The 57671-nt window shown below is 70.9% G+C and carries 47 protein-coding genes (2 of these 47 cut by a window edge); 31 read left to right on the plus strand and 16 right to left on the minus strand.

Annotated features, from left to right (window positions below):
* Both LV75_RS17885 and LV75_RS17890 read left to right on the plus strand, forming a co-directional pair.
* Positions 1 to 5771 carry the 3' portion of a polymorphic toxin-type HINT domain-containing protein gene (locus LV75_RS17885; protein WP_253888059.1) on the plus strand. It extends 1126 nt beyond the left edge of the window, so 5771 of the gene's 6897 nt are visible here — the last part of the coding sequence; the start codon falls outside the window, past its left edge; the stop codon is at positions 5769 to 5771.
* Entirely contained in the window at positions 5749 to 6159 is a 411-nt protein-coding gene (locus tag LV75_RS17890) for a hypothetical protein (protein WP_253888060.1), read from the plus strand. Before LV75_RS17885 ends, LV75_RS17890 begins: the two co-directional genes overlap by 23 nt.
* A gap of 103 nt (positions 6160 to 6262) precedes the next feature.
* On the opposite strand, the gene LV75_RS17895 is transcribed toward LV75_RS17890, so the two are convergent.
* Positions 6263 to 8572: a caspase, EACC1-associated type gene (locus LV75_RS17895; protein WP_253888061.1), complete on the minus strand. Its 2310-nt coding sequence runs from the start codon at positions 8570 to 8572 to the stop codon at positions 6263 to 6265.
* A 122-nt stretch (positions 8573 to 8694) separates the two neighbouring features.
* Complete coding sequence (locus tag LV75_RS17900; RefSeq protein WP_253888062.1) at positions 8695 to 10770, minus strand: M28 family peptidase; 2076 nt, start codon at positions 10768 to 10770, stop codon at positions 8695 to 8697.
* Between the two features lie 368 nt (positions 10771 to 11138).
* Here LV75_RS17900 and LV75_RS17905 point away from each other — a divergent pair, with 368 nt between their 5' ends.
* From LV75_RS17905 to LV75_RS17935, 7 genes are all read left to right on the plus strand, one after another.
* Positions 11139 to 11615, plus strand: coding sequence for an Asp23/Gls24 family envelope stress response protein (locus tag LV75_RS17905; protein ID WP_253888063.1), 477 nt, complete (start codon positions 11139 to 11141; stop codon positions 11613 to 11615).
* Positions 11612 to 11950, plus strand: a complete 339-nt coding sequence (locus LV75_RS17910; RefSeq protein WP_253888064.1) for a hypothetical protein — start codon at positions 11612 to 11614, stop codon at positions 11948 to 11950. Before LV75_RS17905 ends, LV75_RS17910 begins: the two co-directional genes overlap by 4 nt.
* On the plus strand, positions 11947 to 12123 hold the full coding sequence (locus LV75_RS17915) for a hypothetical protein (protein ID WP_253888065.1): 177 nt from the start codon (positions 11947 to 11949) through the stop codon (positions 12121 to 12123). Before LV75_RS17910 ends, LV75_RS17915 begins: the two co-directional genes overlap by 4 nt.
* A gap of 5 nt (positions 12124 to 12128) precedes the next feature.
* Positions 12129 to 12524 (plus strand): Asp23/Gls24 family envelope stress response protein, encoded by a 396-nt coding sequence (locus LV75_RS17920; protein ID WP_253888066.1) that lies wholly within the window; start codon positions 12129 to 12131, stop codon positions 12522 to 12524.
* Positions 12521 to 13066, plus strand: coding sequence for a DUF6286 domain-containing protein (locus LV75_RS17925; RefSeq protein ID WP_253888067.1), 546 nt, complete (start codon positions 12521 to 12523; stop codon positions 13064 to 13066). The genes LV75_RS17920 and LV75_RS17925 overlap by 4 nt, the downstream gene beginning before the upstream one ends.
* A complete protein-coding gene (locus tag LV75_RS17930) occupies positions 13063 to 13668 on the plus strand; it encodes an alkaline shock response membrane anchor protein AmaP (RefSeq protein WP_253888068.1) in 606 nt (201 codons plus the stop codon). The genes LV75_RS17925 and LV75_RS17930 overlap by 4 nt, the downstream gene beginning before the upstream one ends.
* Before the next feature lie 135 nt (positions 13669 to 13803).
* Positions 13804 to 14433 carry a DUF5994 family protein gene (locus tag LV75_RS17935; protein WP_253888069.1) on the plus strand — a complete coding sequence of 210 codons (630 nt, stop codon included), beginning with the start codon at positions 13804 to 13806 and terminating at the stop codon, positions 14431 to 14433.
* A 331-nt stretch (positions 14434 to 14764) separates the two neighbouring features.
* Here LV75_RS17935 and LV75_RS17940 read toward each other — a convergent pair whose 3' ends face one another.
* Positions 14765 to 15325, minus strand: a complete 561-nt coding sequence (locus LV75_RS17940) for an STAS domain-containing protein (protein WP_253888070.1) — start codon at positions 15323 to 15325, stop codon at positions 14765 to 14767.
* Positions 15326 to 15567: 242 nt separating this feature from the next.
* Between LV75_RS17940 and LV75_RS17945 the strand changes: the two genes are divergently transcribed.
* The 5 genes from LV75_RS17945 (at position 15568) to LV75_RS17965 (ending at position 19714) form a co-directional block, all read left to right on the plus strand.
* Positions 15568 to 16293: a GAF and ANTAR domain-containing protein gene (locus LV75_RS17945; protein WP_253888071.1), complete on the plus strand. Its 726-nt coding sequence runs from the start codon at positions 15568 to 15570 to the stop codon at positions 16291 to 16293.
* A 25-nt stretch (positions 16294 to 16318) separates the two neighbouring features.
* A complete protein-coding gene (locus LV75_RS17950; protein ID WP_253888072.1) occupies positions 16319 to 17083 on the plus strand; it encodes a GAF and ANTAR domain-containing protein in 765 nt (254 codons plus the stop codon).
* Positions 17084 to 17093: 10 nt separating this feature from the next.
* A complete protein-coding gene (locus LV75_RS17955) occupies positions 17094 to 17870 on the plus strand; it encodes a GAF and ANTAR domain-containing protein (RefSeq protein WP_253888073.1) in 777 nt (258 codons plus the stop codon).
* 112 nt (positions 17871 to 17982) lie between these two features.
* Positions 17983 to 19026, plus strand: coding sequence for a fatty acid desaturase family protein (locus tag LV75_RS17960; RefSeq protein WP_253888074.1), 1044 nt, complete (start codon positions 17983 to 17985; stop codon positions 19024 to 19026).
* A gap of 115 nt (positions 19027 to 19141) precedes the next feature.
* Positions 19142 to 19714 (plus strand): hypothetical protein, encoded by a 573-nt coding sequence (locus tag LV75_RS17965; protein WP_253888075.1) that lies wholly within the window; start codon positions 19142 to 19144, stop codon positions 19712 to 19714.
* 56 nt (positions 19715 to 19770) lie between these two features.
* On the opposite strand, the gene LV75_RS17970 is transcribed toward LV75_RS17965, so the two are convergent.
* Together LV75_RS17970 and LV75_RS17975 are read right to left on the minus strand one after the other, a co-directional pair.
* Positions 19771 to 21144: a HAMP domain-containing sensor histidine kinase gene (locus tag LV75_RS17970; protein WP_253888076.1), complete on the minus strand. Its 1374-nt coding sequence runs from the start codon at positions 21142 to 21144 to the stop codon at positions 19771 to 19773.
* A gap of 14 nt (positions 21145 to 21158) precedes the next feature.
* Complete coding sequence (locus LV75_RS17975) at positions 21159 to 21833, minus strand: response regulator transcription factor (RefSeq protein ID WP_253888077.1); 675 nt, start codon at positions 21831 to 21833, stop codon at positions 21159 to 21161.
* Between the two features lie 188 nt (positions 21834 to 22021).
* Here LV75_RS17975 and LV75_RS17980 point away from each other — a divergent pair, with 188 nt between their 5' ends.
* Both LV75_RS17980 and LV75_RS34970 read left to right on the plus strand, forming a co-directional pair.
* Positions 22022 to 23281 carry a bifunctional glycosyltransferase family 2/GtrA family protein gene (locus tag LV75_RS17980; RefSeq protein WP_253888078.1) on the plus strand — a complete coding sequence of 420 codons (1260 nt, stop codon included), beginning with the start codon at positions 22022 to 22024 and terminating at the stop codon, positions 23279 to 23281.
* Positions 23278 to 25404 carry an ArnT family glycosyltransferase gene (locus tag LV75_RS34970; protein ID WP_301319331.1) on the plus strand — a complete coding sequence of 709 codons (2127 nt, stop codon included), beginning with the start codon at positions 23278 to 23280 and terminating at the stop codon, positions 25402 to 25404. The genes LV75_RS17980 and LV75_RS34970 overlap by 4 nt, the downstream gene beginning before the upstream one ends.
* Before the next feature lie 57 nt (positions 25405 to 25461).
* On the opposite strand, the gene LV75_RS17990 is transcribed toward LV75_RS34970, so the two are convergent.
* Positions 25462 to 26601 carry a hypothetical protein gene (locus tag LV75_RS17990; protein WP_253888079.1) on the minus strand — a complete coding sequence of 380 codons (1140 nt, stop codon included), beginning with the start codon at positions 26599 to 26601 and terminating at the stop codon, positions 25462 to 25464.
* Between the two features lie 121 nt (positions 26602 to 26722).
* Here LV75_RS17990 and LV75_RS17995 point away from each other — a divergent pair, with 121 nt between their 5' ends.
* Entirely contained in the window at positions 26723 to 27166 is a 444-nt protein-coding gene (locus LV75_RS17995; protein ID WP_253888080.1) for a nitroreductase family deazaflavin-dependent oxidoreductase, read from the plus strand.
* On the opposite strand, the gene LV75_RS18000 is transcribed toward LV75_RS17995, so the two are convergent.
* Positions 27153 to 27584 (minus strand): hypothetical protein, encoded by a 432-nt coding sequence (locus LV75_RS18000; protein WP_253888081.1) that lies wholly within the window; start codon positions 27582 to 27584, stop codon positions 27153 to 27155. The two genes, LV75_RS17995 and LV75_RS18000, sit on opposite strands and share 14 nt — an antisense overlap.
* A 367-nt stretch (positions 27585 to 27951) precedes the next feature.
* On the opposite strand from LV75_RS18000, the gene LV75_RS18005 reads away from it, so the two are divergent.
* The 7 genes from LV75_RS18005 (at position 27952) to LV75_RS18035 (ending at position 37368) form a co-directional block, all read left to right on the plus strand.
* Complete coding sequence (locus tag LV75_RS18005; protein WP_253888082.1) at positions 27952 to 28122, plus strand: hypothetical protein; 171 nt, start codon at positions 27952 to 27954, stop codon at positions 28120 to 28122.
* Positions 28119 to 28220 (plus strand): K(+)-transporting ATPase subunit F, encoded by a 102-nt coding sequence (kdpF, locus tag LV75_RS18010; protein WP_253888083.1) that lies wholly within the window; start codon positions 28119 to 28121, stop codon positions 28218 to 28220. The genes LV75_RS18005 and kdpF overlap by 4 nt, the downstream gene beginning before the upstream one ends.
* A complete protein-coding gene (gene kdpA / locus LV75_RS18015; protein ID WP_253888084.1) occupies positions 28220 to 29842 on the plus strand; it encodes a potassium-transporting ATPase subunit KdpA in 1623 nt (540 codons plus the stop codon). Before kdpF ends, kdpA begins: the two co-directional genes overlap by 1 nt.
* Complete coding sequence (kdpB, locus tag LV75_RS18020) at positions 29839 to 31878, plus strand: potassium-transporting ATPase subunit KdpB (protein ID WP_253888085.1); 2040 nt, start codon at positions 29839 to 29841, stop codon at positions 31876 to 31878. Before kdpA ends, kdpB begins: the two co-directional genes overlap by 4 nt.
* 1 nt (position 31879) lies before the next feature.
* The gene (locus LV75_RS18025) at positions 31880 to 32422 is read left to right on the plus strand and encodes a potassium-transporting ATPase subunit C (RefSeq protein WP_253888086.1); all 543 of its coding nucleotides are present in this window, start codon (positions 31880 to 31882) and stop codon (positions 32420 to 32422) included.
* Positions 32423 to 32547: 125 nt separating this feature from the next.
* A complete protein-coding gene (locus tag LV75_RS18030) occupies positions 32548 to 35013 on the plus strand; it encodes a DUF4118 domain-containing protein (protein WP_372504194.1) in 2466 nt (821 codons plus the stop codon).
* A gap of 435 nt (positions 35014 to 35448) precedes the next feature.
* On the plus strand, positions 35449 to 37368 hold the full coding sequence (locus LV75_RS18035) for a potassium transporter Kup (protein ID WP_253888088.1): 1920 nt from the start codon (positions 35449 to 35451) through the stop codon (positions 37366 to 37368).
* A gap of 38 nt (positions 37369 to 37406) precedes the next feature.
* Here the strand turns inward: LV75_RS18035 and LV75_RS18040 are convergent, their stop codons facing one another.
* Genes LV75_RS18040 through LV75_RS18055 form a run of 4 tightly spaced genes read right to left on the minus strand, consistent with a single transcriptional unit; the run spans position 37407 to position 40283 of the window.
* Complete coding sequence (locus LV75_RS18040) at positions 37407 to 38729, minus strand: amidase (protein WP_253888089.1); 1323 nt, start codon at positions 38727 to 38729, stop codon at positions 37407 to 37409.
* Positions 38716 to 38904, minus strand: a complete 189-nt coding sequence (locus tag LV75_RS18045; protein ID WP_253888090.1) for a hypothetical protein — start codon at positions 38902 to 38904, stop codon at positions 38716 to 38718. Before LV75_RS18045 ends, LV75_RS18040 begins: the two co-directional genes overlap by 14 nt.
* A gap of 27 nt (positions 38905 to 38931) precedes the next feature.
* On the minus strand, positions 38932 to 39345 hold the full coding sequence (locus tag LV75_RS18050; protein WP_253888091.1) for an SRPBCC family protein: 414 nt from the start codon (positions 39343 to 39345) through the stop codon (positions 38932 to 38934).
* 59 nt (positions 39346 to 39404) lie between these two features.
* On the minus strand, positions 39405 to 40283 hold the full coding sequence (locus tag LV75_RS18055; protein WP_253888146.1) for a helix-turn-helix domain-containing protein: 879 nt from the start codon (positions 40281 to 40283) through the stop codon (positions 39405 to 39407).
* A 214-nt stretch (positions 40284 to 40497) separates the two neighbouring features.
* Here LV75_RS18055 and LV75_RS18060 point away from each other — a divergent pair, with 214 nt between their 5' ends.
* The 3 genes from LV75_RS18060 to ligA all read left to right on the plus strand — a co-directional run bounded on the left by LV75_RS18060 (position 40498) and on the right by ligA (position 43517).
* Entirely contained in the window at positions 40498 to 40845 is a 348-nt protein-coding gene (locus LV75_RS18060) for a PRC-barrel domain-containing protein (RefSeq protein ID WP_253888092.1), read from the plus strand.
* 84 nt (positions 40846 to 40929) lie between these two features.
* Positions 40930 to 41484 carry a hypothetical protein gene (locus tag LV75_RS18065; RefSeq protein ID WP_253888093.1) on the plus strand — a complete coding sequence of 185 codons (555 nt, stop codon included), beginning with the start codon at positions 40930 to 40932 and terminating at the stop codon, positions 41482 to 41484.
* A gap of 38 nt (positions 41485 to 41522) precedes the next feature.
* On the plus strand, positions 41523 to 43517 hold the full coding sequence (ligA, locus tag LV75_RS18070; protein ID WP_253888094.1) for an NAD-dependent DNA ligase LigA: 1995 nt from the start codon (positions 41523 to 41525) through the stop codon (positions 43515 to 43517).
* A gap of 58 nt (positions 43518 to 43575) precedes the next feature.
* On the opposite strand, the gene LV75_RS18075 is transcribed toward ligA, so the two are convergent.
* The 5 genes from LV75_RS18075 to sbnB are packed head-to-tail and all read right to left on the minus strand — an operon-like array spanning position 43576 to position 48788.
* Positions 43576 to 44508, minus strand: coding sequence for a TauD/TfdA family dioxygenase (locus tag LV75_RS18075; protein WP_253888095.1), 933 nt, complete (start codon positions 44506 to 44508; stop codon positions 43576 to 43578).
* A gap of 57 nt (positions 44509 to 44565) precedes the next feature.
* Entirely contained in the window at positions 44566 to 44769 is a 204-nt protein-coding gene (locus LV75_RS18080; protein WP_253888096.1) for an MbtH family protein, read from the minus strand.
* Between the two features lie 34 nt (positions 44770 to 44803).
* Entirely contained in the window at positions 44804 to 46582 is a 1779-nt protein-coding gene (locus LV75_RS18085; protein ID WP_253888097.1) for a non-ribosomal peptide synthetase, read from the minus strand.
* A 41-nt stretch (positions 46583 to 46623) separates the two neighbouring features.
* Entirely contained in the window at positions 46624 to 47691 is a 1068-nt protein-coding gene (sbnA, locus tag LV75_RS18090) for a 2,3-diaminopropionate biosynthesis protein SbnA (RefSeq protein WP_253888098.1), read from the minus strand.
* A gap of 35 nt (positions 47692 to 47726) precedes the next feature.
* Positions 47727 to 48788: a 2,3-diaminopropionate biosynthesis protein SbnB gene (gene sbnB / locus LV75_RS18095; RefSeq protein WP_253888099.1), complete on the minus strand. Its 1062-nt coding sequence runs from the start codon at positions 48786 to 48788 to the stop codon at positions 47727 to 47729.
* Between the two features lie 176 nt (positions 48789 to 48964).
* On the opposite strand from sbnB, the gene LV75_RS18100 reads away from it, so the two are divergent.
* The 4 genes from LV75_RS18100 to LV75_RS18115 all read left to right on the plus strand — a co-directional run.
* Positions 48965 to 49378 (plus strand): cobalamin-dependent protein, encoded by a 414-nt coding sequence (locus tag LV75_RS18100; RefSeq protein ID WP_253888100.1) that lies wholly within the window; start codon positions 48965 to 48967, stop codon positions 49376 to 49378.
* Between the two features lie 2 nt (positions 49379 to 49380).
* Entirely contained in the window at positions 49381 to 50769 is a 1389-nt protein-coding gene (locus tag LV75_RS18105) for a methylaspartate mutase (protein WP_253888101.1), read from the plus strand.
* Positions 50766 to 51476: a cysteate racemase gene (cuyB, locus tag LV75_RS18110; RefSeq protein ID WP_253888102.1), complete on the plus strand. Its 711-nt coding sequence runs from the start codon at positions 50766 to 50768 to the stop codon at positions 51474 to 51476. The genes LV75_RS18105 and cuyB overlap by 4 nt, the downstream gene beginning before the upstream one ends.
* A 93-nt stretch (positions 51477 to 51569) precedes the next feature.
* Positions 51570 to 57671: the 5' portion of a non-ribosomal peptide synthetase gene (locus tag LV75_RS18115; protein WP_253888103.1), read on the plus strand. Its footprint extends 1143 nt past the window's final position; 6102 of the gene's 7245 nt are visible here — the first part of the coding sequence; the start codon lies at positions 51570 to 51572; the stop codon falls past the right edge of the window.

Below are 57671 nucleotides of genomic sequence, written 5' to 3' on the forward strand. Positions count from 1 at the left end.
GGCGCCCCGCCTCCGACGACGGCACTCGCGTTGAGTTGCTCACCGGCGTCAGCAACGGTGCCCGCAACGGCGAGCACTGGCGGATCACCACCACCGACGGCACCCAGTACTACTTCGGCCGCAACGACGGCCCCGGACGCACCACACAGGACACCACCAACTCCACCTGGACCACCCGCGTCTACGGACCGCGCAACGGTGACCCCTGCTACAACGCAGCAGGTTTCGCGCAATCCCAATGCAACCAGGCCTGGCGCTGGAACCTCGACTACGTCGAAGACACCCACGGCAACGCCGCCCTCTACTACTACACGCCGGAAACCAACTACTACAGCGCCAACAACGGCACCACCGGCATCCAGTACACCCGCGGCGGCACCCTCAAGCGCATCGACTACGGCCTACGCAAGACCAGCGGTTCCGTCTACACCGGAACCGTCCCCGGCCAGGTCACCTTCGACGTGACCGAGCGCTGCACCCCGTCAGGCGCGATCACCTGCGCACCGGCCCAGTTCACCGCCGCCAACGCCGCCTCCTGGCCAGACACACCCCAAGACCAGCAATGCCTCTCCGGCACCACCTGCAACAACCACTCACCCAGCTTCTGGTCCACCAAGCGCCTCACAACCATCACCACCCAGTACAACACCGGCACAGGCCCCATCAAGGTCGACTCCTACGCCCTCACCCAGACCTTCCCCACCCTCGGTGACCCGGAACTGCGCCTGGACCAGTTGGTGCGCACCGCTTACACCAGCGCGGGCGTCGGCACGGCGAGCACCCCGGTGACCTTCTCCAGCCAACTGCTGGACAACCGGGTCGCCGGCTACAACGGCCAGCCCGCGATGGCGCACTGGCGGTTGACCGATGTGGCCAGCGAGACCGGCGGCCACTACAACGTGTCCTACCTCCCCGCCGAGTGCACCGCGGCCACGGTCCCGACGGACCTGCCCAACAACGCCAAACGGTGCTACCCGGTCTACTGGACGTTGCCGCTCAACCAGAACCCCACCCTGGACTTCTTCCACATCTACCCCGTCAGCCGGGTCGAACTCCAGGACGGGAACGGGGTTTCTCCGACCCAGCGCACCGATTACAGCTACCTCGGCACCCCCGCATGGCACTACGACGACAACGAACTCGTCAAGCCCGCGAACCGCACCTACGGCCAATTCCGCGGCTACGGCCAGGTCGAAACCCGCACCGGCAACCCGGGCAACCTCATCAACGGCGTCCCCGACGCACAAACGCTCAGCAAGACCACCTACTTCCGCGGCATGAACGGCGACCGGCTGCCCGGCAACCAGCAACGCTCGGTGTCGATCACCAACTCGCTCGGCGAGACCTACCCCGACGACGACCAGTTCGCCGGGACCCCGCACGAGGTCCAGGGTTTCCTCGGCTCGGGCGGCGCACAGCTGAGCACGTCGCTGACCCAGGTGGCGAAGCTGGCCACCACCGCGACGCGCGCCCGCACCGGCTTGCCCGCCGCGACGGCCGACATCGTCGCGACTACCCGCACCCGCGAGATCACCACGCTCGCGGCCGGTGGCGTGCGCACCGTGTCCGCCACGAACCGCTACGACGCCGTGGGCCGCAAGGTCTCCACCTCGTCCACCGCGGACGGGCTCCCCGACCAGTGCACAACGGTGAGCTACGCCGACAACACGACCTCGTGGATCCGCGACCGGGTCGCGCAGACGTGGTCGTCCGCCGCCGCCTGCCCCACCACCGGACCGGTGGTGGCGCCCGCACCGATCGCCTCGTCGCAGCGGCAGTACTACGACCAGCAGACCACGCTGGGCGCGGTGACCGGTGCCGGTGACGCGACGGCGTCGGAGGCCGCGACCGCGAACGCGGGTGGCACGCTCACCTTCCAGACCACAGCCACGTCGACCTTCGACGCCTCCGGTCGCACTGTGTCGCAAAAGGACGCTCTCAACCGGGAAACGCAGACCACCTACACGCCTGCCGACGGCGGCATCGTCAGCCAGATCGAGACCAAGAACCCCAAGAACCAGACCGCGTCCGTAGTCCTGGAACCCTCGCGGGGCAACGCCGTGCACACCGTCGACGTCGGCAACCGGGCGACCGACGCCACCTACGACGTCTTCGGTCGCGCGACCGCGGTCTGGAACCCCGGGCGGTCGAAGACCGCGGGTGACAGCCCGAACATCGAGTACCTCTACCTACTGCGCACCAACGGTCCGCTGGCGGTGACCACCAGGACACTGGTCGACTACGGGACCGGCACCAACTACGTCACGTCGATCTCGTTGCTCGACGCGTTCGGCAGGCAGCGCCAGACGCAGGCCGACGACATGAGCGACCCCACCGGGGTGAACAACCGGGTCGTCGCGGAGACCGTGTACGACTCGCACGGCTGGGTGGTGCGCTCGCACAACCGCTACGTCACCACCGGCGCGCCGAGCACGACACTGGTGTCGGTGCCCGACGCCTCGGTCGACGACCGCACGGTCACCGGCTACGACGCCGCCGGACGCTCGACCAGCCAGACCTCCTACCAAGGCGCCACGGCCAAGGCGACGGCCACCACCGTGTACGGCGGCGACCGCACGACCACGTTCCCGCCGACCGGCGGCGTGATCCGCACGGTGATCACCGACGCGCGCGGCAACAACACCGAGCTGCGGGACTACAAGACCCCGCCGACCGTGACCGGGAACGTCGTCACCGGCGGCACCGCGGTGGCCACGACCTTCCACTACAACGCCCTCAACCAGCTCGACCGCAGCACCGACGCGGTGGGCGACAAGTGGGAGTACGAGTACGACTTCCTCGGCAGGCGGGTCGGCCTGACCGATCCCGACACCGGCCACTCCACCACGGCCTACGACGCCGCGGGGCAGATCACCGCCACCACCGACGGTCGCGGGCAGGTGCTCAGCTACGACAACGACGTGCTGGGCAGGCGCACCGCGGAGTACAGCGGTGTCGGCGCGGGCCGGGTGAAGCTCGCCTCGTGGGCGTTCGACACGGCCACCGGCGGCGTCGGCAAGCTCGCCTCGACGACCAGGTACACCGCGAACGGCAACTACCTCGTCGGCGTGAGCGGGTACAACTCGCTCGGGTTGCCGCAGAACAACGTCGTGCAGGTCCCCACCTACGACACCGGGCTCAACGGCCTGTACACCACGACGTTCTCCTACACCACGACCGGCCAGCCCACCGGCGTCGCCCTCCCGACGAAGGGCGGCCTGCCGGGCGAGGCGATCACGTTCGTGGTCAACAAGTACGGCAACCCGGCGGAGACCCGCAGCAACGTGTGGGACTACGTCTCCGGCTCGACCTACTCCGCCTACGGCGAGGGCGCGCAGTACCAGCTCAGCTCGGGGAACAACGCGGGCACGCTGACCTACGAGCGCGACCCGCGCACGCACGTCGTCGACCACACGAACCTCTCCGTGCAGCGGGCGACGCCCCTGGTCGACGACCTGCGCTACACCTACGACCCGGCGGGCAACCTCACGAAGATCGTCAACGGCCAGGGCGCGCCCGCCAACACCACGCGCACCCAGTGCTTCGGCTACGACAGCCTCGACCGGCTGAACCATGCCTGGACCGCGACCGACAACTGCACCGGTCAACCGAGCACGACCCCGGGCGCGGTCACCGTCGGCGGCGCGTCGCCGTACTGGACGTCGTGGACGCACAACGACATCGGGCTGCGCACCGGCCAGACCCAGCACGGCATCGGCCAGGCCGACACGACAACGAGCTACACCTACCCGACCCCCGGTGCCGGTGTCGCGCGCCCGCACGCGCTGACCTCGACGGCCGTGTCGGGTCCCGGCGGCACCAACTCGTCCACCTTCGGCTACGACAACGCGGGCAACACCTCGACCCGCACGGTCAACGGCAGCGCGCACACGCTGACCTGGACCGAGAACAACCGCCTCGCGAAGGTCCAGTCGCCCTCCGGTGACACCACCTACGTCTACGACGCCGACGGAAAGCAGCTCATCCGCCGCGAGCCGGGCAAGGTGATCCTCTACCTGCCGGGCCAGGAGTTCGCCCGCGACACCGCCAGCGGGACCGTCACGGGAACCCGCTACTACAGCCACAACGGTGTCGTGGTCGCCAGGCGGGTCGGCGGGGCGTCCCCGGAGTACCTGCAGACCGACCACCACAGCACCGCCCAGGTCGCGGTGTCCGGTGTCGGGTTCGCGGTCACCCGCCGCGAGTTCGACCCGTACGGCAACCAGCTCGGCGCCGTGCAGGGCGGGCCGTGGGCGGACAACCGCGGGTTCCTCAACATGCCCGCGAACTCCAGCACCGGCCTGGTCGACATCGGTGCCCGGCCCTACGACCCGGTGCTCGGCCGGTTCGCCTCGGTCGACCCCGACTTCGACATCAAGGACCCGCGGACCTGGACGGGCTACGCCTACGCCACCGGCAACCCGACCAGCGGGTGGGACCCCACCGGGCTGTACCAGGAGTGCGGACCCGCCTGCTTCTACGAGGGCCCCGGCTGGCAGACCGATCCGGCGAAGTACCAGCGGATCAACGACGAGCGGGCGGCCAAGGCGGAGGCCAAGGCCAACCTCGACCGGCTGCCGAAGATCCCGCCGGAGCGGATGCAGCGGTTCCGCGAGCAGGCCGAGATGATCATCAAGCAGAACCCGGACAGCTGGAACGACCCGGCCTCGCACGCCAACCGGGCGCTGATGCGCTACGCGCGCACGGCCTTCTACGGCAAGGCGACCGCGGGCGACTACTGGGACGCGTTCAAGGGGTTCGCCGTGTCGACCACGGTCGCCCTGGTCGGGCTGGCGCTGTGCCCGGAGACCGGCGGGCTGGCCTGCATGGCCGCCGTCGGTGCCGTGTCCGGCATGGCCGGGCAGTGCGTGGAGGACTGCTCCGACGTCTCGAAGATGGCGCTGTCCGCCGTGGTGGGAGCCGTGCTCGGGGCGGCCCCGGGAGTGCGGTGGCGCGGCGGCGAGCCGATCATCCCGCCGTGCAACAGCTTCGTACCGGGCACCCAGGTCGTGCTGGCCGACGGGTCGCACCGGGCCATCGAGGACCTGCGCATCGGTGACCTCGTCCTGGCCACCGACCCGGCGACGGGCGAGGTCACCGCGCGTCCGGTGACCGCCACCATCCTGGGCAAGGGGCTCAAGCACCTGGTCGACGTGTCGGTCGAGGGCGGTGACGACCCGGGGCACCTGGTCGCGACCGACGGTCACCCGTTCTGGGTCGTGGGCAAGGGCGCGTTCGTCCGCGCCGACCACCTGGCGGCGGGCGACGAGTTGCGGACCCCGGCGGGCGGGACGCGGGTGGTGCTCGGCACCCGGGCGTACTGGGTGCTCGACCAGCAGGTCCACAACCTCACCGTGGCCACCGACCACACGTACTATGTGCTGGCCGGGGGCACGCCGGTCCTGGTGCACAACTGCAACGGGATCGCGCTCGGCTTCCGCGAGGTGGAGGCGGGTGACATGGCGCTGTTCGAGTTCTCCGACCGGGTCGGGGCGCGGGCCTACACGGACTGGCCGTCCATGGGCGACAACTGGGTGAACGAGCTCAAGGGGTTCGTCACCGACGGCAAGACCCCGATCCACTTCAACCTCGACGGCATCGGCGCCGCGAACGCCAAGGCCTTCGCCGAGAAGGGCCGCGGGGTCAACCCGAACGGCGGCGAGCACGCCACGGCCTGGGAGCTCAGCTACATCCAGGACAACCCGAGCTCCTGGTCGAGGGTCACCTTCTACGAGAACGGGAAGCCGGTTGCCAACCCATTCGGCCAGTGACGGCCAACCGATCACCTTCGACCGGGACTTCCGGGTGTGGCGCTACGGCGCCGCGCACGCGGAACTGGAACTGCGCACGGTCCCCGACGCCGACCAGGACACGATCGTGCTCCGGTTCCACCACGTCGTCGGGGTCAAGCTGCGGACCGCGTACCGACCGCTGGAGATCAGCGTCGCCGAACCCGTGGCCGCCGCGGAGATGGCCCAGTTCTGCGCCGTCACACCGAAGTGGCGCGACCGGCTGCACTTCCTGACCCTCACCTCCCAGACAGGCGACGGTTTCGTGGTGTGCGGCAGCTACACGGCCACCGCGTACCCGCCGGGGTCCGATGTGGACGACCGCGCGGCACCTGGATCACGGCTGATCCTGGGCTCGGGAACGCGCTGAGCACCGAGTGCGTGCGGCTCATCGAGCCGCACGCACTCGGTGCTTGGGAGCGCACCTGCCGCCGCTCATCGCTACCTTCTCCCCCATCGCAACCAAGGGTGATTCAGAAATCCGGTGGACCACCGCAGCACTTGCGGATGATCGTTGAGGTGAGGGGTCCTCCTTCGGACGCGTGCATGATCGCGCGAAGGTCCGCGGACGCGGCGGAGGCGCGCAGCCGCTCCGGGAAGTGGTCGTCACGGAAAAGTGGTTGTAGCAGGCCCGCCACGGCGTCTGGGTAGCTGGCCAGATGGTGTGCGATGTCTGGCCAGCGGACCACGACGAGCGACCACAAGGCCAGGTCGTCCGGTTCGACGTCAGAGTCCTCCAAGAAGCGAATAGCGCGTAGAAGACTGAACGTGTTGACAAACTTCTTGACCGACCTCGGATTATCTCCCAGCACCGAGGCGAACTTCCGCAGGGTGTGTTCAGCCCGTTTGCGCTCTGTCGCGCTCGAGAGCGCAGCGACGACTGACACCGCGCGCTCCTCTTCGAACGCTCGCAGTCGCGCTTCCAGACCTCCGGCGCGGTACGATTCCCGCGCTTTGACGACCGACGAGGAAACCGGGGCATCAGCATCTACTTGATGTGGAGGTTGAGCGATACACAACATATCGTCCAGAAAAGCGGACTGCGCGGCACCGGACAGCGCGGGCATGGGAACAGTGAGCTGGAACAGCTTGTCCAGAAATAGGTATCCCAGCGGAGCGCTGAACTCGTCTGCGCTTGCGGTAAAGCTATTATGCCGAGTCTCGTAACTGCGGCGTAGCCACGCGCCGTCCGCGGCGACCACGAAGTACGCTGCTCGCGGGGTTCGTTCGCGCGAGTCGCCTGTCGCCCGCACGAGGGTCTGCACGGTATCCAGCAGGTCTACGACGTACGTGTGGTCGCACCGGTCCAGATCGTCTACGAAGAACACCACCGGCTTGTCTGACCGCTCCAGCAGCCAACGGAAGTGCGCCGCGATATCGGCCATCGGATTCTCCTGGGTCTGCTCGAACAGCCGCGCACCGCGCACCGAGTCCCACAAGAGCAATCGTGCGGCCAGCAGAGCGCCGCCTGCCAAGGTGGCGAGCGCCGCGGCCAGCGCGGCGATCACCTTGAGCGGCTTCTCCCAACCGGTGATCGCGCCGCCGGGGGGCCAGATCAGCGTCGCGATCCCAGCGGACAGCGCGATCACCAGGGCCAGCGCCACCAGGTAGGGCGCGCCGGTGCGCCGCACCCGCGCGAGGGACTCGCGAAGCCGCAGCAGCGGCCGACGCCACCGAGGCCTGCTGCGACGTATCTCCGCGCGCAGAGCAGTCAACAGCGACCACCAAGCAGGCGCGAGCCGAGATTCACGCCACGCGTCGAACCGCGCTACGCGGAAGTACCCGCTCAAACGAGCGTCCATCAGGTTGAGCAGCGTGCTCTTGCCCGACCCCCACGGTCCGTCGAGGTGCAGCAGGAAAGAAGTCGCAGGACGCATCACGTGCATCTCAACCAGGCGCAATCCGATCACCGTGGCAAGAGGACCTCGATTGAGCAGATCGGTCACGGCCGGGCTGTCGTCAGTCCAGTCCAGGTCCTCATCCGCCAGCCTCAGTCGGGCGGGCGGGTCCGGTGGTCCAGAATCTCCGACCACCGCAGGAGGCTCACCGTCAGTGGGTGGCGGCTTGTCGCCTGCGAGATTGCGCACCACGGGTGCTTGCCCAGCGGTGAAATCACGTCTCGCCACAGGGGTCGGGAAGCCACGCGTAACCAGGCTACGTCGAACGGACTCGTACACATCGTCCAATGTCAGCTCATCACCAGAGCCCACAATGCCGTTCCGAAGGACTCGGATCAACTCTCCAGTAAAGGCGGTATACAACTCTCCCTCGGCAGCCAACGCTCTCTGACTTGTCCCAGTCGAAGTGAGTAAGTACATTCCATGCGGCTCAAAAGCGTGAGACACACCAGATGTTCCTAGCGCAGCCCGTCCGCTGAAGCTGCAGTCAAGGATCAAAACCCGAGCAAGCGCTGGGCTGTCCAGGATCACATTGGACACCGTCTCGGCGGGCAGCGCGGCGAACTCCGGATGCTCTGGTGTGACGTCGGAAAGTCCGAGGAGCAGCTCGTGTCGTCGATCAACCAGCCCATGCCCGACGAAATAGACCAGCAACATGTCACGGGCACGGTCCGCAGCTTGAACCATCGGAGCCATGGCGCTGAGCACGCTGTCCGGATCAAGCACAACCGTGACACGAAATCCGCCCTGCTCCCGCAAGACCTGCGCCATGTCTTCGAGGTTGTTCCTGACCTGCGGTATGTCCGGAAGGGCGAGGTCGGTGTAGGTGGAGACGCCGATCAAGACGGCCTCGCGCGAACCGACCTCGGCGGTGTCCTCGCTCACCCCGTGATCATCTCAGCAAGATCCTCACAAGCAAAACTTCCCAAACCCGGCCGCGCAGCAGGCGAGCCGGCCAGAACGGGGTGCTCGACCCGATGCCGAGTCGAGCACCCCGCTTGCGAAGATCAGTGGTCTGCGGCGTGGGTGGCGTTTTTGAGGGACTTGGTCAACAGGGTCAGCCAGCGGGTGGCTGTGGTGGGGTCGTTGTGGTCCAGGGGTTCGTTGACGCCGGGGAGGAGTTTGGTGGCGTAGCCGGTGTAGGTGCCGGGGGCGTAGATCTGGTGGCGGTACCAGGGGCGGTCTGGTAGGCCTTCGGGGCGGGTCAGGGCGCGTTCTTGGGCCAGGATCGACTTGTTGAGGCGGGTGTACTTGTCGTGGCCGCCGCCTGTTCTGTCGCGGAGGAGTTTGTCGCGAGTGGACTCCAGGTCCTCGGCCGCGCGCAACCACTCCTGCGCGGCCTTGGTGGCTGCGGTGACGTCGATGCCGCGTTTGGCTGTGTCGGCCAGGTAGGTGAGGGTTTCGCGGGCGTAGTCGGAGTAGTTGAGGGGGATGATGTCGGCTTGGGTCAGGCGTAGGGCGACCAATCCCGTGGTCTTGGCGGCGACGGATTGGTAGCGGAAGCCGGGGTCCAGGAAGCGGTCGATGAAGCGGGGGTCGTCGATCGTGCTGTGGTAGTTGCCGCCGGGTGAGCTGAAGCCCAGGTCGGCGGAGGCGATGCCGAGGCGGTCGAGGAACGCGGTGTAGTCCGAGCCGCTGCCGAGGCGACCGGGTTTCGGGGTGCCTTGGGCGGTCCAGTTGGCGTGGACCGTGCCGTGCGAGGGGTCGGGGACGGACTTGGTGACGGCGGTGAGCAGGTCGTCGAAGGCGGGGACCGACGCGGCGGAGAACGAGCGGCCCGCGGTGCCGTCCATGTTGAGGTACGCGACCGCGCCGCGCCGCAGCTCGGGGGCGAGCTGCTCGACCCACTCGGTCGAGCCGAGCAAGCCGTACTCCTCGCCGTCCCAGCCCGCGATGACGATGGTCCGTTCGGGGCGCCAGCCGGTCTTCTGCAGTCGGGACAGGCCGTAGGCGATCTGCAGCGCCGAGGTCCAGCCGCTGGTGTTGTCGTCGCCGCCGTAGACCCAGGCGTCCCGGTGGGCGCCGATGATGACCTTCTCGTCGGGGTGGGTACGCCCCGTGATCTCGGTGACGATGTTGTCCACCGGGAGCTGCCGGTAGTCGATGTCCAGCCCCAGGTGCGCCTCGGTCGGACCGGGCCCCACGCGGTACGGGAAGTCGAGGCCGCCCTGCCAGCCGGTCGGGACCGCGGGGCCGCCCAGCGCGCGCAGCAGGTGCTGGGCCTCGCCGTAGGAGATCGGGGTGGTGGGTACCCGGGGCAGGTTGTCCGCGTCCGCCGGGTCGATCCGGTCGGTCCCCGGCACCGACGGCTCACCGGGGGTCAGCGGGTCGCCGGGGTACTGGAAGACGTACTGGACGCTGCCGCGCTGGATCGAGTCCGCGGGCCGCCACGGCCCCTGCGGGTACACCGGCCCCTTGACGAACCCGTCGTCGAGCGGGTCGGAGTAGATGATCACGCCCTTCGCGCCGTGCTCCTGGGCGACCTTGGACTTCACCCCGCGGAAGCTGCCGCCGTAGCGGGCCAGCACGATCTTGCCGCGGACGTCCACGCCCAGCTCGGCCAGTGTCCGGTAGTCCTCGGGCAGGCCGTAGTTGACGTACACGACCTGGCCGGTGACGTCACCCGCGGGCGAGTACGCGTTGTACCCGACAACGGCCTCCTCCAGGTACCGCTGCCCCGGGTAGGGCTTCTCCTTGACGCTCAACGACCGCTTGCTCGGCGCGGTCATGTCGACCTTGATCTCCTTGGCGACGGACCCGTACACCGAGTAGCGCACATGGCGGGCGGGCAGTCCCCACTGGCGCAGCTTGCCCAGCGCGTACTCCCCCGCGACCCTGTTGCCCTCCGTCCCGACCAGCTGCGGCCGCGAGGACATCGTCGTGTTCAGCTCACGGGCCTGCGCCGGGTCGATCGCGGCCATGAAGTCCCGCTCCACGCGGTGCTGCGCGGCGGAATGGGCCGCGGTGAACCCCAGCAGGACCTCCTCGCCCGCGGCGGCGGGAACAGCGGTGAGGGTGGTGGCCAGGCACACCACAGCCACACCCCCGACGACCTTGTTGGTGCGATGGGTGATTCTTCGCATACACCCAGTCAAACCGGTCCGGGAAGCACCCCACTACCCGCACAAGTCCAGATGTGTTGCCAGTAAGCCGATAGCGGCACCGGGAACGCGGGTGAGCAGGCTGCGCGGGTGAGCCGTGGACGACTCAGCCGGGGTGGTCGCGCCCATCGGCACGCCCGGTGTGGTTTGGGAGACCCGGGACGGGGCACTCGGCCACCACAGCAGCCGCCCCGGACCCAGGCGACGCCGGGTTCTGGAGAGCGGCGATCCTCGCTTCTCGCCACCCGATCCGCGGTGTGCCCATCAAGGACCCCTCCGGGCTGTCCCGACAACCGCTCCCGGGCCATTCGTCCGGTGGCGCCCGCTCAGCGCACGATCGAGGAGAGCACATGACTACACCCGCCGCCACGTCGAAGACGCCCAACCAGAACACCAACGCCGAGGTCGCCCCCCTGCCGACGAGCAGGTCCACATCGGACCGGGGGACCACCACGGTCGCCGACACCGTGGTGCAGAAGATCGCCGGGCTGGCCACCCGGGAGGTCGCCGGGGTGTACGCGCTCGGCGGTGGCGCGGCGCGCGCGTTGAGCGCGCTGCGCGAGCGCATCCCCGGCGCGACCGCCTCGGCGGGCCAGGGCGTCTCGGTCGAGGTCGGCGAGCGGCAGGCCGCCGTCGACCTGAACATCCTCGTCGAGTACGGGGTGTCCATCGGGGACCTGGCCAGGTCGGTGCGCCGCAACGTCATCGGCGCGGTGGAGCAGATGACCGGGCTGGAGGTCGTCGAGGTCAACGTCGCCGTCACCGACGTCCACATCCCGGACGAGGACGAGGGTGGCAACGCCACAGTCGTCGGCCGCGTGCAGTGACCCCCGAGATCGAGGCGGCCGTCGTCGCCGCGGCGGTGAACGCCCTGCCGCAGGTGGCGGGGCCGCACAGCGGGAGGTACGGCGAGATCGCCACCTACCTGCCCGGGCGCAGGATCGACGGGGTCCGGGTCCGGGCCACCGAGATCGCCGTCGGGGTGGTCGCGCGGTACCCGGCGACCGTCGCCGAGGTCGGCCCGGGCGGGCCCGCGCCGCACGTGTGGATCGGTGACGTGGTGTTCCCCCACCCCGCCGCGGCACTCGAGCCACCGCGACGACCCGTACCCAGCGCACCGCGACCGCACGCGCCCGCCACGACAGCGAGGACGGCACCGTGAACTCGACCACCACCGGCGTGCTCGTCGGCATAGCGCTCGGATTCGCCACCGCGTTCGGCGGGTTCAGCGCCTTCGTCCTCGTCCTGCTCTTCGGCGCGGCCGGGCTCGTCGTCGGCAGGGTCCTCGACGGTGGGCTCGACGTGTCCGCGCTGGCGGGCCGCGGTCGGCGGTGACCACCGTGACCCCAGCGACCGGGATCCGGCCGAGAACACCGGAGACCACCGACCCGGCCGGGCGGGGCAGCCTCACCATCGCCGACGGTGTCGTGGCGAAGATCGCCGCGCGCGCGGCGACCGAGGTCCACGGCGTCGGCGGCTCGGCGCACCGCCTGCTCGGTGTCGAGGTCGGTGCGCGGCGGGGCGTCCAGGTCCACGCGACCGTCACCGGCACGGCCGTCGCGCTCGACGTGCGGCTGTCGATCGAGTACCCGATGTCGGTGCGCCGCGTGGTCGGGGACGTGCGCGAACACCTGGCCCGGCGGATCCGCGTCCTCACCGGGCTGGCTGTGTCCGGGGTCGAGGTCACCGTCACGGCACTGCGTTCCGCAACACCTGCGGCCGGGAGGGTCCGATGACGCGGTTCCCCCGCCGCAGCGCGCCCGCCGTGGTGGTGGCCTTGGTCCTCTTCGCCGCGTGCGCACTTGTCACCACCGTTGCCGTGCAGCAGCTCCTCGGGCGGACCCCGTGGGTGGATCCCCGCGCCGTGTTCGGTGCTCTGCGCGACGCGCGCTGGAGCGACCCCGCCGTCGCCGTCGTCGCGTCGGTGTGCGCCGTGCTGGGCGCCTGCCTGCTGCTCTGCGCGCTCCTGCCGGGCACACCCGTTGTCCTGCCGCTGCGCGACGACGACCCGGACACCGACCGCGCGATCAGCTCAGGGGTGACCCGCCGGGGTCTGCGGCGCGTCCTGCGCTCCACAGCGTCGTCGGTCGACGGCGTGGCCTCCGCGCGGCTCGTGCTCACCGAGCGCGCGATCAGCGCGACCGTCACCACCCACCGGGTGATCACCGACGGGGTCGCTGACGCCGTGCGCGCGGCTCTGGAGCACCGGCTCGACCGGATCGGGCAAGCCGCACGCCCCACCGTGCGCGTCCGGGTTCTGTCGGGACGGGCACGGTGAGCGGCCACGAGCGGCCCTCGAGGCTCAACCGCGCCTTGTTGGCGGCGACCGGGCTGCTGCTGCTCGCCTGCGCCGGGTTCGCCCTGGGCACCCGATTCGCCGTGCTGGACGTACTTCCGCCGGACGGCCACCTCCTCCCCGGCGACCCCGCACCACCGACGTGGGTCTGGTACGCCACCGCGGCCTGTGGGGTCGTCCTCGGTCTGCTCGCCCTCCGGTGGCTCGTGGCGCAGGTGATCCGCGAGCCGAAGGCCCACCAATGGCGGTTCGACACCGACACCGGCCGCACCGGACTGGCCGCGAGCACCGCCACCGCCCCGCTGCTGGCCGAGACCGAGACCTACCCCGGCGTGCTCGCGGCGCGCGGCACCCTGGCCGGGACCCGCGCCAACCCGGCTCTGGCGCTGGTGATCACCACTGAGCAGGACGCCGAGCCGGGCGCCATCCGGCACGCACTGGCCGCCCGTGGGGTGCCCCGGCTTCGCCGGGCCCTCGATCTCGAGGACCTGCCCACGACCGTTGAGTTCCGCTTCACCGGAGAAGCAGGTCCGCGGCTCGGCGTGCCCACGGCCGACCCGACCGCACAGCGCGGCGGTGGGTGAGCAACCGATCCGCACACGATCGCGGGGAAGTGACTACGTGCCAACAGAAATCGAGACGCGTTCATCGGGGAACGGTTGTCGCTCCCCGATGAACCGGGGAATCCGGCCGGGCAGGCCGGGGGCGGGACCGCCGAGATGACACCGAACCAGTCCAGCACCACCACCGACCCGACAACGGGACCCCGGAGCCGGTGGTCGAGGAAACCGCCCGACGGCGCGCTGGGCTCCGTGGACGGGGCTTGGTGGCCCAGGTCGACCGACCCCGCGGCCGAGTTCCCCCCGTTGATCGCCGAGCTGGCGGCGTCGGGGATACCGGTGCGGCGGGTCTTCTACAACCCCGACGCCTGGGACCGGGGCGAGCACACGCTCACCGTGCGCGACGTGGTGGTGCGGATGGAGGGCGTCCGCACCACCGACCCCCACACCGTCACCGTGATCGGGCCCGACCACGTCCGAACCCGGCTGCTGGTGATCCCGCCCGCCACACCCGGCGGGGCCGCGCGGGCAGCGCTGCGCGCCGCCGAGGTCGCCTCGACCGCCACCGCCGCCGACATCCTGGAGTGGAACAACGTCGCCACTCCCGCAGGGCGCGCCGGTGCCCCTCGACGCCGAACAGGACGAACCGCGGTGACCACAACACCACGCGGTGGGTTCGACGGGGCTGCGCGCCCCCGGGCCGGGCCACCCGAGACCGGCGACGAAGAGCGGTGGGAAACCGATGATGGACAGGCACGGACACCGCTGTTCGCCCTTCGTGCCGGGTAGCGGGCGGTGATGTCGTTGGAGTCGGCACAACGGGACCGCGAGCGCACTCGTCGCCGCTATCGCGGCCCGCTCACCGCCAAGACGGCGGCGTCGTCTTCCAGCCCGGCGCCGAACCCGGTCAGCAGCCCGGTCACGGCGGCGATCAGGCGGGGCGCCGCCACCGACCCGTCATCGGCCGCACCCGGGTCCGCGAGCTCGATTCCACCTACTGACAGCGGCTCACACGGACGGGTCACACGACAATGCCCGCCGCCAAAGCACACCGCGCGAAGAGTCGACCTCCATCCACCGTGGACGATCAGACGAGCGACCGGCTGGAAGTAGTGCGGTGTCAGGCGGTCCCGCCGCCGAGCTCGCCCCGCTGGCGGGGTACCACCGCGCTCGTCGGAGCACTGGCCGGTCCGGCGAGCGGTGGGCGGTTCAAGTCGAGTGTCCGGTCCAAACCGGTCAGCGCCAGGGGTCTGGTCACCGCGGCGTGATCGGCGATCAGCCGCAACCCGACCCCCGCGGCGGCGGCGGTGGCGTGCGCGCGGGCCATGACGTGCATGCCCGCCGCGCCGAGGAAGGACACGGTGCGCAGGTCGAGGGCGATCCCGGTCGCGTTCGGCACCAGGCGGAGGTCGAACTGCGCGCGGGTGAGGGCCTCGGCCAAGGTCGACGCGGTGGCCATGTCCAGGTCACCGGTGACCTGGATGCGCATCTCCACGCCGCACCCCACCGGTTGCCAGCTGATCGCGAGGCGGAGCAACGAGCTACCGCGGAAAGCGCCCTCGTAGGGCACCCCCGGCGAACCGGGCTTCGGCCGCGGTCGCCTCCGGCGCGTCGTGCGACCACGGGGTCCTCTCGTCCCGGCGGCGTCGACCGGTGAGAAGGGGATGAGGTTCGACTCCACGATCAACTCCTGACCTTCCGGACGCCGCGTGGGCGTGCGGAGGTATGAAGAGATCGTCGTCAGCGCGGGTTCTGGGCACATGCCGACGAAAGAGTCTCAAGACTAGCGCCATCCGCGCGATCGCGCACTGCGGGTTTCCCTGCCCCGACGGTCGAGCACGAACGGTCCCGGTTGACCGGCCCCGCGTCACGCGGGGAGCACGCGCAACCCCTAGGGTGATCACGGGGTTGAGCGGAGGGCTCATGGTGCAGGACCGGGTCCAGCGGTTGCGGGCGCTGTTGACCGCGGGCCGGGTGGACCCGGACGCGTCCGTGGTGGGCCTGGTATGCGAATTGTGCGTGGCGGAGCTGTCGATCTCGGGAGCGGGGGCGACAGTCTTGAGCCACCAGCCCGGCACCCCGGGCGCGAGCCCGCGACGTGGCTTGATCTACGCGACCAACCCGGTCAGCTCCGGTCTGGAGGACCTGCAGCTGACCGTCAACGAAGGCCCCTGCCTGGACGCTTTCGCCTCGGGCGGGCCGGTGCTGGTGGAGGACCTGGTCGCCGAGGCGGCGCGGTGGCCCGCGTTCACCCCAGCGGCCTGCGAACTCGGCGTCGCGGCGGTGTTCTCCTTCCCGCTGCAGGTCGGCGTTGTCCGGTTGGGGTCGCTGGACCTCTACCGCGACACGGCGGGGCCGCTGAGCCGGGAGGAGATGGCGAGCGCGCTGGTCCTGGCCGACCTGGCGACCCAGGGGGTGGTGACCGACCTCGACGGTCACGACGTGGCGGACCTGACTTGGTTGGCCGACCCGCACGTGGAGGTGCACCAGGCCGCGGGGATGGTCCAGGTGCAGTTGGGGTCGACCACCGAGGTGGCACTGCTGCGGCTGCGGGCGCACGCGTTCTCCACCGGCGTGCCGCTGGCCGAGGTCGCACGTCAGGTCGTGGCCCGCACGTTGCGGTTCACCGACGGCAGGGACGGGCAATAATGCGTGGTGACGAAAGGTCGACTGGATGAGCACCACCCGAGACCAGCAGCTCGCGAGCACGTTCGTGGCACTGGCTGACACCTTGGTCGCCGATTTCGACGTGCTGGAGTTCCTCGGCCTGCTCACCGAGCGGGCGGTGGAGCTGCTCGCGGTGGACGCGGCCGGGGTGATCCTGTCCGACCAGCGCGGCGGCTGGCGGCCAGCCGCCGGGTCGTCCGAACACGCGCACCTGGTCGAGGTGTTCGCCGCCCAGACCAGGCAGGGGCCGTGCCTGGACTGCGTGCGCACCGGTGCGGTGGTGTCCAGCTCGGACTTGGCCGAGGAGGGCGCGCGCTGGCCCGCGTTCGCCCCGGCCGCGGTCGCCGCGGGGTTCCGGGCGGCGTGCGCGGTGCCGATGCGGCTGCGCGACGACGTCATCGGGGCGCTCACCCTGCTGAGCGCCGCGCCGGTGCCCATCGAGGACGCCAGCATCGCGCTGGGTCAGGCGCTGGCCGATGTCGCGACGATCGGGATCCTGCAGCAACGGGCGATCCGGCACGAGGCGATCGTGTACGAGCAACTGCAGGCGGCCCTGCACCACCGCACGGTCGTCGAGCAGGCCAAGGGCGTGCTGGCCGAGGTCACCGGCCTCGGGATGCACGAGGCGTACACGGCCCTGCGCGAGTACGCCCGCGCGCACCGGCGGCGGTTGTCGGAGGTCGCCGGTGAGGTGGCCACCGGTGTTCTCCCCCCGGCCAGGCTCATCGGGGACCCGTCGGCCGCATCTGGGACAACAAGAGACCTCCGTTAGGAGTCCGCTCATGCCGGACAGGCCCCACACCGCGGGCGCGCCGACACGCGAACAGCGGGTCTCCCGCACGTTCGTCGCGCTCGCCGACTCACTGGTGGCCGATTTCGACATCGCCGAGTTCCTCGACCTGCTCACCACGGGGGCGGTCGACCTGTTGTCGGTGGCGGCCGCGGGTGTCATCCTGCGCGGGCCGGACGGCCACCTGGAAGTGCTGTCGAGCACCTCCAGGCAGGCGGACCTGCTCGAGCAGTTCGCGGTGCAGGCCGACAACGGCCCGTGCATCGACTGCGTCCGCACCGGGATGCCGGTGACCTGTGCTGACCTGGAGGTCCAGGGAAAGCGGTGGCCCAGGTACACCGCGGGCGCGCAGGCGTGCGGGTTCCGCTGCGCGCACGCGGTACCCATGCGGCTGCGCGGGCAGACCATCGGCGTGTTGAGCCTGCTGGGCACCGAACCGGGCGCGCTGGACGAGGAGCGGCTCGGCTTGGGGCAGGCGCTGGCCGACGTCGCCACCATCGCGATCTTGCAGCACCGCGCCGTCGAGCACGGCGACCGGTTGTCCACCCAGCTGCAGACCGCGCTGGACAGCCGGATCGTCATCGAACAGGCCAAGGGGATCCTCGCCCAGCGCGGCACCCTGACGATGGACGAGTCGTTCACCGCCCTGCGCGGCTACGCCCGTGCGCACGGCCAGCGCCTCGCGGTCGTGGCGAGCTCGGTTGTCGCGGGCTCCGCCGACCTCGACGCGATCCTCATCCCCGGACCACGCGGGTCCGACCGAGCGTGACCCCGGCCACCGGGGAAGTCGCGCTTGTTTGCGCACTGTGCTCAACGGGAATCCTGGAGTAGACACCCAGTTGCCCGAGACCCCGGCAGCGCCGGACTCGGAAGGACTCGTCATGTCCGCACCTCCACCCACCGCGACCGCTGCCAGACCCGCGCCTACGAGCGACTTCGCCACCCTCACCGGCATCATCCGGGGCGCGGGTCTGCTGGAGCGCCGCCACGGCTACTACGCGGCGACCATCGGCCTCACCCTGGTGGTGTTCGCGGCCGGGTGCGTCGGGTTCGTGCTGCTGGGCGACTCGTGGTGGCAACTGGGCACCGCGGTCTTCTTCGCGGTCATGTCCACCCAGCTCGCCTTCCTCGGCCACGACGCGGGCCACCGGCAGATCCTGCGCTCCGGGCGGGCCAACGACCGCGTCGGCCGGGTCATGGGCGGTCTCGTTGGGATCAGCTACGGGTGGTGGATGGGCAAGCACACCCGCCACCACGCCAACCCCAACCACGAGGACGAGGACCCCGACCTCGACATCCCGATCCTGGCCTTCACCCGCGGCCAGACCCTCGACCGCGGCGGGTTCGTGCGCTGGACGGCCAAGAACCAGGCCGCGCTGTTCTTCCCCCTGCTCCTGCTGGAAGGGCTGAGCCTGCACTGGACCAGCGTCCAAGCCGTGTGGCGCGGCGGCATCAAGGGCCGCCGGGTGGACGCGGTGGTGTTGGCGGCGCACATCGTCGTCTACCTGACCGCGGTATTCCTCGTGCTGTCCCCGCCGGTGGCGATCGCGTTCATCGCCGTGCACCAAGGCCTGTTCGGCGTCTACATGGGATGTTCGTTCGCGCCGGGGCACAAGGGGATGCCAACTTACACCGACGCGACCGCGCTGGACTTCCTGCGCAAGCAGGTCCTCAGCAGCCGCAACATCCGCGGCGGTGTCTGGGTGGACTTCGCCCTGGGCGGGTTGAACCACCAGATCGAGCACCACCTCTTCCCCAGCATCCCGCGCGTCAACCTGCGCCGCGCGCGCCCACTGGTGCGCGAGTTCTGCGACCAGCGCGGCATCGAATACGCCCAATGCGGTCTGTTGATGACCTACCGCCACGTCTTGCAACACCTCCACGAGGTAGGGGCGCCCCTGCGCGCGCAGGACTCCGCCCGCTAGCCCTCGTCGCCGTTTGTGCGGTGGCCCGCCGGGTACCCACGAGCAGCGGACCGCGTTCAACGGACCCCCGTCCAGGTATCGCCTGGAGTCGAACCCTCCCAGAAGTCTGGTGGAAATGCGCAACAACAGCGACACCGTCATCCGCTCACTGCACGACGTGGGGCTCAGTGCCTGGTTCGGCGGCGCCCTGATGGGGGCGGTCGGGGTGAACGGTGCGGCAGCGGAAGCCGACAAGGCGACCGAACGCACCGGGATCGCCGCGTCCGGGTGGGCGAAGTGGTCACCGGTGTCCGCCGCGGCCATCGCGACCCACCTCATCGGTGGTGCTGGTCTGCTGATCTCACAACGAAAGCGCGTCCGCAACCGCCGCGACACGAAGGCGAACACGATCGTCAAGACGGCCATCACCGGAGCTGCGTTGGCCGCGACCGCCTACAGCGGCTACCTGGGCGCGAAGCTGGCGGCGGCGGGCGCGGTCCCGGCTGAGGGTGCCACCGACCCGGGACCGGCCACCCCCGAGGACGTCGCGAGCACCCAACGGCAGCTGCGGGCGCTGCAGTGGGCAATCCCCCTGCTCACCGGCGCCCTCGTCGTCCTCGGTGCACAGCAAGGTGAGCAACAGCGGCCGCTGCGGATCCTGCGCTCGGTCGCCCGCGGTCCGCTCCGGATCGCGGGCACGCACGGGTAGTCAGCCTCGTGCTGCGGACACGCGCGCCGCTGGGCCTTCAGCGGGTCGGCGCTCGACTACCCGTCCGAGGCGGTTGACCCGGGCCGCACGCGCGGCAGTTCGACGCGGAGGGTGGCGCCGTGGCCGGGGTGGGGGGCGGCGAAGCGGACGGTGCCCGCGTGGGCGGTGATGATGTCGGCGACGATGGCCAAGCCGAGGCCGGAGCCGGGGAGGGCGCGGGCGTCGGGGGCGCGCCAGAACCGGTCGAAGGCTTGGCGGTGGTGTTCGGCGGGCAGGCCTGGGCCTTCGTCGGTGACGGTGAGCCAGCCGGGGCGGGAGCGGATCGCGATGGTCGAGTCGGCAGGCGAGAACTTGATCGCGTTGTCCAGCAGGTTCAGCACACTGCGCTCCAGGGCCGCGGCGTCCCCGGTTGTCGACCAGGGCCGGTGGTCGACTTGGAACACGTGCCCGGTGGCCCGGCCGCGGGCGCGCCGGACGGCGTCGTCGATCACCCCGGGCACGTCGACGGGGTCGCGGGCCAGTTCGCGGTCGTCGCGGGCGAGGACGACCAGTTCGGTGACCAGGTCGCTGAACTCACGGCTCTGCGCCTGCAGCCGGTCGAGCACCTCGGCCCGCTCGTCGCCGGGCAGCGGGCGACCGGTGCGCTCGCTGCGGACCAGCAGGTCGATGTTGGTGCGCAGACTGGTCAACGGGGTGCGCAGCTCGTGGGCGGCGTCGTTGACCAGGTCGCGCTGCCTGCGGCGGGACTCGGCCAGCGCCGCGGTCATCGCGGTGAACGCGCGGCCGAGCCTGCCGACCTCGTCCTGACCGGAGACCACGACCGGGGTCGTCAGGTCCTCGGTGCGGGCGATGTGCTCGGCCGTCTCGGTCAGCCTGCCCATCGGGATCAGCGCGCGCCGGGTGAGGACCTGCCCCGCGCCCGCGACCAGCACCGCGCCGAGCACGGAGACCACCGCGAGGACCTTGGCCAGGTTGGCCAGCGTCGCCTCGATCTCGCCGAGGCCACGGCTGATGGCCAGCACGTCACCGTCGGGCAGCGGGTGCAGCAGGACGCGCACCGGCACGCCGGACCGGGTGGCGCCGTCGCGCAGGGCGTTGGCGCGCACCCCGTGGTCGCCGGGATACGTGACGACTTGGTCGACCCCGGCTGGCGCGCACGTGGTGCCATCGGCTTTGAGCAGCTGAACGCCTTGCAGGAACCGCTGGAGGTCCTCGTCAGGGATGCTCGCCGCGCACAGCAGGCCGAACTCGGGCATCCGCGCGCCCGGCGGCGGGCTCACCCCGGGCGGCGGCAGGGTCGCCAACAGCGACTCGTCGAGCTGGGCGCGCAGGTTGTGCCGGGTGGCGAACCAGGTGAGCGTGCTGGTCGCGGCGATCGCCACCGCGAACACGCACGCGGTGATCAGTGCGATCCGGCTGCGCAGCAACATCCGCCGCCCGCTGTTCACGGCGACCCGCGCAGCACGAAACCCACACCGCGCACGGTGTGCAGCAGGCGCGGGAGGTCGCCCGCCTCGGTTTTCCGCCGCAGGTAACCGATGTAGACGTCGAGGTTGTTGGTGCCGTGGTCGTGCCCCCACACGGTGTGCTTGAGGTGTTGCTTGGTCAGCACCCGTTCCGGCGCGGCGAGGAAAGCGGCCAACAGGTCGAACTCGGTGGGGGTCAAGACGATCTGGTGCCCGGCGCGGACGACCTCGCGGGTGTGCGGGTCCAGCACCAGATCGGCGTACCGCAGGGGCGCGGGCACCGGCACGCGCTGCCGGTTCCGCTTGAGCAGGGCGCGGACGCGGGCCAGCAACTCCTCCAGCGCGAAGGGCTTGACCAGGTAGTCGTCGGCGCCCGCGTCCAGGCCGGTCACCCGGTCGCCGAGCGCGTCGCGCGCGGTGAGCATCAACACCGGTAGCCGCACCCCGGCGGCGCGCAGTCTGCGGCAGGTTTGCAGGCCGTCCAGCCGCGGCATCATCAGGTCCAGCACCGCGAGGTCGGGTCGGGCGGTGTCGATCAACCGCAGCGCTTCGACGCCGTCGGCGGCGGTGACGACCTGGTAGCCCTCGAACTCCAGACCGCGGCGCAGGCTGTCGCGCACATCGGGGTCGTCGTCCACCACGAGCAGCCGCACGCCCGCCACCCCTCGTCTGTCAGCAGAACCCCGTCGGGGGGCGAGGTTACCGCCGTCACCACCGCTGTGAACGCCTCTCACGAATCTCTCAGCCGACGCCAAGGCTGTTCTCACGACTCGATCACCACGCTGAGTGCCGACACGGTGACAACCCGCCGCCGCGCGCGGTATGCCGGAAGGGAGAACGCATGTCGGTCGGCACACCACCCGGGACGACCTCCGCCGCCGACCACCGGACCACGGGGGTGAGGGCCACGGCGACGGTCGACATCATGATCCCCGTCCACAACGAGGAACGCGCCTTACCCGGGTGCGTCGAGGTGCTGCACCGGTTCCTGGCCGAGCAGTTCCCCTTCGACTGGTCCATCGTCGTGGTCGACAACGCCAGCACCGACAACACTTTCGCGCTCGCGCAGGACCTGGCTGGGCGGTACGACCGGGTTCGAGTGGTGCACCTCGACCGCAAGGGTCGGGGCCACGCCCTGCGCGAGGCGTGGGGCGCCAGCACGGCGGCGGTGGTCACGTACATGGACGTCGACCTGTCCACCGGCCTCGACGGGCTGCTACCGCTGGTGGCGCCGTTGGTGAACGGACATTCCGACGTCGCCATCGGGTCCCGCCTGGCACCGGGCTCACGCACCGTGCGCGGACCCAAGCGCGAGTTCGTGTCGCGCAGCTACAACGCGCTGATCAGGCTCTGGCACGGCGCCCGGTTCACCGACGCGCAGTGCGGGTTCAAGGCCGCGCGGGCGGAGGTCGTCCGGCCATTGCTCGAACACGTCCGCGACGATGCTTGGTTCTTCGACACCGAGCTGCTGCTCTTGGCCGAACACAACGGTTTGCGCGTGCACGAGGTACCGGTGGACTGGGTCGAGGACGTGGACAGCCGCGTTGACGTCCTCGCCACCGCCCGCGACGACTTCAAGGGGTTGGTGCGCGTCGCCCGCGCCAAGGCCAACGGCACAGCGCGCGTCGCTGGGCTGCCACAACGGCCCCAGCCGCAGGCCGTGCACCCGGACGCCGTGCTCAGCCGCAGCGCGGGCGGGCTCTCCTGGCAGGTCTTGTCGTTCGCGGTGATCGGCGCGGTGTCGACGCTGGCGAACTTGGCCCTGTACGGGCTGTTCCGGCTGTGGTGGCCGGTGCTGGTCGCCAACCTCGTCGCGCTGGTGATCACCACGCTGTTCAACACCGAGGCCAATCGGCGGTTCACCTTCGCCGCCCGCGAAACGAGTCGGGGCAAGACCCACCTGCAGGGTTTCGTGGTGTTCGGCCTGTACTACGCCTTCACCTCGGCGGCGCTGCTGGTGCTGCCGCTCGTCGTCGCCCACCCGTCCCGCGTGCTGGAGTTGGCTGTGTTGCTTGCTTCTTCGGCGCTGGGCACGGTGGGGCGCTTCCTCTTGTTGCGGAGCTGGGTGTTCCGCGGGAACGACCGAAAGGATCAGGCATGACCGCCGCTATCACGGAAGCGGACTCCCCCACTGTGCCTGCCGAACGCAGGCAGCGATGGCCCGCGCTAGCGCTCGCGGCGATCTGTGTGGCGGCCGGAGCGTTGTACGCGTGGCGGATCGGGGCCGGGCAGATCGGCAACGCCTACTACACCGCGGCCGCGAAGTCGATGACGGCGAGTTTCAGCAACTTCCTGTTCGGCTCGTTCGACCCGGTGGGCGTGGTGACCGTCGACAAGCCGCCGATGGCGTTGTGGCCACAGGCTTTGGCGGTCGCGGTGTTCGGCGCGCACGGCTGGGTGGTGTTGCTGCCACAGGTCGTCGAGGGCGTTGCCGCGGTGTTCCTGCTGCACCGGACCGTGCGGCTGTGGGCGGGTGAGAGGGCGGCCCTGCTCGCCGCGGGGATCTTCGCGCTCACCCCGATCACCGTGGCGATCAACCGCGACAACAACCCCGACACCCTGCTGGTGTTGCTGCTGGTTGCGGCCGCGTACGCCTTCACCCGGTGCGTCCGGGCGGAGTCGAGCGGGGCGCGCACGCGGTGGTTGCTGTGGTGCGCCTTCTTCATCGGCTGCGGGTTCCTCACCAAGATGCTCCAAGCGTGGATCATCGTGCCGGGTGTCGCGCTGGCGTACCTGGTCGGCACGACCGCGCCGGTGCGGCGTCGGGTGCTGGACCTGCTCGCGGCGGGCGGCGTGCTGATCGCGTCCTCGTTCTGGTGGGTGGCGCTGCACGCGTGGTGGCCGGGCTCGAAGCCGTACATCGGCGGCAGTACCGATGGCAGCGCGTGGGATCTGATCATCGGCTACAACGGCCTGAGCCGGGTGTTCGGCGGTGAGGGCCCTGGACCGGGCGGTGGTGGTTTCCAGCCGCCGAGCGGTGTCGAGGTGCCTGGCGGTGGTATGCCCGGTGGTGGGTTCGCGGCCGGGTTCGGTGGGCCGTCTGGCATCACGCGCATGTTCGACGACGCGGTCGGTGGCCAGATCTCGTGGCTGTTGCCGTTGTCGCTGCTGGTTCTGGTGGTCGTCGCGGTGGCTGGTGCGGTCAGGCTGCGGGACGAGGTCCCCGGTGACCCTGCCGAGCGTGCCGGGTGGTTCCTTTGGGGTAGTTGGCTTCTGGTCACCGCGCTGGTGTTCAGCCTCGCGCAAGGGATCTTCCACCCGTACTACACGACGATGCTCGCGCCCGCAGTCGCCGCGATCAGCGCGGTGGGGCTTATGCGGTTCTGGCGTGCTGGGTGGGTGCTGTTGCCGCTGGCTGTTGCGGTCACGGCCGCGTGGACGTTCATCGTGGTGTCGCGCACCCCGTCCTGGCACGGGTGGACGCGGTGGGTGGTGGTGGCTCTCGCGGTGGCAGCTATCGGTGGTCTGGTGGCGGCCAAGCTCGGAGCCGCGGCTTGGGGTCGCCCGGCTTTGGCGATCGGCTTGGTGGCGGTGCTGTTGACGCCCGCGGTGTGGTCGACCGCTGCCGCGGCCGAAGCCAGCGGCAACGGCGTGATCCCCGCCGCGGGTCCACCCGATGCCGGTTTCGGCGGCTTCCCCGGCGCAGGCAGGGGTCCCGGCGCGGGTGGCCTCCCCGGCGGCGCTCAGCCACCTGGATTCCCCGGCTCGGGCCAGTTCCCGGGCGGCGGTCTGCCACCGGGGAACGCCCCGATGCCCGGTGGTCGTGGGGGTCCCAGTGGTCCCGGGGGCGGCGGGATGCCCGGTTTCGGCCGTGCCGACCTCAGCGCCGACCAGCGCCGGGTCCTGGACTACGCCAAGCGCACCGGTCCCGACGCCGAGATCACCCTGGCGGTCAACGGGGGCGCCATGGCCGCGTCGGCGTTCATCATCGGCTCCGACGAGACCGTGATCGGCATGGGCGGCTTCAGCGGCATGGACAACGCCCCGAACACACACCAGCTCGACCAGTGGACCAAGTCAGGCCGATTGCGGTTCGTCCTCAGCGGCTCCGGCAACCAGCGCGGCGGATTCCCGGGCGGTGGTGCCGCCCAGCAGCGGCAGCGGTGGATCGAGCAGAACTGCACGAAGGTCGACCCCGCCACCTATGGCGGCTCAACCGAGTCCGCACCGGCGCAACCAGGTCCGATGGGCCAAGCACAAACCCTCTACGACTGCCGGTCGTGAAGCCCCGGGGGTGAGTCGGGCACCGCTCGGCTCACCCCCGCTCGACTCCCTCGTGTGTCAGCGCCAGAGAACGGCGCGCGGGACGCCGGAGGTGACGGCCGCGTTGCCGAGGATGTGGCCGGAGTTGGTGATGGTGGTAGCGCGGCTGTCCGAGGTGCCCGGGAGGTTGGGCAGGGTGGTGGGGCCGGTGCCGCTGTCCCACACCAGGGCGAACGAGGCGCTGCCCTCGCCGCCGTAGCCGACGGTGGTGCCGGTGCGGTTGTGGTCGAGGGCGATGCTGTACAGGGTGCCGGGAAGGACGCCGAGGTCGGTCATCCGGCCCTGCTGGTCCCACTTGGCGGCGTGCCGGGTGATCAGGTCCGCGGCGTCCGCCCGGCCGACGACGGTCCCGTTGTCGGCGATGGAGCCCGCCCACCCGCTGGGGCCGCCGAGGGTGGGCAGCTCGGTCACGGCGCCGTCGCGGGTCCAGCGGGCCGGGCGGCCGTTCGACTGTCCTGTTGCGACACCGTAGCGGTTGACGTCGGTGATGGTGTCGTTGCTCCCGCCCAGGCTGGTCAGCACGGTCGCGCGGCCCGCGGTGCTCCAGACGACAGCTCGGGTGCCTGTGTCCGCCGAGTAGGCGCCGCCGTAGACGATGCCGGTGTCGTTGACGCCGACGACCCAGTGCCTTGTGCTCCCCGGCACGGCGTCGAGCGCGGTGGCGCGGTTGTCGCGGTCCCAGCGGACGGCCAGTCGCAGGTTCGGGTCGGCGGTGCCGGAGTTGCCGCCGATGGTGCCGTCAGCGCCGATGGCCGTCGCGTCGCTGTCAGTGCCGCCGGGGAGCGTGCCGAGATCGGTGGCACCGCGCCGATCCCACCGCGTCGCGTGCCACTGCCCGGCCGCCGTTTCCGAGCGCCCCACGACAACTCCGCGCGGCCCGATCGCGGTCGCCGACGCCCTGGCCCCGCCTATCGTGCCGAGGTCGACAGCCCGCCCGTCGCGGTCCCACCGCACCGCGCGATGCGCGTCCAGCGACCCCGTCTCGCTGGAGTACCCGACGGCGTTGCCCTGCTCGTCTACGTCGTTGGCGAAGCTCGCCCAATCCCCCGCGACCGGCGGCAACTCGACCACCTGCCAGGTCCGCTGAGCTGCGGCCGCCGCCCCGGGCACCAGCAGCCCGACGAGCAGGAAGGGCATGATCATGATCCGCGTGCGCATCCGTACTTCCCCCTGGTAGCCGTGTGCGAGCCACCAGGGTGTCGCAGGGGTGAGCGGCGGCACCAGGGTCCAGAGGTCACCTCGTTCGGTTCCCGCCGCACGGGATTGGGAGGATGGCTCCATGGCCACGGCTGACGACCTCGAGACCGCGATCGACTCGCAATGGGACTGGGTCGCGGAACACACCCGCAAGTACATCGACTCCGGCGGTACCGACGGCCACGAGAGCAACGGTGTGCACACCCTCGTGCTGGCCACGACCGGACGCCGGACCGGGGTGGCTCGTCGCAATTGTCTGATCTACGGCATGTCCGGCGACGACTACATCGTCGTCGCCTCCAAGGGCGGCGCCGACAACGACCCGGCCTGGCTGCTGAACCTGCGGTCCGACCCCAGCGTCGGGGTCCAGGTCGGCACCCGCCGCTTCACCGCCCACGCCCGCGTCGCGACCCCGGCCGAACGCGCGACCCTCTGGCCCCGGATGGCGGCCATCTTCCCGCTCTACGAGGAGTACGCGCAGAAGACCACCCGCGAGATCCCCCTCGTCCTGCTCACGCCCCAGTAGGTCCGCCCTGGAAGTCCGCGGGCAGCGGCACTCCGAGGGCGGCGAGGAAACGCGCGGCTTGGTCCTCCACGAAGGTCTCACCCTCGTGGGAGCCGTCGTCCGCCGCGAGCAACCCGGCTATCTCGTCCGCCTTGCCCGCCGTGTCGCCCGCCCCACCGGTGGCCGCCCACCAGGCAGCGAGCCCCGCCGCCTCACGCCGCACGTCCGTCGGCTCGGAGGCTTCGTCCTCACCGAAGTACGCGCGGGGGGTGTGGCCGAGGTAGGCGACCCCCGCCCCCGGCCCGTTCGGGAAGTACCGCACCGAAGCAAGATCACTGTCAAACACATCCAGCGTCAACCACACATCGGGTTGCACGCTGTCGTCCCACTCCTCCCGCGCGTGCCACCGGGAGCCGTCGTAGACGTACCGCCCGAACATGCCCACGACCTACCCCCGACCTGTCGCTGACCTGCGACAACAGGCTAACCGCCCGGCATTCACCGCGCACCTGCGACCGGTCTGGGTCCGTCGCGGAGGTGGGTGACGACCACGAACCCCATTGGCCGCCGCACGACGTCACCGATGTGGATCGCATCGTTGAAGCCACCTGTTAGGACCTCACGATCGGGCCTACGTGTGCCCTTCCCAGCGGTGACCAGCTGTCCCGAGGGGCCTTGGGGTATCACGTTCCGTAGTCAGGACTACCTACCCCGGTGGTCACCGCCGAGGGGTCGGGTGAGAGGTGGGTCGCAGGGGTATCAGGATGGCGTAAAGGACCCGGTCAGGGGCGTCAAGGAGTCGTCAAGTGTCGCTGAACCGGGCGTTTTGCCGTGCACTCTTCCGGCGTCGCGGCCCGTCTGGTGGGTCGCTTGAGGGTGGAAGGGAGCGCGCCATGGCAGATCTTGCCTACGCGTTGCTGCTGATCGGTGTGTTCCTGTTGTTGGCGCTGGCGGTGCGCGGTCTGGAGAGGTTGTGAGTGGCACGGGTGTGGTGGCGAACGTCGTGGGTGGCGTGCTCGCGCTGGTGTTGATCGGCTACCTGTTCGTCGCTCTCGTCAGGCCGGAGAAGTTCTGATGTCCGAGACTGTGGCAGGCCTGTTGCAGGTCGGCCTCCTGATCGTCGCCTTGGCCGTGGTGTATCGGCCGTTCGGTGACTACATGGCCCGCGTTTACACCAGCACCAAGCATTCACGGGTCGAGCGCGCCATCTACCGCACGGCACGCGTCGATCCCGGCTCTGAGCAGCGGTGGGGCACCTACGCGCAAGCCGTGATCGCGTTCTCGTTCGTCGGCGTGGTCGTGCTGTATGTCCTGCAACGGATCCAGTCGGTCCTGCCGTTCGATTTCGGGCGTGGCAACGTGTCGCCGGGGATGGCGTTCAACACCGCGATCAGCTTCGTGACCAACACGAACTGGCAGTCTTACGTCCCCGAGTCCGTCATGGGCCACACCACGCAGATGGTCGGGCTCACGGTCCAGAACTTCTTGTCCGCGGCAGTGGGCATGGCCGTGGCTGTCGCGCTGTTGCGGGGGTTTCTGCGCAGCCAGACCGACCGGCTGGGCAACTTCTGGGTGGACCTCACGCGCGGCACCATCCGGATCCTGTTGCCAGTGGCGGGACTCTTCGCCATCGTGCTGGTCGCCACGGGCGTCGTCATGAGCCTGAAGTCGGGTGTCACTGTGGACGGTCAGACGGTCGCCACGGCGCCGGTCGCGTCGCAGGAGGCGATCAAGGAGTTGGGCACCAACGGCGGTGGCGTCCTGAACGCGAACTCGGCGCACCCGTTCGAGAATCCCAACGGCTGGTCGAACCTGATCGAGATCTTCCTGATCCTGCTCATCCCGGTCTGCCTGACCCGCACGTTCGGCACGATGGTCGGCAACCGCAAGCAGGGCTACGTCCTCCTCGGCGTCATGGGTGTGCTGTGGACGGCGATGCTCGCGGTGATCTGGACGGCCGAGGCGAACGGCCTACGCCCCTTGGAGGGTAAGGAAACCCGGTTCGGCATCCCCTCAAGCGCGCTGTTCGCCAACACCACCACGGCCACCTCCACCGGCGCGGTGAACGCCATGCACGACAGCTTCACCGGCCTGGGTGGCGGCGGCACGTTGCTGAACATGCTGTTCGGCGAGATGACGCCGGGCGGTGTCGGCACCGGCCTCTACAGCATCCTGGTGATGGCGATCATCGCCATGTTCCTCGCCGGGCTCATGGTCGGACGCACCCCGGAGTACCTGGGCAAGAAGCTCGGTCGCCGTGAGGTCGCCGCGGCCGCTGTCTCGATCCTCGCGATGCCCACGGTGATGCTGGTCGGCGCGGGCATCGCGGCGATCCTTCCCGCCACGCAAGGCGCGCTGAACAACCCGGGCTCGCACGGACTCTCGGAGATCCTGTACGCCTACGCCTCGGCCTCGAACAACAACGGCAGCGCGTTCGCGGGCATCACGGTCACCAATGACTGGTTCCAGGCCTCGCTGGGTGTCTGCATGGCGCTGGGCCGGTTCATCCCCATCATCGCGGTGCTGTGCCTGGCCGGGTCTCTCGCCAAGCAGAAGAGGGTTCCCGTGACGGCGGGCACGCTGCCGACCACAGGCCCCCTGTTCGCGACCCTGCTGACCGGGGCGATCGTCCTGGTCGCCGCGTTGACCTTCATCCCCGCCTTAGCCCTCGGTCCCATCGCGGAGGCCCTGCTGTGACCACCACCATCAACCCTCCACAGCGGACTCCTGAAAAGACCCAGGTCTCCGCTGGCATCTTCAGCCCACGACAGCTAGTGGACTCGTTTCCGGACGCGTTGCGCAAGTTCCACCCCCGTCACCAGTTGCGCAACCCGGTCATGTTCGTCGTGTGGGTCGGGTCGATCCTGGTCACGGTGTTCGCCATCGGCGACCCGAGCACCTTCACGATCGCGGTGGCGGTGTGGCTGTGGGCGACCGTCTTGTTCGCCAACCTGGCCGAGGCCGTTGCCGAAGGACGCGGGAAGGCGCAGGCCGACTCGCTGCGCAAGACCAAAAAGGACGCTGTCGCGCGCCTCACGACCGGTGAGACGGTGCCCGGGACCGAGCTGAAGATCGGCGACTTGGTCGTGGTCGAGGCGGGCGAGGTGATCCCCGGCGACGGTGACGTGGTCGAGGGCATCGCCACCGTCGACGAGTCCGCGATCACCGGTGAGTCGGCTCCGGTGATCCGCGAGTCCGGTGGCGACCGGTCGGCGGTGACCGGCGGCACCACCGTGTTGTCGGACCGGATCGTCGTGCAGATCACCACCAAGCCGGGCGAGTCCTTCGTGGACCGGATGATCGCGTTGGTGGAGGGAGCCGAGCGTCAGAAGACGCCGAACGAGATCGCGTTGACGATCCTGCTGTCCACGCTGACGATCATCTTCCTGCTCGCGGTCGTGGCGTTGCAGCCGTTCGCGATCTTCTCCGGCGGTGAGCAGTCGGTGATCGTGCTGACCGCGCTGCTGGTGTGCTTGATCCCGACCACCATCGGCGCCTTGCTCTCGGCGATCGGCATCGCGGGCATGGACCGGCTGGTGCAACGCAACGTCCTTGCCACCTCGGGCAAGGCGGTGGAAGCCGCGGGCGACATCGACACCCTGCTGCTGGACAAGACAGGCACCATCACCTGGGGCAACCGTCGGGCCACCGAGTTCATCCCGGTCGGCGGAGCGTCCTTGGACGCCCTGGTCGACGCGGCCCGGCTGTCCAGCCTCGCCGATGGCACGCCGGAGGGCCGCAGCATCGTCGAGCTGTGCGTGACCGAGTACGGCCGCTCCGCCGAGCCCACCGACCAGGAGAAGGCTGGCGAGTTCGTCCCGTTCACCGCGCAGACCAGGATGAGCGGCATCGACCTCGGCGACCGCCGCGTCCGCAAGGGCGCCGCGAGCGGGTTCGTCCTCACCGACGAGACCCGCCGGGTGGTCGACGAGATCAGCGCCCAGGGCGGGACCCCGCTGGTGGTCTCGGACAACTCCGCCGGGGGCACCAGCACCGTGCTTGGCGTCATCCGGCTGTCTGACGTGGTCAAGCCCGGTATGCGGGACCGCTTCGCCGAACTGCGGGCGATGGGCATCCGCACGGTCATGGTCACCGGCGACAACCCACTGACGGCCAAGGCGATCGCGGACGAGGCCGGGGTGGACGACTACCTCGCCGAGGCGAAGCCCGAGGACAAGATGGCCCTCATCCGCAAGGAGCAGGAAGGCGGCAGGCTGGTCGCGATGACCGGCGACGGCACCAACGACGCCCCCGCCCTGGCCCAAGCCGATGTCGGCGTCGCGATGAACACCGGCACCTCGGCCGCGAAAGAGGCCGGGAACATGGTCGACCTGGACTCCGACCCGACCAAGCTGATCGAGATCGTGGAGATCGGCAAGCAACTGCTGATCACCCGGGGCGCGCTCACCACCTTCAGCGTCGCCAACGACCTGGCCAAGTACTTCGCGATCCTCCCGGCGATGTTCGCCGCGATCTACCCGCAGCTCGGTGGCCTGAACGTCATGGGGTTGCACTCCCCCAACTCGGCGATCCTGTCCGCGGTGGTCTTCAACGCGCTGATCATCGTGGTGCTCATCCCGCTGGCGCTGCGCGGTGTCCGCTACAAGCCCTCCAGCGCGTCGGCGCTGCTGCGGCGCAACCTGCTCATCTACGGCCTCGGCGGCATCGTCACCCCCTTCGCCGGGATCTGGCTCATCGACCTGCTCGTCCGACTCATCCCCGGGATCGGCTGACATGACCACCTTCGGCAAGCAAGCCCTCGCCGGACTCCGCGTCCTACTCGTCCTCACCCTCATCACCGGCGTCCTCTACCCGGCCGCCGTATGGGCCGTCTCCCGACTCCCCGGACTGCAGGCCAACGCCGAGGCCACCAACACCACCCTGGTCGCGGTCACCCGCGAAGGCGACGGCTGGTTCTTCCCCCGACCGTCGGCGGCGACCCTCCCGGCGTCCGGGGGCTCCAACAAGGGCGAGCTGAACGAGGACTACAACGCGGTAGTCGCCGAACGCCGCGCGGAGGTCGCCCAGCGGGAAGGGGTGGCGGAGGACCTCGTGCCCCAAGACGCGGTCACCGCATCGGCCTCGGGACTGGACCCGCACATCAGCGACGCCTACGCGCGACTCCAGGTGCCCAGGGTGGCGCGGGCGAACGGCCTGTCCGAGGACGCGGTCCGCGCGTTGATCATCGAGTGCACCGACGGCCGCGGCCTGGGCATCCTCGGTGAGCCGGGGGTGAACGTCACCGCGCTCAACCGCGCGCTCGAGTCGGCGAGGTGACAGCCTGGGCGGGTCGCCACCCGGCGACCCGCCCGCTCCGGGAGGTGGACACGGTGGACGAGCGCAAACGCGGCGAACTGCGGATCTACCTCGGCGCGGCGCCCGGGGTCGGCAAGACCTTCGCGATGCTGGGCGAGGCGCACCGCCGCCGCGAACGCGGCACCGACGTGGTGGTCGGCCTGGTCGAAACCCACAGCAGGGAGAAGACCGAGCAGCTGGTCGCCGGGCTGGAGGTGCTCCCCCGCGCCCAGGTCCACCACCGCGGTCGTGAGTTCACCGAGATGGACGTCGACGCGCTGCTCGCCCGCGCCCCCGAGGTCGCCGTGGTCGACGAGCTCGCGCACACCAACGTCCCCGGCTCCCGCAACGCCAAGCGCTGGGAGGACGTCGAGGAGCTGCTGGCCGCCGGGATCGACGTGCTGTCCACGGTGAACGTGCAGCACCTGGAGTCGCTCAACGACGTCGTCGCCCGCATCACCGGCGTCGAGCAGCACGAGACCGTCCCCGACGAGGTGGTGCGCCGCGCGGAGCAGGTCGAGCTGGTGGACCTCACCCCGGAGGCGCTGCGGCGGCGGCTCGCGCACGGCAACGTCTACGCGGCCCACAAGATCGACGCCGCGCTGGGCAACTACTTCCGGGTCGGGAACCTGACCGCGCTGCGCGAGCTGGCGCTGCTGTGGGTGGCCGACCAGGTGGACGTCGCGTTGCAGCGCTACCGGGCCGAGCAGCGCATCACCGACACCTGGGAGGCCCGCGAGCGGGTCGTCGTGGCCATCACCGGCGGGCCTGAGAGCGAGACGCTCATCCGGCGGGCCCGGCGGATCGCCGTGCGGGCGGGGGCCGAACTGCTGGTCGTGCACGTCATGCGAGGCGACGGTCTCACCGGTCCGCCCGCAGAGTCGGTGGCGAGGTCGCGCAAGACCACCGAGGACGTCGGCGCGACCTTCCACAGCGTGGTCGGTGACGACGTGCCGAGCGCGCTGCTCGAGTTCGCCCGCGGCGTCAACGCCACCCAGCTCGTCCTCGGCACCTCCCGGCGCTCCCGGTTGGCGCGCGCGGTCGACGAGGGCATCGGGTCGGCCGTCGTGCGCGAGTCCGGGTCGATCGACGTGCACATGGTCACCCACGACGAGGCCCGCCGGGCCCGCCGCTGGCGGGTCGGCAGCAACGCGCTGGCGCGGTCCCGTCGACTGCTGGGCTGGGCGTTGGCGGCGGTCCTGCCCTTCGTGGTCACCGCCATCGGGCTGCTGACCCGCGGCGAGGTGGCGTTCTCCACCGACCTCATCGGGTTCTTCCTCGCCACGGTCATCGTCGCCCTCGTCGGAGGCCTCGGCCCGGCGGTCGGGGCGGCGCTGCTCGGGGCGGGGTTGCTGAACTTCTACTTCACCGAGCCCTACTACAGCCTCGCGGTCAACACCCCGGAGAACCTGGTCACCCTGATCGCGATGCTGATCGTGGCCGTCCTGGTCGCGCTGGTCGTCGACCGGGCGGCACGGCTGGCCGAGCAGGGCGCCCGGACGCGGACCGAGGCTGAACTGCTGGCCTCTTACGCCCGCACGGTGCTCACCAGCGCGCACCCGCTGGACCGGCTGCTGGAGAAGGTCCGGGAGAACTTCGGCCTGGAGTCCGTGGCCCTCCTCGAACGCCGCGACGGCGAGTGGCACCGGGTCGCGTGCGTGGGGCCCCGGCCGTGCGCGGAACCGGACGAGGCCGACGTTCAGGTACCGGTCACCGCTGACGTGCAGCTGGCCATGCGCGGCCGTGCCCTGCCCGCCAGTGACCAGCGCGCGCTGGAGGCCGCCGCCGGGCAGGCGTTGGTCGCGCTGCGGCAACAGCGGCTGGCTCTTGAGACCGCGCAGGCGCGGGCGCGGGCCGAGACCACGGAGCTGAGGACCGCGCTGCTCTCGGCCGTCGGGCACGACCTGCGCACACCGTTGACCTCGATCAAGGCGGCCGTCGGCAGCTTGCGCACGCCGGACCTCGCGTTGTCCGAAGAGGACACCGGGGAACTGCTGGAGACCATCGAGATCTCCGCCGACCGGCTCACCGGCCTGATCGACAACCTGCTCGACTCGTCCCGCCTGGCCACCGGCGCGGTCGCGCCCCGGCTGCGCCCGGTCACCTACGACGAGGCCGTCGCGCGGGCCCTGTCCGGCATCGACGAGCGCGCCCTGCTGGCCGTGGACGTCCCCGAACACCTGCCCCCGGTCACCGCCGACATCGGCCTGCTGGAGCGCGTCGTGGCCAACGTCATCGACAACGCCCTGCGCCACGGCCGCCGCTCCCCCCGCCTCCCGGTCGCCACCGAACCCGAGATCGCCGTCCGTGCCAGCACCTACCGCAACCGCGTCGAACTCCGCATCGTCGACCACGGCCGCGGCCTGCCGAAGAACGCCGCCAGCACGGTCTTCGCCCCCTTCCAACGCCTCAGCGACCGCGACAACGCCCCAGGCATCGGCCTGGGCCTCAGCGTCGCCAAGGGCTTCACCGAAGCCATGGGCGGCACAATCACCGCCGAAGACACCCCCGGCGGCGGCCTCACCATCGTCATCTCCCTCCCGGTGGCCTCTTTGAACGACCCGGCCCAGTGACACCCCCTGACGCCTAACCCTGGATCGCCCCACGTCACTGGACACTTGGAGTCGCTTGTGCCAAGTGCTCGATGGGGTGGACCTGCTTTGTGCGGGGGGACGGCACCATCGCGCTTCTCGCGGCAGGGCCAGACTTTTCGGCCCCTGCTGTGCGGACCTGCCACGGGTGTCGTAGGGGCCCCGCACAACAGGTCCACCCCATCGAGCTTGTCGCATGGCCGCGGATCAGAGGCAATGCCGAAGGCGAACCGTTCACCGGAGGCGGAGGCGGAGGCCCGAATTCCTTGCCCCCAGGATCGCCGATCTCGGCGCGGCGCAGCAAGTTCGAGTCTGTCCGAAATGTCCTGTCGACACCCGCGACACAGTTCCCGGAGTTCTCGGCGTAAGGCGGGTAGCGTCCTGGGCGACTCGGGTGAGCGGCTACCAGGAGGGTCCGTGCGGGCAGCGGAGGGGTCTAGCGGGCGCGATGCCGTGCGGTTGGCGGTGGTGGTGGGGGCTTTGGGGGTGGTGTTCGGGGATATCGGGACCAGTCCGATCTACACCATGCAGACGGTGTTCAACCCGAGTGACCCGCACCCCGTTCCGGTGAACGTCGAGAACGTCTACGGGGTGGTGTCGCTCGTCTTCTGGTCAGTCATGATCATTGTGACCGCCACCTACGTGCTGCTCGCGATGCGGGCCGACAACGACGGTGAGGGCGGCATCATGGCGCTGATCACGCTGCTGCGCCGGTGGAGCGCGCAGCGCGGGAAACGGGCGGCCGCGGTCCTGGCAGGCGTGGGGATCTTCGGCGCGTCGCTGTTCTTCGGCGACAGCATGATCACGCCCGCGATCTCGGTGCTGTCGGCCGTGGAGGGGCTCAAGGTCGTCGACGAGTCCTTCGACTCCCTCGTCGTGCCGATCACGGCGGTGATCATCGTGTTGCTGTTCCTGGTGCAGAAGCGGGGCACCGCCGCGGTCGGCCGGGTGTTCGGGCCGGTGATGATCGCCTGGTTCACCGTCGTCGGCGTGTTCGGGGTGATCGGGATCGCCGGTCACCCGGAGATCCTCAAGGCGCTGTCGCCGACGTACGCCGTCGGTTTCCTCGCCGGGCACTTCGGGATCGCCTTCTTCGCACTGGCCGCGATCGTGCTGGCGGTCACCGGCGCCGAGGCGCTCTACGCCGACATGGGCCACTTCGGCCGCCGGGCGATCACCCGCGGTTGGTTGGCGCTGGTGCTGCCCGCCTGCACCCTCAGCTACCTCGGGCAGGGCGCGTTGATCCTGGACGACCCGGCCAACATCAGCAGCCCGTTCTTCCTGCTCGTCCCCGGCTGGGGGCGGCTGCCGATGGTCCTGCTGGCCACCGCCGCGACCGTGATCGCCTCGCAGGCCGTGATCACGGGCGCGTTCTCGGTGGCCGCGCAGGCCTCCCAGCTCGGCTACCTGCCGCGGCTGCGGATCACCCACACGTCGGAGACCGAGCGCGGCCAGATCTACGTGCCGTGGGTCAACTGGCTGCTGATGGTCTCCGTGCTCACCCTGGTCTTCGCCTTCCGCACCTCCGCGGCGCTGGCGTTCGCCTTCGGCATGGCGGTGACCGGCACGATCACCACCACGACCCTGCTGTTCTTCTACGTCGCCCGGGCCAAGTGGGGCACGCCGAGGTGGGTGCTGGGCACCGGGGCGACCGTGCTGCTGGTGGTGGACGGGCTGTTCCTCGCGGCCAACCTGACCAAGCTCGTGCACGGCGCGTGGCTGCCGCTGCTGATCGGGCTGACCATGTTCACCGTGATGACCACCTGGCAGAAGGGTCGGCAGATCGTCACCGCCGAGCGCGCGCGGCGCGAGGGGTCACTGCGCGAGTTCATCGACGACCTGCGCGAGGGCAGGAAACCGACCCGGCAGGTCGCGGGCACGGCCGTGTTCCTCAACCGGGGCAAGGAGACCACGCCGCTGGCCATGCGCGCGAACGTGGACCACAACCACGTCCGGCACGAGCACGTGGTGATCATGTCGATCGAAACCGACCCGGTGCCGCGGGTGCCCGCCGACCAGCGCATCGTGGTCGACGACCTCGGCTACGGCGACGACGGGATCACCCACGTCACCGCCCGGTTCGGCTACATGGAGACCCCGGACGTGCCCGCCGCGCTGGCCCGCCTGGACCCGACGACCACGGAGAGCAGGCCGGACACCGAGTCGGCGTCCTACTTCCTGTCGAAGATCGAACTGCAGCTCGACGAGGCGCCGACCATGGCCCGCTGGCGCAAACGGCTGTTCATCGCCACCTCCCACATCGCCCCCGACGCGGCGGAGACCTTCGCCCTGCCCCGCGACAACACCGTCGTCATGGGCTCCCACATCCAGGTGTAGGCACCCAACGCTCAGCTTGTGGGCGGGCTCACATCACCCTAAGTGGACAGTTCGTAGGCGTGTCCGGCGCTCAGCACAACCGCTTCGGCGAACGGTCGGCCGATGAGTTGCATGCCGATCGGCAGTCCGGCGCTGTCCTGACCCACTGGCACCGACAGGGCGGGGAGTCCGGTGATGTTGGCTGGAGACGAGAGGCGGACGTAAGTCACCGACACGGTTTCGGTGACGCCGTCGGGCCAGGGCACTTCCTGTTGGTCGACGGGAATCGCCGTCACCGGGGTGGTCGGGGCGGCGATGATGTCGACGGTTTCCAATACGCGGAGCCATTCCTGCCGCATGAGGGTTTGGGCGCGCAGGGCGCGAATGTAGTCCGTCGCCGGAATCAGTTGCCCTGCCTCAAGAAGCAGTCTGATCTCCGGTGTGTAGAGCTCAGGCGTGCTGCGCAATGTCTGTTCGTGGTACGCGGTGGCCTCTGGCCCCATGACGGCCCAGTTGATCGGCAGGACGTAGCGGGTCATCGGGATCTCGACGTCGACCAAGCGGGCGCCGAGTGACTCCAGGCGCGTGATCGCGGCGTGCACAGCCGCTGAGACATCCGGGTGGACGCGGTCGAAGTAGTGGTTACGGGGTATGCCGATGCGCAGACCGGTGATGTCGGAGGACAGGGCGGGTTCGTCGCGGCCGGTGAGGGCGGGCAGCACGAGGGCAACGTCCGCCACCGTGCGGGTGATCGGGCCGACGTGGTCCAGCGACCACGACAGAGGCACAACGCCGTCTCGGGGCACGAGGTCGTAGGTCGGTTTGAGTCCGACGACGCCGTTGAGCGCTGCGGGGACGCGGATGGAGCCGCCGGTGTCGGTGCCCAGGGCGAAGACCGCTGTGCCCGAGGCGACCGCAACAGCAGAACCGCCGCTGGAGCCGCCCGCGATGCGGCTGGGGTCGACCGCGTTGGTGGTTTGGGGCGTGATGAAGCCGTAGGCGAACTCGTGCGTGTGGGTCTTGCCGATGAGGGCCGTGCCTGCCGCGTCCAGGCGCTTCGCAACCGTGCTGTCGGTGGTGGCGACGTGATCAGCGCGCACGCGAGAGCTCGCTGTGGTGGGCAAACCTGCGACGTCGATGAGGTCCTTGATGGCATACGGGATTCCGTGCAGCGGCCCGCGGTAGGTCCCGGCGGCAATCTCGTCAGCGGCCCGGATCGCTGCCGCCCTTGCACGATCGGCGGTGACCGTCGCGTAGGCGCCAAGGCGGGGCTCGACCTCCGCGACCCGAGACAGCACCGAGTCGACCAGCTCGACCGGGGACAGCTCGCGGTCGCGGATGGCTTTGGCGGCAGCCGTGAGGGTCAGGTCAGACGGTCGCATCCGCGCCTCCCGGTCGGTACGGCTCGGTGTCGCCGAGGTCCAGCTCACGCAGAACGGCGGCGAGGTCGTTCATGCGTGAGGCCATGGCGGCGACCTCGGCGTGGCGTTCGGCGGGCAGGGGCAAGCCCGCGAAGGCGGACCACCGCGCCGCCTCCGCCGGGGTGAGATCAGGCACGGATCCTCCTGGGGCCAACGGTTCCCGTCAGCTGATCTTACTGAGCCGGGCCGCGTGTTCGGCCAGTCCAATGGCCATCGTCAGCATGAACCGCCGGAGGTAGGGCGGGAGGAACCAGCGCATCCACCAGCGCGTTCCGTACGTGCCGTGCCACCGGATCCTGGTCCCGCCACCGGGGAGCCCGACCAGATCGACGGCGGCCCGGTAGTCGGTCAGGTGCGGGTTCACGATGCCCTCGTACGCGAACCGCCGCTCGGGGTCGAGGGTGGTGACCCGCTCCTCGGTGACGACCTTGCCGGTGCGGAAGGTGCGCAAGGAACCCTCCGCCCGGGCCTCGTCAACGCGCGACCAAGTCGGCCAGGTCGTGGTGTCCAACAGCAGTGCCCAGACGGTCGCGGGTGGCGCGCTGGACTCGGCAGTGACGTCGTAGGAGTGCCTCATGGTTGGCACGTTAAGGCTGCGGTGGTGCGAACCCCATGCGCGCGATTGCGGTGCCCCGGTCAGGAATTGCGGTATGTCGAGGGGCGTGCGCCGGTGTGTCGCACGAAGGCTGTCGACAGAGCACCAGGACTGGCGAACCCGCACCGCGGTGCGATCTGGGCCAGCGCGAGATCGGTGTCGCGCAGGAGTCCTTTCGCCTCCTCGATCCGCAGCCGGGTCAGGAACCGGTGCGGGGTCTCCCCCGTCGCGGCCCGGAACACGCGGACCAGGTGGAACACCGACAGGTGCACGTGGTCGGCGAGGTCCGCGAGGGTGATCGGATCGGCCAACCGCTCGCGCATGAGCGCGACGACCGCCCGCACACGGGTGTCGTCCCGTGCTGGTTCCGTTCTCTGTGGCCCGTGCCGGGTGAGCAGGTGGGTAGCCAAGAACGCGGCCGCCGACTCGGCGTAGAGGTCGCTCACGACGCTTGAAGAACCGAGCGTGCGGACAGCTTCCACCAGCAGCGGATCACGCTCGGCAGACGCCGCCACGGCTTCGTAGTCCACCGTGCCACCCAACTGCGTCGCGACCGTGTCGAGAGTGTCGCTCGGGATATGCACCTGGATGCTGCGCATCGCCCTGTCGCCGCGGTAACCGCGAACGGTGGCGTGACCCGGGAGATTCACCTGAACCCGACCAGGCACCCACGAATGCCGCACAGCCCGCCCGCCGGACCGCGTCTCCATCTCGGCCCGCCCGGAAACCGGAACCACCAGGTGCAGATCCGCCGTCCCGGGCAACACCATCCCCTCGACCACCGGAACGTGCTCGAACCGCTGCACTAACAACGACCGCCACCCGGCCTCCTCCCAACTGCAGAACGTCCGCCGCACATACCGATCCATGTCGAACCCGACGAACGGCTGGAGGTCGAACCGAGTGGAGTCGAACACCATGATCCCGAGGCTACGTCCGGTCCACCCGGTCGCGTATTCGGTGTATTCAGCGCCGGGCATGAGCCGGAAGCACACCACGCGCGGACGCGGCTTGAGAGACTTCAGCTGGATCGCGTCCCGGGCGCTGGATGTCGTCGGTCCGGTTCGGCGCTGGGTATCCGTCGGCCGTTCGGGGTCACAGCGTGATCGGGCGCTGGTTGGGTACTCCACGGGCATGTTTCCTGTGGAGAACCTGCGCGACTGGACCGGCCTCGACGTGATCGACGCGGAGTCGAAGAAGATCGGGACGCTCGAGGCGGTGTACGTGGACACGCTCACCGACGAGCCGTTGTTCGTCACTGTGCAGTTCGGGCTGGTCACGCGGCACCTGGCGTTCGTGCCGGTGGACGGGGCGACGGTGACGCCCAAGGCGGTGCGGGTGCGGTACCCGAAGGAGCAGGTGCGCGACGCGCCCCAGATCCCGACCGATGGGGAGCTCGCGGCGGCGGATGAGCCCAAGGTGTTCGCGCACTACCACCTCGACTACGGCACGCGACCCGAGCGCAGGCTCGCCCGGCGGTGATGTCAGGGCGGTGATGTCAGGGCGGTGATGTCAGGGCGGTGATGTCAGGGCGGCAATGTCAGGGCGGGGATCTACCATCGCGCCGTGGCGGAGAAGCTGAGATCGCGACGGGCCGCCACGGCGGTGGTCATGATCGGGTTGGTGTTGTTGTTCGGGTACTTGACCGTCCGGGAGACCTCGATCGAGGCGGCTCGGGGCTGCCCGGACACCTGTCTGACCCGGGAGACGGCGACTGTCGTCGACACCGAGTACTACCCGGGTGGCGAGCACGGCGGCAGCGGGTCCACCATCACGATCGAGCTCGCCTCGGGTGACCGCCACGAAGTCTCGGGCACCGGTGGCGTGGGCTCGCGGGTCGAGGTGGACACGTGGGACGGCGTGCTCGTCCGGGTCGGGGACGCGTGGGTCGACCAGGGGTGGGCGACCCCGGTGGGGCGGTTCTTCGCGGTGCCGCCGTTGTTCGCGGTGCTGGTGTTCGCGTTGTTCTCACTCGCGGGGCGACCGGTGCTGGGCGTCGGTGCGGCCGCGCTGGGGGGTGTCTTGGCCGTTGTGGCCATCGTGACCCGGGTGCTGCCGTGGTGGCCGCCGGTGGCGCTGGGGGTCGTGGCGTTGTTGCTGTTCAAGCCGAGGCGGGCGTGAGCTGCTGACTGTCAGTGGTCACAGGTAGCGTCCGTGTCGTGAACGTTGAGGAGCGCATCCGGGAGCTCGCGGACCAGGTCGTGGTCCTGCGGGACGCCTACTACCGGGGGTCACCGCTGGTGGCCGACGCCGAGTACGACCTGGTCGAGGACGAACTGCGGAAGTTGATCGCGGACAACCCCGGGCTGGCGCCGGACCCGAACCCGTTGGACCAGGTGGGGGCGCCCGCGGTGCTGCACGCGCCGGTGCGGCACTCGCGGCCGATGCTGTCGCTGGAGAAGGCGACGACGGCGGAGCAGGTGGCGGCGTTCTTCGGGCGGTTCCCGGGGCAGTCGGTGGTGGTGATGCCGAAGCTGGACGGGTTGTCGCTGGCGCTGGTGTACGAGGACGGGTGGTTGGCGCGGGCGGTCACCCGCGGTGACGGGACGACCGGGGACGACGTCACCCCGCTAGTGCGGGCGTTGGCCGACGGGGTGCCGGACCGGGTCGACGCGCCGGGGCGGGTGGAGGTGCGGGGTGAGGCGGTGATGCTGCGCTCGACCTTCACCGCGTACAACCAGGCGCACCCCGACAAGCCGCTGATCAACCCGCGCAACGCGGCGGCGGGCACCCTGCGGGCCAAGGACCCGGCGACCGTCGCGGGCCGGGAGCTGTTCTTCTTCGCCTTCGACCTCGACACCTCCGCCCCCGACAGCGCCGACGCCGACCTCGAGCAGGGCCTGCGCACCCTCGGGTTCAGCGTGGCCGACATGCGGCACTGCCAGGACGCGGAGGCCGCCAGCGAGGTGATCGCCGGGATCGAGCAGCGGCGCGACAAGCTCGACTACGACCTCGACGGGGCGGTGCTGCGGCTGGCCGACCGCGTCGCCTACGCGGCGGCCGGGACCAGGTCGAGCTCCCCGCGCGGGGCGCTGGCGTACAAGTTCGCCGCCGAGGAGCGCACCACGGTGCTCTCCGACGTGGTCTGGGACGTGGGCAAGACCGGCAAGATCGCCCCGGTCGCCCACCTGGAGCCGGTGTTCGTCGGCGGCACCACCGTCACCCGCGCCACCCTGGCCAACCAGGAGGTCATCAAGGCGCGCGGCATCAAGATCGGCGACACCGTCCTGGTCCGCCGGGCCGGTGACGTGATCCCGTTCGTCGCGGGAGTGCTCGACGAGGCCGCCCGCACCGGCGCCGAACGCGACATCGTGCCGCCGTCGGTGTGCCCGTCGTGCGGGCAGGGGTTGACCGAACAGGGCAACAGCCGGGAGCTGTTCTGCACCAACGTCGCCTGCCCCGCGCAGACCGTGCGCAGGCTGATCCACTGGGCCTCGCGGGCCGCGGCCGACATCGACGCGATCGGTCAGGTGTGGATCGAACGGCTGGCCGAGGCGGGCCTGCTGGAGAACCCGTCGGACTTCTACACCCTCACCAGGGAGCAACTGCTGGAGTTCGACCGGGTCGGTGAGGTCTCCGCCACCCGCATGATCGACTCCATCGCCACCAGCCGCGGGGTCGGCCTGCGCCGGGCCCTCATCGGCCTGGCGATCCCGATGGCGTCGGAGGGCACCGCCACCCGCCTGTGCCGCGCGGGCTTCGGCTCCCTCGAGGACGTCGCCGACGCGGGCGAGGAACGCCTGGTCGCGGTGGAGGACATCGGTCCCAAGGTCGCCGCGTCGCTGATCGAGCACCTGGGCAGGCTCCGCCCCGAACTGGACCGCCTGCGCGAGCGCGGCGTCTCCCTGGACGTGCGCGACGAGGACCTCCCCCCGGTGATCGCCTCCGATGCGCCGCTGGCGGGCAAGACCGTGGTGATCACCGGTTCGCTCAACGACCCCCGCTCCGGCGAGAAGGTCCCCCGGCCCACCTTCCAGCGCCTCTGCGAGAAGGCGGGCGCGACCACCGCGACCTCCGTTTCGGCCAGCACCGACCTCCTCATCACCGGGGCCGATGTCGGCGCGAGCAAACTCACCAAGGCCGAGAAGCACGAGGTTGAGGTCGTGGACCAGGGCGAGATCTGGCAGCTGCTCATCGCGGCCAAGATCGTGTGACGAGCCCCTGACGCGCCCGGCGGGTTTCCTCGCCGGGCGCGTCAGGGGTGGCGTGCGATCACGCGGAGGGTTCCGCCATGGCGACCGCGATCTTGCGTGGGCCGGTGAACGGTTCTCTGCCGTGCGCGGCGGCCATGTTGTCGACGACCAGCAGGTCGTCGCGCTGGTAGTCGAACCGGGTGGACGCGGCGCGGTAGCACTGTCGTAGGTGGTCGACGACGTCGTCGGGGATGACGCTGCCGTCGCCGTAGTAGGAGTTGTTGGGGAAGCCATCTGGGCCGTAGATGTCGGCGATGACCTCTCGGAGTTCGGCGGAGAGGCTGCTCTCGTGGAAGATGACGATGTGGTTGAACCACACCGGTAGCCCGGTCACCGGGTGCTTGTGCACGGCGTCGCGCACCGCGCGGGTGCGCAGCCCATCAGGCCCCACCCACTCCGGGGTGATGCCGCCCGCGGCGCACTGGCGCTCGACCTCGGCACGGTCCTCGGTACCGAACGCGGTCCACCACCGCAGACCGACATCCTCACCGTAGTTGCGCACCACCATCCACCGACGCCGCTCGAACTCCGCCCGCACATCCGGATCAATACGCTCATAGACCTCACGAATAGACGCCAACGGCGTGGCACCCTCGGTCAACGGCGGCTCGACGCAGTGGAAGAACAGCGTCAGAGGCCACTTCGACTGGTAGGACATCTCGGTGTGCAGGGGAATCTCGGCCTGGGCGGGATACGACGTCGACGTGTAAACGTTGCCCTTGATCACACTGCGCGGCGACGACTGCTCGGTGTAGGAGAGTGGTTCGCCCGCTAGCGCCCGTACTGCGGCGGCCAGCCCGTCGGCACCGCCGATGTCGAAGCCGCGCAGCAGCAGCGCACCGTGCTCGACGAGCTTGGCCCGCAGGGCCGCGCGGTCGCGGGTGATCCGCTCGACGACGGGACCGTCGCCCTGGATGGTGTGCGCCAGGGTCCTCGTGTGGGCCAAAGTCATCTCAAGTCTCCTCTGTGGGCGGTCGGGGCGCGGGCGGTGTCGCCGCCCGCGCGCGGGTCAGCGGGTCGAGGCCATCCGGTCGCGGAGGCTGCGCGGGCGCATGTCGGTCCACACCAGGTCGATGTGGGCGAGGCAGTCCTCCTGGGTGCCGGTGGTGCCGTCGGCGCGCCACCCCGCGGGCAGGTCGCGGTCCACGGGCCACAGGGAGTACTGCTCCTCGTCGTTGAGGACGACCTGGAAGGTGCCGGTGCTGTCGAACATCGTGGTGCCTCTCGGTTCGGTGCGGGGTCGCTGCTCAGTGGACGTCGGCCAGGTCGGCCATCAGGAGGTGCTCGATGCGGGCCGCCAGGTCCCGCACCGTGGGGTACTCGAAGATCAACTTGATCGGCAGGTCCAGCTCGTAGGCCTGGCGCAGCCTGCTCAAGACCCGGACCGCGACCAGCGAGTGGCCGCCCGCGTCGAGGAAGTCGCGCTCGACGCTGACCCGGTCCAGGCCCAGGACGGCGCACCAGATCGCCGCGACGGTCTCCTCGGTGGTGGTGCTCGGCTCGACGTGCGGGCCCGCGTCCGGCTCGGGTTCGGGTGCGAGCGCGGCGAGGGCCTTGCGGTCGACCTTGCCGCTGGCCAGCAGCGGGAGCGCGGCCACGAAGGTGATGGAGCTGGGGATCGCGTAGCTGGTCAGCTGCTCGGCCAGGAATTCGCGCAGCTCGGAGCCACTCACCCCGGGCACGGAGCCGACGACGTAGGCGGAGAGCTGTTTGCCGCCTGCGAGCGCCGGGACCGCCACGACGGCGGCGGCGAGCACGGCGGGGTGGGTCAGCAGCGCGGCCTCCACCTCCCCCAGCTCCACGCGGACACCGCGGATCTTCACCTGGTTGTCCACCCGGCCGAGGAACACGATCGACCCGTCGGCCCGGCGCAGGGCGCGGTCGCCGGTGCGGTAGACCCGAGCGCCGCCGGGGGCCGGGACGAACGCGAGCGCGGTGCGCCGGGGGTCACCGAGGTAGCCGCGGGCGAGGCCGTCGCCGCCGATGCACAGCTCGCCGACCGCACCGGTGGGCGTCTCGCCCAGCAGCGGGTCGCACACCCGCACCTGGCACCAGTCCATGGCGGTCCCGATCGGCACGCTCTCGTCGGCGGAGAGGCCGTCCTCGACGCGCACGAGGTGGTGGGTCGAGTCGATCGACGCCTCGGTCACGCCCCAGGTGTTGTCCAGGCTCACCGCGTCGCCGAAGCGGGCGGTGAACCGCCGCGCGGTGATCGGCCGCAGGGCCTCGCCGCTGCTCAGCGCCGAGCGCAACGCGCTCAGCCCGGCCAGGTCGGCGTCGGTGAGCGCGTCGAGGAACAGGTCCAGCACGCTCGGCACGAATTGCAGGTGCACGGCCCGGTAGCGGATGGCGGCGTCGATGATGGCCCGCGGGTCGCGGTGCGCGCCCGGCTCCAGGACCGCGACCCGGCCACCGTGCGCGAGCGGCCAGAACAGCTCCACCGCCGCGTCGTCGAAGGTGAGCGTGGTCTTGTGCAGGACGGTCTCGCCGACCGCCAGGTGGTGCCGGTCCTGCATCCACCGCATCCGGTTGATCCAGCCGACGTGCGGGCAGCCGACGCCCTTCGGCCTGCCGGTCGACCCGGAGGTGCAGTAGACCGCGGCCAGGTTGTCGCCGGACGTGCGCGCGGTCACCGGCTCCGCGGACCCGGTGGCGGAGACGAGCACCGCCCGCTGCCCCAGGGCGACCAAGCGGTCCACAGAGGACTTCTGGGTGATGGTGATCGTCGCGCCCGCGATGTCGAGGGTGTCGAGCACCCGCTGGTCCGGCGAGTCCGGCTCGACGGGAACGTAGGCGCCGCCCGCCTTGAGCACGGCCAGGACGGCCACGACCAGGTCGGCCGAGCGGTCCATCACGACGCCCACCCGGGTCTCGGGCCCCACGCCGAGCCCGACGAGGCGGGCCGCGGTGGCGTTGGCCCGCTCGTCGAGCTCGCGGTAAGTCAACTCCCGCTCGGCGTCGACGACGGCCCGCGCGTGCGGGGTGCGCGCCGCCTGCTCGGCGATGAGCCGGTCCAACGTGGTCATGCGGAACTCCTTCGCTAGCGGTCGGTCTGGCGGGCAACGGCTCAACTGGCGGCGGTCATGGGCAGGTCTTCGGGCGCAGCACCGTCGAAAGCGGCGCCGTCGAGGGCAGCGCCGTCGAACCCGGCGGCGGGGAAACCGGGGACATCGGGTAGTCCGACACCGAGCACGTCGGGGCCGTAGCTCGCCAGTAGCCACTCGTCGTCGTAGACCGACCGCAGGTAGCGCTCGCCGAGGTCGGGCGCGATGGCCACGGCGGTCCCCCGCCGGTCGGGGTGCGCGGCGAGCCAGCTGAGCGCGCCTGCCAGCACGGTTCCGGTCGAGCCGCCCAGCAGGAATCCGTGCCCGGCCAGTGCCCGGCAGGTGCGCACGGTCTCGGCCTCGTCGACGAGCACGACGTCGTCCACGTAGGACTTGTCGAGCAGCGGTGGCCGGAACCCCATGCCGAGGCCGGGGATCAGCCTGCGCCCGGGTGGCCCGCCGAAGCTGACCGAACCCCGGGTGTCGACGGCGACGACCGTCGCGCCGCTGCCGGTGTCGCGCAGGTGCCTGGCGCAGCCCATCAGGGTCCCGGTGGTGCCAGCGCCGACGAACAGCAGGTCCAGGTCGGGGAACCGGCGCAGGATCGCCGGTGCGGTGCGCCGGTAGTGCGCGGTCCAGTTCGCCGGGTTGGCGTACTGGTTGGTCCACACGTAGCGGTCGTCGGCGGCCAGCAGCTCGCGGATGAGCGCCACCCGCGCGCCGACGAGGCCGCCGGTCGGGTGCGGGGTGGTCACGACGTGGACGGTGGCGCCGAGCGCCCGCATCAGCGCGACGGTCGTCGGGTTGCAGCGGCTGTCGGTGACGCAGACGAACCCGAGACCGCGGTTGGCCGCGACGGTGCTGAGCGCGACGCCGAGGTTGCCGGAGGAGGACTCGACCAGGATCGACCCGGGGGTGAGCGCGCCGCTGCGCTCGGCCCGGTCGACCATCTCGGCGGCGACCTTCAGCTTGACCGAACCGCCGAAGTTGAAGCCCTCGCACTTGAGGTACAGGCCGCGGTGGAAGGTGGCGCCGAGGTCGATGAAGAGGTCGTCCTCCACGTACTGGTGCGGTCCGGTGATGATCGGCATGACTGGTCGAACCTCCCGTTGGCGCGCGCGAGCGCTCAGCCGTGCCTGCGCAGGTCGTGGAAGAAGTCGTCGACGCCGACGGCGCCGCCCGCCAGCCGCGCGCGGTCGTGGACGAACTTGGCGACCGCGAGGTCGAGCACGCCGAGCCCGAACGGGGAGAACACGATCGTGCCGGTGGCCGGTGGCGTGAGAGCGCCGGTCAGCACGTCGTACAGGGTCCCGGCCACGAAGTCGCGGTTGCCGGTCTCCTGCTCGGTGAGGTGCACCGAGGTCTCGGCGCGCAGGCAGTGGTCGACGTCGTCGACGAGGTTGGTGGCCGAGCGGATCACCGAGGGCGACAGGTCGCGCAGCGACACGTGCAGCACCAGCGGTCCGTGGTCGAACCACTCGGGCGCCTCGACGTGCGGGGTGGCCGCGACGGTGGCGAACACGATGAGGTCGCTGCCGCGGATCAGGCTCTCGGCGTCGCTGTGCACCTCGACGGCGGTGCCGTCGCGCTCGACGCGCTCGCGCAGCCCCTCGGCGTGCGCGGTGGACAGGTCGTGGACGCCGATGCGCTCGAACTCCCAGCCGTCCTCGACCAGGTACTCGTAGACGTAGCGGCTGATCAGGCCCGCACCGACGATGCCGAGCCTCCGGGGCCGCCGGTCGGCACCGGTGAGCACCCTGGCCGCGAGCGCGGCGGAGGCGGCCGTCCTGGCGGCGCTGATGATGGAGGCCTCCAGGCAGGCGATCGGGTACCCGGTGCGCTGGTCGTTGAGGATCATCACCGCCGAGGCGCGCGGGATCCCGTCGGCCACGTTCCCCGGGAAGCTGGAGATCCACTTGATCCCGTCCACCCCGATCGAGCCGCCCGCCGAGGCGGGCAGCGCGATGATGCGCGAGGTCGGCCGCTCGGGGAAGCGCAGGAAGTAGGACGGCGGGTTCACCGTCTCGCCCGCCCCGTGGGTGCGGTAGGCCCGCTCGACGACGTCGATCACCTCGCGCCGCGCCCCCTCGAGCACGCGGTGCACCACGGCACCGGGCACGACGGTGAACGACGGCACCAGCCCGGTGGCCGGTCCGGCCGCGTCCACATCCGTCACAGCGATGGTCATCTGCAGCTCCGTCTCTGGGATCGGTCGACGCACCGATGACACCGGGTTCCGGTTTCACGCCGCTTTCGCCGCGCCATCACCGGCCCGGGGCGGCCCCGGGGTCGCGCCGATGGCACGGCGATACCGGGCCGGTGTCGGCTGTGTGCAGCCAAACAGGCTCGAGGGAAGGACAGCGGATGGCCGAGCAGAGACTCGTGCTCCTGGGGGTCGCGGCGAGCGACGCGCACGCCGTGGCCAACCGGCTCATCGCCATGCACCTGCGGCAGGCGGGCTTCGAGGTGGTCAACCTCGGCACCTGCACGCCGCTGCCGGAGTTCGCCGCGGCGTTGCGCCTGCACCCCGGCGCGGAGGCGGTGCTGATCGGCAGCCTCAACGGCCACGCCCACGCCGACCTGCGCGAACTGCCCGACCTGCGGGCCAAGGGTGAGCTGCGCCGCCCGGTGATCGTCGGCGGCAACCTGGCGGTGGGCCAGGCATCGGCGGCCGAGGCCGAGCGGCGCCTGCTCGACCTCGGTGTCGACCACGTCCTGCGGGACGCGGTCGAGCTGGTGCCGCTGCTGGACTCGCTGCGCGCGAAAGTGGCGGTGTAGTCGTGTCCGCGCCCAGCGTTGTGGACTTCCCGATGGCGGTGAGCCCGGCCGCGGCCGCGGCGCTGCCGCCCTGGCCGGAGGTGGTGCGGTGGCTGCGCGCCCCCGAGCGGCGGCATGCGGCGGACGTGCTGCGCGCCACCCGGCGGCCGTTCGTGCAACCGCGCTGCGGCGTCGGTGACCACGACCGGATGCTGGAGTTGCTCGGCGCGCTGGAGCAGGCGGGTCCCGGGCTGCTGTCGGTGACCATCGACTCGCACACCCGGCTCGGCCGGTTCGACACGGCGGCGCGGGTGCTGCGCGAACGGCCCGCCGACCTCAACGGCTACCCGCTGCCCGCGCACGGCTGGGAACGGGGCCGGGACCTGGTCGCGGCGGTCGGTGTCCCGCTGGAGGTCCGGCACGGGTCACCGGAGGCGCGCGACCTGTTCGCCTACACGCTGGCGTCCGGGATCACCTCGTTCGAGGGCGGCGGCATCGGCTACAACCTGCCGTACTGCAAGGACGTGCCGCTGCGCGACTCGCTGGAGTCGTGGCGCGAGATCGACACCGCGTGCGGCGAGCTCGCCGCCGAGGGCGTCCTGGTGGACCGGGAGTTCTTCGGCACGCTGACCGGTGTCCTGATGCCGCCGTCGACGAGCCTGGCGTGCGCGTTGCTGGAGGCGCGGCTCGCGGCGGACGCCGGCGTGCGGTGCCTGTCCATCGCCTACCCGCAGAGCGGTGAGGTCTACCAGGACACCGCCGCGCTGCGGGCGATCACCGCCCTGGCCGCGCGCTACCTGCCCGCCCACGTCGAGGTGCACGTGGTGCTGCACGAGTTCATGGGCGTGTTCCCGCGGTGCCCGGGGTGCGCGGAGGCGCTGATCCTGTTCGGCGCGCTCACCGCGCGACTGGGCGGCGCGGCCAAGGTGATCAACAAGACCACGCAGGAGGCCAGCGGGATCCCGACCGCGGCGGCCAACGCGCGCGGTATCCGCTCCGCGCAGTTGGGGCTCTCGCCGCTGCTGGACTTCATCGCGCTCGACGAGGGGCTCATCGCCGAGGAGTGCGGGTGGATCCAGCGCGAGGTGGCTGAGTTGCTCGACCCCGTACTCGAGGGCGGGGATCCCTTGTCGCGCATCGTGTCCGCGTTCGCCCGGGGCACGCTCGACGTGCCGTTCAGCGCGAGCGTGCACGCGAGGGGGTCGGTCGTGCCGGGGCGCGACGCCCGGGGCGCGGTCCGCTACCGCGACTTCGGGGGCCTGCCGTTCTCCCCCGCCGTGCGCGCGCACAACGACAGCCACCTGCGGCGCGGGCGACCCGACCTGCTCGCGGTGCTCTCCGCCGACATCAACCACTTCGCCGCGGGCCGCTCGTGCGAGCGCTGCGCCGCGGACCCGACCTGGAGGGCATGACCATGCTCGGAGTGCTCGGCGGCATGGGGCCCGCCGCCACCGTGGACTTCCTGGACAAGCTGGTCCGGGCGACCGGGGCCGAACGCGACCAGGACCACGTGCCCGTGGTGGTCTGGAACGACCCGAGGGTGCCCGACCGCACCGACGCCCTGTGCAACGGCGGCCCCGACCCGACCGCGGCGATGGTCACCGGCGCGAACGCCCTGCTGGCGATGGGCGCCTCGGCGTTGGTCGCCATCTGCAACACCGCGCACCTGTTCCTGCCCGGGGTCACCCGGGCCACCGGGGCGCACTTCCTGAGCATGATCGACGCGACGGTCGACGAGGTGGGCGCGATGCTGCCGCCCGGCCTGCCGGTCGGCCTCGTCGCGGGCACGGCCACCGCGACCAGCGATCTCTACGCCCGGCCGCTCGCCGCCGCGGGCCACCCGCTGGTGCTGCCGCACCCGGCCGACCAAGCCGAGGTGATGGCCCTGATCCGCGCGGTCAAGGCGGGCGACGTGTCGACGAACACCGTCGACCGCCTGCGCCGGGTGGTGGCGCGGCTGCGCGCGGCGGGCGCCGGTGCGGTGATCGCGGGCTGCACCGAACTCCCCATCGTGTTCGCCAAGGACCCGCGCCCGGCCCTGCCGGTGATCGACCCGACCGCGGCCCTCGCCCGACTCGCCGCCCGCGTCTTCGGCCCCGCCCGACTCGCGGCGGCCTGATCACCGCGGCTCCCGCCGAACCGCCGAGGAATCCCGTCAACCCAGCCTCAATTCACCGTCCACTCGCGACACCCAGGACCCCGGAAGGCCGCCATGTCAACACCCACGATGTCCCCCGCTGCGCGCGCCGCGCTGCAAGCGCGGTTGCGCGCGGCGAGCAGGCGCGCCGGTGCGGCGAACGAGTCCATCCCGCGTGTTCCGGCGGCCACCGGCCCCGCTGTGCTGTCCGAGCAGCAGCGGTGGGTGTGGACGGCGGATCGGCTGGCCGCGGGGGTTCCGCTCTACAACATCCCGCGGGCCCTGCGGATCCGCGGTCGGCTAGACCCGGCCGCGGTGACCGCCGCTGTGCGCGCGGTCCTCGAGCGGCACCACGTGTTGCGCACCGTGTACCGCGAGACCGACAGCGCGCCCGAACCCGTTCTGCTCGACGGTGCCGACATGCGGGTGTCTGTTGTGGACTTCAGCGACCTGCCCGTGCGGGAACGGGACGAGCGCGCGCTGGCCTATGCCGCGGCGCAGGCCGCGCAGCCGTTCGACCTCAGCACTGACATCCCGGTCCGGATGTCGTTGGTGCGCTGCGCCGACGACGACTGGTACCTGGTCACCGTGCTGCACCACATCGCCGTCGACGCCGCGTCGCTCAGCGTGTTCTGGCAGGAGTTCGGGACCGCGTACCGGGCGGCCACCACCGGTGACGCCGCGGTGTTCGCGCCGCTGCCGAGCCAGTACGCGGACTACGCGGCCTGGCAGCGCGACGCGCTGGCGGGCTCAGCTGCCGAGGCGGACATCGCGTACTGGCGCGAGCGGCTCGCGGCACCCACTCCCCTGCGGTTGCCGACCGACCACCCGCGCCCCGCCGTGCGGTCGGGTGCGGGCACCCGGCTGCCGTTCCCGTTCCCCGCGGCGACCGCGCGGGCGGTGCGGGAGTTCTGCGCCACGCACCGGGTGACCCCGTACGCGGTGCTGATGGCGGCGTTCACCGCGGCCAACGCGCGGTGGACCGGGCAGGACGACATCGCCGTCGGCACGCCGATCGCACTACGGCCACGGGTGGACTTCGAGCCGCTGATCGGGTTGTTCGTCAACACCTCTGTGCTGCGCGCGGACGTGGGCGATGACCCGTCGTTCCTGGCGCTGGTGGACCGGGTCCGGGAGAGCACGTTCGAGGCCTACGACCACCAGGGGGTGCCGTTCACCCGCCTCGTGCAGGAACTGCGGCCGGTGCGCGACACCTCGCGCAACCCGCTGTTCGACGTGCTGTTCACCGTGCAGGGGGAATCCGATACCGCGCTGGTCGCACCGGGTCTGTCGTGCGCCGAGATCGCGCTGGAGAGCTCAACGGCCAAAGTGGACCTCGCGCTGACCATCACCAACGGGGCTGACCTGTCGGGCACGATCGAGTACGACTCCGCGCTGTTCACCGAGGGAACCGCGCGCCGACTCGCGGGCGGTTACCTGCGGCTGCTCGACAACGCGCTCTCCCGGCCGGGCAGCCGGATCAGCGAGCTGGCCGTGCTCACCGAGGACGACGAGGCGGACCTGGCCGCGCGCAACCGAACCACCCGGCCGTACGACAGCTCGGCGACCATCCCAGAACTGTTCAGCGCCATGGCCCGCAGGCAACCCACCGCTGCCGCGGTGCGCTGCGGCAGCGAGCTGCTGTCCTACGGCGAGCTGGACGCGGCATCCGATGAGGTCGCCGCCGTCTTGCGCGGCCGAAGGGTCGGACCTGGCACTCGGGTGGCGCTGTACGTCGAGCGCGGCTGTTCGATGCTCGTCGCGATGCTCGGCGTGCTCAAGTCAGGAGCCGCCTACGTCCCGGTGGACCCGAGGTACCCCACGACTCGCGTGCGCCACATCCTGGACGACGCCCGCGTCGACCTCCTGGTGACCACAACGGACCTGCTCGGCCAGGCGGATCTGCCGGCAGGCGTCACACCACTGTGCGTGGACGCATTGCCCAGCGCGGACACAACCGGCGCGGACACCACAGATCCGGTGCCGCCGCGCGCGGACGACCTGGCGTACGTGATCTACACCTCCGGCTCGACCGGCCGCCCCAAGGGCGTGATGGTGGCGCACCGGGGCGTGCTGAACCTGTCCGCGTCGATGATCCGCGACCTGCGCGTCGGCCCCGGCGACACGGTGGCGGCACTGGCCTCCTACGCGTTCGACATGTCCATCCCGGAGCTGATCACCCCGCTGCTGGCGGGGGCCACGATCGCCGTCGTCACCCGCGACACCGCCGTCGACCCGGCCGCCCTCGCCGCCCTGGTCGAGGACGCGGGCGTCACGGTCATGCAGGCGACCCCGACGACGTGGCGGATGCTGCTGGACACCGGGTGGACCGCGCCGCGGCTGCGGGCGGTCGCGGGCGCTGAGGCCGTGCCCGCGGTGCTCGCCGCCGAGCTGACCGGCGCCGTCGCCGAACTGTGGAACTACTACGGCCCCACCGAGACCACGGTCTGGTCGGTGCGCGCCGCGATCAGCGATGTCGCTGTAGACCGGCCGCTGCCGATCGGCACCCCGCTGGACAACACCACCGTCCACGTGCTCGACCGGCGGATGCGCCCGGTGCCGCCCGGTGTGGTCGGCGAGATCTTCCTCGGCGGCGACGGCGTGGCCCGCGGATACCACGGCAGGCCGGGGCTGACGGCGCAGCGCTTCGTGCCCGACCCGGCAGGCTCGGGCGAGCGGCTCTACCGGACCTCGGACCTGGCCCGGTGGCGGCCCGACGGCACCCTGGAGTACCTGGGGCGCGCCGACTCCCAGGTGAAGGTGCGGGGACACCGCGTCGAGCTCGCCGAGGTCGAGGCGATCCTCGCCACCCACCCCGGTGTGGCCCGCGCCGCGGTGGCGGTGTTCGGCGCCGACGGCGAACGCTCGTTGGCGGGCTACGTGGTCTGGCACGACACCGGCGACCTCGACACGGGCGACCTCGACGCGGTGACCAACCACCTCCGCGACCACCTGCCCGAGTACATGGTGCCGTCCGCCCTGGTCGAGCTGGACGCGTTGCCGCTCAACGCGAACGGCAAGGTGGACCGGGGTGCGTTGCCGCGACCGGTCCCCGGCGCGGCCCGGCGCGACTCCGTCGAGCCGAGGAACCCGCTCGAGCGGGCGGTGGCCGAGGTCGTCGCGGAGGTGCTCGGACTGCCCTCGATCGGTGTGCACGACGACTTCTTCGCCGTTGGCGGCCACTCGCTGCACGCGATCCGGGTGATCACCCGGCTGCGCGCGCGGTACGCGGCCGAGTTGCCGGTCCAGCGGTTGTTCAGCGACCCCACCGTGGCCGGGCTGTGCGCGGCGCTGACGAACGGGGGCACCCGGCCCGGGTCCGCGATCACGCGCAGGCCAGCGGGTGTCGTGGCGCCGCTGTCGCACGCCCAGCGGCAGATGTGGTTCCTCGACCAGTTGGGTGAGCGCGCGGGCGAGCTGAACGTGCACACCGTGCTGCGCCTGCGCGGCGTGCTCGACGTCGAGGCGTTGCGGGCGGCCTTTGCCACGGTGGCAGACCGGCACGAGGTGCTGCGCGCCCGGTTCGAGGTGCTCGACGGCGAACCGGTGCAGGTGCCGCAGGCCCTGCACCCGCGGGTCGAGGTGAGCGACCTGACCGGCATGACCCGCATGACCGACGTGGCCGAGGCGGACCTGCGGGACGCGGCGGATGCCGTGGTGGCCGCGGAACTCGCCGACCCCATCGACCTGACCGCGCCGCCGCTGCTGCGCGCGCGGGTGGTCCGGTTGCGCGCGGACGAACAACTGCTGGTGGTCGTCGTGCACCACGCGGCGATGGACGGCTGGTCCTGGAAGGTGTTGCGCGAGGAACTGGGCACCGCGTACGCCGCGCACCTGGCGGGCCGGGAACCGGATCTGCCCGAACTGCCGGTGGACTACGGCGACGTCGCCCACTGGCAGCACAACCGCGACGCGGAGGCCGTCCGGGAGGACCTCGAGTTCTGGCGGGAGCGGCTGGCGGACGCGCCCAGCGGGGAACTGGCCACCGACCACCCGCGGCCCCCTGTCCGCTCCGGGCGCGGCGCGCAGGTCAGCCTGCGCTTCCCCGCCGCGCTGACCGCGGCGGTCCGCGAGCACGGCAAGCGGCACGGCACAACGGTGTTCCAGACGCTGCTCGCCGCGTTCCAGTACCTGCTCGCGGAGTACACCCACGCCGAGGAGACCATCGTCGGCACCCCGGTCGCCGGGCGCGACGACGCCGCCGTGGAGGGGTTGATCGGCTGTTTCATCAACTTCCTGGCGCTGCGCGCCGACGTCACCGGTGACCCGACCTTCGCCGAGCTGACCGCGCGCAGCCGCGACGGGTTGGTGGCCGCGCTCAGCCACCAGGACCTGCCCTTCGGGGAACTGGTCGCCCGGCTGCGACCGGAACGCGACCCCGCGCGCAACCCGTTCTTCCAGGTCATGTTCACGATGGACGACGCGTCGGTCGGCCAGCTCGACCTCCCGGGGCTGACCGCCGAGCAGGTGCACCCGCCCGCCACCACGGCGAAGTTCGACCTGGTCGCCTCGCTCGTCGACGAGGGCGCGGAGATCCAGGGGTCGCTGGTGTACGCCACCGACCTGTTCGACCGCGGCACCGTCGAGCGCTTCGGCGAGGCGTTCCGCGCGCTGGTCGAGCAAGCCGTGGCGACTCCGGAGGTACCGCTGTCGCGGCTGGCCCTGACCGGACCGGCGCAAACCGGGCCTGACGAGGAGCACCCCGCACCGCTGCCGATCCACGAGCAGGTCGCGGCCCAGGCCGCCGCCACGCCCGATGCCGTCGCGATCCGCTTCGGCGCCGAGGAGCTCAGCTACGCGGAACTGGACGCCAAGGCGAACAAGCTGGCGCACTGGCTGATCGGCCGCGGCGTGCGGGCCGACGAACCGGTGGGCATCGCCCAACACCGCGGCACCGAGCTCGTCGTCTCACTGTTGGGGGTGCTCAAGGCCGGCGGCGGATACGTCGCGGTCGACCCGACCCATCCGGCCGCGCGCACCGCGGATGTGTTGCGCCACTGCGGTTCCCGGCTCGTGCTGGCCAACGAGGACCTGGTCGCCGCGCTGACCGCGAGCACATCGGGCGAGGTGTCCGTTGTGGACATCGACGCCCTCGGGGCCGAGCTGGAACCACTGCCGGGAACCGCGCCCGGTGTTCCCGTCGACCTGGACCAGCTCGCCGCGATCTTCTACACCTCGGGCTCGACCGGGACACCCAAGGGCATCGCGACCACGCACCGCGGGCCCGCCAACTACCTGCGCTACCTGCGCGAGGTCACCGCCCTGTCCGGTCGCGACGTCGTGCCGCAGATCGCCGGGGCGCGGTTCGACGCCTCGGTCCGCGAGGTCTTCGGCACCCTCGGGCAGGGGGCACTGCTGGTCGTGCTCACCGACGATCAAGCCAGGGACCCGTACGCGATCGCCCGGGTCATCACCGAACACCGGGCGACGGCGCTGATGAGCATGGTGCCGTCCATGGTGTCGGCGCTGGCCATCGGCGCGGGCGCGCCGGGTTACGACGGGACGGGCCTGCGGCTGGCCATGATCGGCGGCGAGGTCCTCGGCGAGCAGCACCTGCGCGACGCCTCGCTCATCGGTCCGGGGATGCGGCTGGTCAACCACTACGGGCCGACCGAGTGCACGATGACCTCCACCTACCACGCGCTCACCGACCGCGACAGCGGCGCGGTGCCGATCGGCCGCCCCATCCCCGGTGCCCGGGTGCACGTGCTCGGTCGCGACGGCAGGCCGGTGCCGCCGGGCGCGGTGGGCGAGCTGCACCTGTCCACCCCGGGCCTCGCCCGCGGTTACGTCGGCGCGCCCGGCCCCACCGCGGCGCGGTTCCTGCCGGACCCGTGGGGCCCGCCCGGCAGCAGGCTCTACCGGACCGGTGACCTCGTGCGCTGGGCCCCCGACGGCGGGTTGCGCTTCCACGGCCGGGTGGACCAGCAGATCAAGCTGCGCGGGATCCGGGTCGAGCCGGGCGAGGTCGAGGCCGCGATCACCGCGCTGCCCGGTGTCCGCGCGGCGGCGGTGATCGCCAAGGGCGAGGCGGCGCGGCAGGAACTGGTCGCCTTCGTCGTGCTCGACGCGGAGATCACCGACACGGCGGCGATCGCGACCCGGCTGGCGGCCGAGCTGCCCAGCCACCTGGTGCCTGCCCGCTTCGCCGCGCTGGACGCGCTTCCGCTGACCCCG

Origin of the sequence: Actinokineospora diospyrosa (assembly GCF_024171925.1) — a bacterium.
GTDB classification, from domain to species: domain Bacteria; phylum Actinomycetota; class Actinomycetes; order Mycobacteriales; family Pseudonocardiaceae; genus Actinokineospora; species Actinokineospora diospyrosa.

Coding starts and splice junctions, on each gene's coding strand:
- LV75_RS34970 (WP_301319331.1), top strand. CDS start 23,278: ATGACCGCCGCTATCACGGAAGCGGACTCCCCCACTGTGCCTGCCGAA.
- LV75_RS17995 (WP_253888080.1), top strand. CDS start 26,723: ATGGCCACGGCTGACGACCTCGAGACCGCGATCGACTCGCAATGGGAC.
- LV75_RS17900 (WP_253888062.1), bottom strand. CDS start 10,770: ATGCGAAGAATCACCCATCGCACCAACAAGGTCGTCGGGGGTGTGGCT.
- LV75_RS17970 (WP_253888076.1), bottom strand. CDS start 21,144: ATGTTGCTGCGCAGCCGGATCGCACTGATCACCGCGTGCGTGTTCGCG.
- sbnB (WP_253888099.1), bottom strand. CDS start 48,788: ATGACCATCGCTGTGACGGATGTGGACGCGGCCGGACCGGCCACCGGG.
- LV75_RS17945 (WP_253888071.1), top strand. CDS start 15,568: ATGGTGCAGGACCGGGTCCAGCGGTTGCGGGCGCTGTTGACCGCGGGC.
- LV75_RS18025 (WP_253888086.1), top strand. CDS start 31,880: ATGACCACCTTCGGCAAGCAAGCCCTCGCCGGACTCCGCGTCCTACTC.
- LV75_RS18000 (WP_253888081.1), bottom strand. CDS start 27,584: ATGTTCGGGCGGTACGTCTACGACGGCTCCCGGTGGCACGCGCGGGAG.
- LV75_RS17935 (WP_253888069.1), top strand. CDS start 13,804: ATGACACCGAACCAGTCCAGCACCACCACCGACCCGACAACGGGACCC.
- LV75_RS17905 (WP_253888063.1), top strand. CDS start 11,139: ATGACTACACCCGCCGCCACGTCGAAGACGCCCAACCAGAACACCAAC.
- LV75_RS18085 (WP_253888097.1), bottom strand. CDS start 46,582: ATGACCACGTTGGACCGGCTCATCGCCGAGCAGGCGGCGCGCACCCCG.
- LV75_RS18075 (WP_253888095.1), bottom strand. CDS start 44,508: ATGACTTTGGCCCACACGAGGACCCTGGCGCACACCATCCAGGGCGAC.
- LV75_RS17955 (WP_253888073.1), top strand. CDS start 17,094: ATGCCGGACAGGCCCCACACCGCGGGCGCGCCGACACGCGAACAGCGG.
- LV75_RS17950 (WP_253888072.1), top strand. CDS start 16,319: ATGAGCACCACCCGAGACCAGCAGCTCGCGAGCACGTTCGTGGCACTG.
- LV75_RS17960 (WP_253888074.1), top strand. CDS start 17,983: ATGTCCGCACCTCCACCCACCGCGACCGCTGCCAGACCCGCGCCTACG.
- LV75_RS18040 (WP_253888089.1), bottom strand. CDS start 38,729: ATGCGACCGTCTGACCTGACCCTCACGGCTGCCGCCAAAGCCATCCGC.
- cuyB (WP_253888102.1), top strand. CDS start 50,766: ATGACCATGCTCGGAGTGCTCGGCGGCATGGGGCCCGCCGCCACCGTG.
- LV75_RS17965 (WP_253888075.1), top strand. CDS start 19,142: ATGCGCAACAACAGCGACACCGTCATCCGCTCACTGCACGACGTGGGG.
- LV75_RS17990 (WP_253888079.1), bottom strand. CDS start 26,601: ATGCGCACGCGGATCATGATCATGCCCTTCCTGCTCGTCGGGCTGCTG.
- LV75_RS18030 (WP_372504194.1), top strand. CDS start 32,548: ATGCTGGGCGAGGCGCACCGCCGCCGCGAACGCGGCACCGACGTGGTG.
- LV75_RS18050 (WP_253888091.1), bottom strand. CDS start 39,345: ATGAGGCACTCCTACGACGTCACTGCCGAGTCCAGCGCGCCACCCGCG.
- kdpA (WP_253888084.1), top strand. CDS start 28,220: ATGTCCGAGACTGTGGCAGGCCTGTTGCAGGTCGGCCTCCTGATCGTC.
- LV75_RS17980 (WP_253888078.1), top strand. CDS start 22,022: ATGTCGGTCGGCACACCACCCGGGACGACCTCCGCCGCCGACCACCGG.
- LV75_RS18055 (WP_253888146.1), bottom strand. CDS start 40,283: ATGGTGTTCGACTCCACTCGGTTCGACCTCCAGCCGTTCGTCGGGTTC.
- LV75_RS18100 (WP_253888100.1), top strand. CDS start 48,965: ATGGCCGAGCAGAGACTCGTGCTCCTGGGGGTCGCGGCGAGCGACGCG.
- LV75_RS17925 (WP_253888067.1), top strand. CDS start 12,521: ATGACGCGGTTCCCCCGCCGCAGCGCGCCCGCCGTGGTGGTGGCCTTG.
- sbnA (WP_253888098.1), bottom strand. CDS start 47,691: ATGCCGATCATCACCGGACCGCACCAGTACGTGGAGGACGACCTCTTC.
- LV75_RS18060 (WP_253888092.1), top strand. CDS start 40,498: ATGTTTCCTGTGGAGAACCTGCGCGACTGGACCGGCCTCGACGTGATC.
- LV75_RS18080 (WP_253888096.1), bottom strand. CDS start 44,769: ATGTTCGACAGCACCGGCACCTTCCAGGTCGTCCTCAACGACGAGGAG.